The organism is Vibrio sp. bablab_jr001 (genome assembly GCF_016464285.1).
Taxonomy (GTDB): Bacteria; Pseudomonadota; Gammaproteobacteria; order Enterobacterales; family Vibrionaceae; genus Vibrio; species Vibrio fluvialis.
The window spans coordinates 57,672-115,342 of the sequence record NZ_JACDWZ010000041.1 but is presented as its reverse complement, the minus strand read 5'-3'; the positions used below and the strand labels follow the sequence as shown (position 1 = coordinate 115,342).

At 48.8% G+C, this 57,671-nt stretch carries 58 protein-coding genes (2 of these 58 cut by a window edge); 27 read left to right on the top strand and 31 right to left on the bottom strand.

The window, feature by feature from the left end; genetic code table 11:
* From JIG40_RS06505 to JIG40_RS06495, 3 genes are all read left to right on the top strand, one after another.
* Window positions 1–102 carry the 3' portion of a siderophore ferric iron reductase gene (locus JIG40_RS06505; RefSeq protein WP_199465001.1) on the top strand. The gene continues 666 nt to the left of window position 1, outside the view, so only the last 102 of its 768 coding nucleotides appear in the window; its start codon lies beyond the left edge, outside the window; the stop codon is at window positions 100–102.
* 103 nt (window positions 103–205) lie between these two features.
* The gene (locus tag JIG40_RS06500) at window positions 206–1,042 is read left to right on the top strand and encodes a patatin family protein (protein WP_020331026.1); all 837 of its coding nucleotides are present in this window, start codon (window positions 206–208) and stop codon (window positions 1,040–1,042) included.
* A gap of 243 nt (window positions 1,043–1,285) precedes the next feature.
* Window positions 1,286–2,134, top strand: a complete 849-nt coding sequence (locus tag JIG40_RS06495) for a DNA ligase (protein ID WP_020331027.1) — start codon at window positions 1,286–1,288, stop codon at window positions 2,132–2,134.
* Here the strand turns inward: JIG40_RS06495 and JIG40_RS06490 are convergent.
* Both JIG40_RS06490 and JIG40_RS06485 read right to left on the bottom strand, forming a co-directional pair.
* Entirely contained in the window at window positions 2,128–3,099 is a 972-nt protein-coding gene (locus JIG40_RS06490; protein WP_199465044.1) for a DUF3080 domain-containing protein, read from the bottom strand. The genes JIG40_RS06495 and JIG40_RS06490 overlap by 7 nt on opposite strands.
* Before the next feature lie 95 nt (window positions 3,100–3,194).
* The gene (locus tag JIG40_RS06485; RefSeq protein WP_020331029.1) at window positions 3,195–4,565 is read right to left on the bottom strand and encodes an MATE family efflux transporter; all 1,371 of its coding nucleotides are present in this window, start codon (window positions 4,563–4,565) and stop codon (window positions 3,195–3,197) included.
* Between the two features lie 114 nt (window positions 4,566–4,679).
* Here JIG40_RS06485 and JIG40_RS06480 point away from each other — a divergent pair, with 114 nt between their 5' ends.
* Complete coding sequence (locus tag JIG40_RS06480) at window positions 4,680–5,291, top strand: riboflavin synthase subunit alpha (RefSeq protein WP_199465000.1); 612 nt, start codon at window positions 4,680–4,682, stop codon at window positions 5,289–5,291.
* 28 nt (window positions 5,292–5,319) lie between these two features.
* On the opposite strand, the gene JIG40_RS06475 is transcribed toward JIG40_RS06480, so the two are convergent.
* Window positions 5,320–5,523 (bottom strand): CPXCG motif-containing cysteine-rich protein, encoded by a 204-nt coding sequence (locus tag JIG40_RS06475; RefSeq protein ID WP_020331031.1) that lies wholly within the window; start codon window positions 5,521–5,523, stop codon window positions 5,320–5,322.
* A 166-nt stretch (window positions 5,524–5,689) separates the two neighbouring features.
* Window positions 5,690–6,556: a fructosamine kinase family protein gene (locus JIG40_RS06470; protein WP_020331032.1), complete on the bottom strand. Its 867-nt coding sequence runs from the start codon at window positions 6,554–6,556 to the stop codon at window positions 5,690–5,692.
* Window positions 6,557–6,952: 396 nt separating this feature from the next.
* On the opposite strand from JIG40_RS06470, the gene JIG40_RS06465 reads away from it, so the two are divergent.
* Complete coding sequence (locus JIG40_RS06465; RefSeq protein WP_020331033.1) at window positions 6,953–7,294, top strand: DUF3802 family protein; 342 nt, start codon at window positions 6,953–6,955, stop codon at window positions 7,292–7,294.
* On the opposite strand, the gene JIG40_RS06460 is transcribed toward JIG40_RS06465, so the two are convergent.
* Complete coding sequence (locus tag JIG40_RS06460) at window positions 7,291–7,812, bottom strand: NlpC/P60 family protein (protein WP_172567045.1); 522 nt, start codon at window positions 7,810–7,812, stop codon at window positions 7,291–7,293. The genes JIG40_RS06465 and JIG40_RS06460 overlap by 4 nt on opposite strands.
* Window positions 7,813–7,910: 98 nt before the next feature.
* On the opposite strand from JIG40_RS06460, the gene JIG40_RS06455 reads away from it, so the two are divergent.
* The gene (locus tag JIG40_RS06455) at window positions 7,911–9,944 is read left to right on the top strand and encodes a methyl-accepting chemotaxis protein (RefSeq protein ID WP_199252287.1); all 2,034 of its coding nucleotides are present in this window, start codon (window positions 7,911–7,913) and stop codon (window positions 9,942–9,944) included.
* Here the strand turns inward: JIG40_RS06455 and JIG40_RS06450 are convergent.
* A complete protein-coding gene (locus JIG40_RS06450; protein WP_032081428.1) occupies window positions 9,941–10,732 on the bottom strand; it encodes a sterol desaturase family protein in 792 nt (263 codons plus the stop codon). The two genes, JIG40_RS06455 and JIG40_RS06450, sit on opposite strands and share 4 nt — an antisense overlap.
* Window positions 10,733–10,851: 119 nt before the next feature.
* Between JIG40_RS06450 and JIG40_RS06445 the strand changes: the two genes are divergently transcribed.
* A complete protein-coding gene (locus tag JIG40_RS06445) occupies window positions 10,852–11,589 on the top strand; it encodes a tRNA-uridine aminocarboxypropyltransferase (RefSeq protein WP_158130278.1) in 738 nt (245 codons plus the stop codon).
* 161 nt (window positions 11,590–11,750) lie between these two features.
* Window positions 11,751–12,662, top strand: a complete 912-nt coding sequence (nagK, locus tag JIG40_RS06440; RefSeq protein ID WP_020331038.1) for an N-acetylglucosamine kinase — start codon at window positions 11,751–11,753, stop codon at window positions 12,660–12,662.
* Between the two features lie 38 nt (window positions 12,663–12,700).
* Here the strand turns inward: nagK and JIG40_RS06435 are convergent, their stop codons facing one another.
* Genes JIG40_RS06435 through JIG40_RS06410 form a run of 6 tightly spaced genes read right to left on the bottom strand, consistent with a single transcriptional unit; the run spans window position 12,701 to window position 17,600 of the window.
* On the bottom strand, window positions 12,701–12,970 hold the full coding sequence (locus JIG40_RS06435; RefSeq protein ID WP_199464999.1) for a DUF2960 family protein: 270 nt from the start codon (window positions 12,968–12,970) through the stop codon (window positions 12,701–12,703).
* Window positions 12,971–12,998: 28 nt separating this feature from the next.
* Complete coding sequence (locus JIG40_RS06430; protein ID WP_199464998.1) at window positions 12,999–14,795, bottom strand: bifunctional molybdopterin-guanine dinucleotide biosynthesis adaptor protein MobB/molybdopterin molybdotransferase MoeA; 1,797 nt, start codon at window positions 14,793–14,795, stop codon at window positions 12,999–13,001.
* Entirely contained in the window at window positions 14,792–15,409 is a 618-nt protein-coding gene (gene mobA, locus JIG40_RS06425) for a molybdenum cofactor guanylyltransferase MobA (protein WP_199251212.1), read from the bottom strand. Before mobA ends, JIG40_RS06430 begins: the two co-directional genes overlap by 4 nt.
* On the bottom strand, window positions 15,357–16,067 hold the full coding sequence (locus tag JIG40_RS06420) for an energy-coupling factor ABC transporter ATP-binding protein (RefSeq protein WP_020331042.1): 711 nt from the start codon (window positions 16,065–16,067) through the stop codon (window positions 15,357–15,359). Before JIG40_RS06420 ends, mobA begins: the two co-directional genes overlap by 53 nt.
* A gap of 9 nt (window positions 16,068–16,076) precedes the next feature.
* Entirely contained in the window at window positions 16,077–16,775 is a 699-nt protein-coding gene (locus JIG40_RS06415; RefSeq protein WP_020331043.1) for an ABC transporter permease, read from the bottom strand.
* A gap of 9 nt (window positions 16,776–16,784) precedes the next feature.
* Window positions 16,785–17,600 (bottom strand): substrate-binding domain-containing protein, encoded by an 816-nt coding sequence (locus JIG40_RS06410; protein ID WP_199464997.1) that lies wholly within the window; start codon window positions 17,598–17,600, stop codon window positions 16,785–16,787.
* 259 nt (window positions 17,601–17,859) lie between these two features.
* Between JIG40_RS06410 and JIG40_RS06405 the strand changes: the two genes are divergently transcribed.
* Both JIG40_RS06405 and JIG40_RS06400 read left to right on the top strand, forming a co-directional pair.
* Window positions 17,860–19,311: a sigma-54 dependent transcriptional regulator gene (locus JIG40_RS06405; protein ID WP_199464996.1), complete on the top strand. Its 1,452-nt coding sequence runs from the start codon at window positions 17,860–17,862 to the stop codon at window positions 19,309–19,311.
* On the top strand, window positions 19,289–21,331 hold the full coding sequence (locus JIG40_RS06400; RefSeq protein WP_104408507.1) for a cache domain-containing protein: 2,043 nt from the start codon (window positions 19,289–19,291) through the stop codon (window positions 21,329–21,331). Before JIG40_RS06405 ends, JIG40_RS06400 begins: the two co-directional genes overlap by 23 nt.
* A gap of 40 nt (window positions 21,332–21,371) precedes the next feature.
* On the opposite strand, the gene JIG40_RS06395 is transcribed toward JIG40_RS06400, so the two are convergent.
* From JIG40_RS06395 to JIG40_RS06385, 3 genes are all read right to left on the bottom strand, one after another.
* On the bottom strand, window positions 21,372–22,271 hold the full coding sequence (locus JIG40_RS06395) for a mechanosensitive ion channel domain-containing protein (protein WP_020431048.1): 900 nt from the start codon (window positions 22,269–22,271) through the stop codon (window positions 21,372–21,374).
* Window positions 22,271–24,619, bottom strand: a complete 2,349-nt coding sequence (locus JIG40_RS06390; RefSeq protein WP_199465043.1) for an ATP-binding protein — start codon at window positions 24,617–24,619, stop codon at window positions 22,271–22,273. The genes JIG40_RS06395 and JIG40_RS06390 overlap by 1 nt, the downstream gene beginning before the upstream one ends.
* A 143-nt stretch (window positions 24,620–24,762) precedes the next feature.
* Window positions 24,763–25,602 carry a formate dehydrogenase accessory sulfurtransferase FdhD gene (locus tag JIG40_RS06385; RefSeq protein WP_154184407.1) on the bottom strand — a complete coding sequence of 280 codons (840 nt, stop codon included), beginning with the start codon at window positions 25,600–25,602 and terminating at the stop codon, window positions 24,763–24,765.
* Between the two features lie 272 nt (window positions 25,603–25,874).
* Between JIG40_RS06385 and JIG40_RS06380 the strand changes: the two genes are divergently transcribed.
* The 11 genes from JIG40_RS06380 (at window position 25,875) to cobB (ending at window position 37,049) form a co-directional block, all read left to right on the top strand.
* Complete coding sequence (locus tag JIG40_RS06380; RefSeq protein WP_199464995.1) at window positions 25,875–26,336, top strand: DUF3305 domain-containing protein; 462 nt, start codon at window positions 25,875–25,877, stop codon at window positions 26,334–26,336.
* The gene (locus JIG40_RS06375) at window positions 26,326–26,853 is read left to right on the top strand and encodes a DUF3306 domain-containing protein (protein ID WP_199464994.1); all 528 of its coding nucleotides are present in this window, start codon (window positions 26,326–26,328) and stop codon (window positions 26,851–26,853) included. Before JIG40_RS06380 ends, JIG40_RS06375 begins: the two co-directional genes overlap by 11 nt.
* Before the next feature lie 198 nt (window positions 26,854–27,051).
* Entirely contained in the window at window positions 27,052–28,713 is a 1,662-nt protein-coding gene (locus JIG40_RS06370; RefSeq protein WP_199464993.1) for a 4Fe-4S binding protein, read from the top strand.
* Window positions 28,714–28,723: 10 nt separating this feature from the next.
* The gene (locus JIG40_RS06365; protein ID WP_199464992.1) at window positions 28,724–29,368 is read left to right on the top strand and encodes a molecular chaperone; all 645 of its coding nucleotides are present in this window, start codon (window positions 28,724–28,726) and stop codon (window positions 29,366–29,368) included.
* 75 nt (window positions 29,369–29,443) lie between these two features.
* Window positions 29,444–29,641, top strand: a complete 198-nt coding sequence (locus JIG40_RS06360; RefSeq protein WP_024374478.1) for a twin-arginine translocation signal domain-containing protein — start codon at window positions 29,444–29,446, stop codon at window positions 29,639–29,641.
* A gap of 10 nt (window positions 29,642–29,651) precedes the next feature.
* The gene (locus JIG40_RS06355; protein ID WP_199464991.1) at window positions 29,652–32,507 is read left to right on the top strand and encodes a formate dehydrogenase subunit alpha; all 2,856 of its coding nucleotides are present in this window, start codon (window positions 29,652–29,654) and stop codon (window positions 32,505–32,507) included.
* A gap of 11 nt (window positions 32,508–32,518) precedes the next feature.
* Window positions 32,519–33,127 (top strand): formate dehydrogenase FDH3 subunit beta, encoded by a 609-nt coding sequence (gene fdh3B / locus JIG40_RS06350; RefSeq protein WP_004725926.1) that lies wholly within the window; start codon window positions 32,519–32,521, stop codon window positions 33,125–33,127.
* A 6-nt stretch (window positions 33,128–33,133) separates the two neighbouring features.
* Window positions 33,134–34,198 (top strand): formate dehydrogenase subunit gamma, encoded by a 1,065-nt coding sequence (locus JIG40_RS06345; protein ID WP_044363109.1) that lies wholly within the window; start codon window positions 33,134–33,136, stop codon window positions 34,196–34,198.
* Complete coding sequence (locus JIG40_RS06340) at window positions 34,185–34,607, top strand: hypothetical protein (protein ID WP_020331057.1); 423 nt, start codon at window positions 34,185–34,187, stop codon at window positions 34,605–34,607. The genes JIG40_RS06345 and JIG40_RS06340 overlap by 14 nt, the downstream gene beginning before the upstream one ends.
* A gap of 314 nt (window positions 34,608–34,921) precedes the next feature.
* Complete coding sequence (locus JIG40_RS06335; protein ID WP_020431034.1) at window positions 34,922–36,142, top strand: ammonium transporter; 1,221 nt, start codon at window positions 34,922–34,924, stop codon at window positions 36,140–36,142.
* A 169-nt stretch (window positions 36,143–36,311) separates the two neighbouring features.
* Window positions 36,312–37,049, top strand: a complete 738-nt coding sequence (gene cobB / locus JIG40_RS06330; protein WP_024374475.1) for a Sir2 family NAD+-dependent deacetylase — start codon at window positions 36,312–36,314, stop codon at window positions 37,047–37,049.
* 41 nt (window positions 37,050–37,090) lie between these two features.
* On the opposite strand, the gene JIG40_RS06325 is transcribed toward cobB, so the two are convergent.
* The 5 genes from JIG40_RS06325 to potA form a co-directional block, all read right to left on the bottom strand.
* A complete protein-coding gene (locus JIG40_RS06325) occupies window positions 37,091–38,131 on the bottom strand; it encodes an extracellular solute-binding protein (RefSeq protein WP_020432330.1) in 1,041 nt (346 codons plus the stop codon).
* Window positions 38,132–38,255: 124 nt separating this feature from the next.
* On the bottom strand, window positions 38,256–39,287 hold the full coding sequence (locus JIG40_RS06320) for an extracellular solute-binding protein (protein WP_024374474.1): 1,032 nt from the start codon (window positions 39,285–39,287) through the stop codon (window positions 38,256–38,258).
* Window positions 39,288–39,386: 99 nt separating this feature from the next.
* Complete coding sequence (gene potC / locus JIG40_RS06315; RefSeq protein ID WP_020331062.1) at window positions 39,387–40,157, bottom strand: spermidine/putrescine ABC transporter permease PotC; 771 nt, start codon at window positions 40,155–40,157, stop codon at window positions 39,387–39,389.
* Complete coding sequence (gene potB, locus JIG40_RS06310) at window positions 40,157–41,014, bottom strand: spermidine/putrescine ABC transporter permease PotB (RefSeq protein ID WP_024374473.1); 858 nt, start codon at window positions 41,012–41,014, stop codon at window positions 40,157–40,159. The genes potC and potB overlap by 1 nt, the downstream gene beginning before the upstream one ends.
* Window positions 40,998–42,134, bottom strand: coding sequence for a spermidine/putrescine ABC transporter ATP-binding protein PotA (gene potA, locus JIG40_RS06305; RefSeq protein WP_020331064.1), 1,137 nt, complete (start codon window positions 42,132–42,134; stop codon window positions 40,998–41,000). Before potA ends, potB begins: the two co-directional genes overlap by 17 nt.
* A 326-nt stretch (window positions 42,135–42,460) precedes the next feature.
* Between potA and JIG40_RS06300 the strand changes: the two genes are divergently transcribed.
* From JIG40_RS06300 to JIG40_RS06290, 3 genes are read left to right on the top strand one after another with little or no spacing between them, the layout of a single operon-like run.
* Entirely contained in the window at window positions 42,461–43,264 is an 804-nt protein-coding gene (locus JIG40_RS06300) for a hypothetical protein (RefSeq protein ID WP_158151014.1), read from the top strand.
* Window positions 43,257–44,045, top strand: coding sequence for a glucosaminidase domain-containing protein (locus JIG40_RS06295; RefSeq protein WP_199464990.1), 789 nt, complete (start codon window positions 43,257–43,259; stop codon window positions 44,043–44,045). The genes JIG40_RS06300 and JIG40_RS06295 overlap by 8 nt, the downstream gene beginning before the upstream one ends.
* 2 nt (window positions 44,046–44,047) lie before the next feature.
* Window positions 44,048–44,710, top strand: coding sequence for a DUF2987 domain-containing protein (locus JIG40_RS06290; protein ID WP_158142900.1), 663 nt, complete (start codon window positions 44,048–44,050; stop codon window positions 44,708–44,710).
* A gap of 51 nt (window positions 44,711–44,761) precedes the next feature.
* On the opposite strand, the gene ttcA is transcribed toward JIG40_RS06290, so the two are convergent.
* From ttcA to ccoN, 11 genes are all read right to left on the bottom strand, one after another.
* A complete protein-coding gene (gene ttcA / locus JIG40_RS06285) occupies window positions 44,762–45,694 on the bottom strand; it encodes a tRNA 2-thiocytidine(32) synthetase TtcA (RefSeq protein ID WP_020331068.1) in 933 nt (310 codons plus the stop codon).
* A 131-nt stretch (window positions 45,695–45,825) separates the two neighbouring features.
* Entirely contained in the window at window positions 45,826–46,773 is a 948-nt protein-coding gene (gene uspE, locus JIG40_RS06280; protein ID WP_020331069.1) for a universal stress protein UspE, read from the bottom strand.
* A gap of 130 nt (window positions 46,774–46,903) precedes the next feature.
* Complete coding sequence (locus JIG40_RS06275) at window positions 46,904–47,656, bottom strand: FNR family transcription factor (protein ID WP_020331070.1); 753 nt, start codon at window positions 47,654–47,656, stop codon at window positions 46,904–46,906.
* A 90-nt stretch (window positions 47,657–47,746) separates the two neighbouring features.
* Window positions 47,747–48,421, bottom strand: a complete 675-nt coding sequence (locus tag JIG40_RS06270; RefSeq protein WP_020331071.1) for a sulfite exporter TauE/SafE family protein — start codon at window positions 48,419–48,421, stop codon at window positions 47,747–47,749.
* Window positions 48,418–48,591 carry a cbb3-type cytochrome oxidase assembly protein CcoS gene (gene ccoS / locus JIG40_RS06265; RefSeq protein ID WP_020331072.1) on the bottom strand — a complete coding sequence of 58 codons (174 nt, stop codon included), beginning with the start codon at window positions 48,589–48,591 and terminating at the stop codon, window positions 48,418–48,420. Before ccoS ends, JIG40_RS06270 begins: the two co-directional genes overlap by 4 nt.
* Window positions 48,592–50,964, bottom strand: a complete 2,373-nt coding sequence (locus JIG40_RS06260) for a heavy metal translocating P-type ATPase (protein ID WP_158151021.1) — start codon at window positions 50,962–50,964, stop codon at window positions 48,592–48,594.
* Window positions 50,965–50,968: 4 nt separating this feature from the next.
* A complete protein-coding gene (locus tag JIG40_RS06255; protein ID WP_020432306.1) occupies window positions 50,969–51,451 on the bottom strand; it encodes a FixH family protein in 483 nt (160 codons plus the stop codon).
* A gap of 84 nt (window positions 51,452–51,535) precedes the next feature.
* Window positions 51,536–52,513, bottom strand: a complete 978-nt coding sequence (ccoP, locus tag JIG40_RS06250; RefSeq protein WP_020432304.1) for a cytochrome-c oxidase, cbb3-type subunit III — start codon at window positions 52,511–52,513, stop codon at window positions 51,536–51,538.
* A complete protein-coding gene (locus JIG40_RS06245) occupies window positions 52,513–52,686 on the bottom strand; it encodes a CcoQ/FixQ family Cbb3-type cytochrome c oxidase assembly chaperone (protein WP_020331076.1) in 174 nt (57 codons plus the stop codon). The genes ccoP and JIG40_RS06245 overlap by 1 nt, the downstream gene beginning before the upstream one ends.
* An 11-nt stretch (window positions 52,687–52,697) precedes the next feature.
* A complete protein-coding gene (gene ccoO, locus JIG40_RS06240; RefSeq protein WP_020331077.1) occupies window positions 52,698–53,318 on the bottom strand; it encodes a cytochrome-c oxidase, cbb3-type subunit II in 621 nt (206 codons plus the stop codon).
* A 13-nt stretch (window positions 53,319–53,331) separates the two neighbouring features.
* Window positions 53,332–54,759, bottom strand: coding sequence for a cytochrome-c oxidase, cbb3-type subunit I (gene ccoN / locus JIG40_RS06235; protein WP_020331078.1), 1,428 nt, complete (start codon window positions 54,757–54,759; stop codon window positions 53,332–53,334).
* A 259-nt stretch (window positions 54,760–55,018) separates the two neighbouring features.
* On the opposite strand from ccoN, the gene JIG40_RS06230 reads away from it, so the two are divergent.
* From JIG40_RS06230 to JIG40_RS06220, 3 genes are all read left to right on the top strand, one after another.
* On the top strand, window positions 55,019–55,375 hold the full coding sequence (locus tag JIG40_RS06230) for a hypothetical protein (RefSeq protein ID WP_158151023.1): 357 nt from the start codon (window positions 55,019–55,021) through the stop codon (window positions 55,373–55,375).
* A gap of 108 nt (window positions 55,376–55,483) precedes the next feature.
* Entirely contained in the window at window positions 55,484–56,671 is a 1,188-nt protein-coding gene (locus tag JIG40_RS06225) for an FIST N-terminal domain-containing protein (RefSeq protein WP_199251213.1), read from the top strand.
* A 7-nt stretch (window positions 56,672–56,678) separates the two neighbouring features.
* A protein-coding gene (locus JIG40_RS06220) for an ATP-binding protein (protein WP_199464989.1) crosses the window boundary here: on the top strand, window positions 56,679–57,671 show its 5' portion. 738 nt of this gene lie beyond the right edge of the window; only the first 993 of its 1,731 coding nucleotides appear in the window; it begins with the start codon at window positions 56,679–56,681; its stop codon lies off the right edge, out of view.

The following is a 57,671-nucleotide window of genomic DNA, read 5'->3' as shown; positions in this document are numbered from 1 at the left end:
TGTCTGGTTTATAAATGTCATGGCCGTTCAGTGTGTGTCGATTGCCCACGAGCCGCAGCAAATAAACAAGAACTGGCCATTGAGTTAACCCTTGTTCATTAAGTTACATATAAGATACCTATCTGATTAATAACCAAAACCCATTTGGCGTATGGCGTTCTTAGGCCTATTCTGATCTCATTCAAACGATAAGAGGAGAACGCAGATGGCAGAGAAAACAGCACTGGTCGTCGAAGGTGGAGCGATGCGCGGCATTTTTGCCAGCGGAGTGTTGGATTCCTTCATGGACTTTAACTACCGCCCTTATGATTTCGTCATGGGTGTGTCTGCCGGGGCGTCCAATCTTGTCGGTTATTTATCTCATCAACCTCTGCGCAGTTATCAGGTCATTACCAATCTGGCAACCAGTAAAGATTTTTACAATCCAGGACGCTTCTTGCGCGGGGGCAGTCTGGTGGATGTACGCTGGCTGCTTGATGAAGCCAACCGTATCTATCCAGTCGATGAAGAGCGCCTGTTTTCCTCAGTACCGTTTTACGCGGCAGCGACCAACGTGGAAACGGGCAAAGCCGATTACTACCGGGTGACTAAAGATAACTTTGTGACCGCAATAGAAGCGAGTTCTGCATTGCCGTTGGTTTATAAACAGATGCCGTGTTTTTCCGGCGGTTGTTACACCGATGGCGGTATTGCGGATTCGATTCCGGTCAAAGAAGCTTACCGACGCGGAGCGCGTGATATTACGGTGATTTTGTCACATCCACTGAGTTATCAAATGGCAAAGCCCAAAAGTGAATGGATGATGAAACGACTGTTTGCACGTCATCCTCACGTGGCAAACTCCATCATTCACCGCGCTGAAAAATACAATGGCTCACTGGAATTTATTCGTCATCCGCCAAAAGACGCAACCATTCGCGTCATAGCGCCACCGGAAAACTTTGCCGTTAAACGCTTAACGATGAAAAAACCACTGCTGGATTTGGGCTATCAAATGGGCATCAAAGCTGGTCGTGATCATGTGCAAACACTAGGAGAATAGCGATGAATTTTATAGAAAAAATGATCGTTTTTGTGTGTGAAATCGATACTTACCAAGATGTTTTGGCTGGTTTAGCTAACACTTACGATGAAGAAGTTTGATACCGATCGCGGGTTGTGACACTGCCCAATTTCATTCGAGAAGAGAAAACTTGAATGTTCTCGCAATGTCTTACTCACGCTTTTGGTATCTCGGAATAACCTTTTCACAATAGAGCACGTAACCGATCACTAGGACGTGCTCATGCAACTTAAACTGACTCTCATTGCTGCGGCTTTACTCACAACGCAGCATTCGGCCGCGTTGGCCAATCCCCTTGCTTTTGTACCTGTCGCTCAGGCGAACGAATACCACGACGGCATCAACATCTATGAATACTGGCAGAGTGAAAAACTCGATGGTATTCGAGCCATCTGGAATGGCAAACAACTCCTGACTCGTAATGGCAATCCCATCTACGCTCCGCGGTGGTTCACCGATCCGCTGCCGGATTATGCACTGGAAGGAGAACTTTGGGCGGGACGCGGACACTTTGCACTGGTTCAGCAGACGGTTCTCGATCATACGCCGTCGGATGAGGCGTGGCGCAAGATCGATTTCATGCTGTTTGATATGCCCGATGCCGCCGGTGATTACACCAAACGCTATTACAATTTGATCCATGTGGTTGATTCCGCTTCTTCCAAACACATCAAATACATTGAACACACGCCTGTGTTATCAGAGCAGGAATTGCTGCGCTATCTGGATACGCTGGTTAATGAGAATGGTGAAGGTATTATGCTGCGCAAAGTTACCGCGCGATACCAGGCAGGGCGCAGCAATGATCTGCTCAAACTCAAAAAACATCAGGATGCGGAAGCCAGAGTCGTGGGGTACAAAATCGGCAACGGTAAATACAAAGGCCTGATGGGGTCTGTGTTGGTTCGAACCGATGAAGGGACAGAGTTTTATGTCGGCACTGGTTTTTCCGACGAGCAGCGCCTGAACCCACCTGAAATTGGCAGCCTCATCACGTACCGCTATAACGGGCTCACCGCCGAAGGCAAACCACGATTTGCCCGCTTTGTACGAGTGAGAGAAATTTATTGATTGCCGACAGCCACAGAACAGCGTTGAAACAGCGCTTGCCAATATTGCATGTGCTGTTTAATTGCGTGACGAAATGCTTGGTGGCTTTGCACAATCGTAAATGAATATGCTCCCTGATCACGCTTTGAGAAAGGCACCAAGTTGGGTTCTAGTTGCAGGTAAATACTGTCAATTCTGGCAAGGTAAGGTTGCAGAGTTTCGACGTATATCGACTGAAAGACATTACGCAGGTAATTGAGTTTGGTCTGATTTCGGTTAGCCCCACAGATGATGGCCGCATCGTAAGTGGTGAGCTGAGCGGTAGCCGCCGAAAGCCACTGTGCCGAGTTATCGAGCGAAAATTTCAACTGACCCAGTAACGGCTGTTTTTCCAGTACCTCCTGATACGGCGTAATGGCTGGTAACGTGAGCGCCAGTTGCTGCTGACTGATGGCGTTGTCAATCGTGGCAAAGGCTGCGAGTGCTTCTTCGAATTGAGTCACATCCCAGCTACCTTGAAGCCATTCGTGGCCTGTCAATTGCTTGCGCATCGCATCGCTGGTGTAAAGCAGGTTATACCAATATGCGGGCAGTTCCTGCTGCTTAACCGCTTCAATCTCTGTGAGCTGCTGGCGCAGCTTGGGTGAAATATCCTGGTCAGCAATACAGCGGGTCAGCCCCTGCAGCAGCGTTACTTCATAATCAAAACGGCGAAACTCATCTTGCACCTTTCCCAGTACCGAGTTGCGTTCTGCGATGAGAGAAAATAACGCACATTTACGCAGTTCGTAACTATCAAGCAGGCCGATAGTCAACGATTCCAATGTGATGGCCAGTTCCCGCTTTTCAGGCAGGATTTGGTTTTGCGTAGTGGGTAGAGCAACAAGTTCAGCATCTTGAACATTGGCGATACGCTGAATGTAATCGGCAAAATCACGCTCAACAGGCGCCCGCGAGAGATCGCAGCCTGCGATAAACAGTGTCATCAAGCCGATTAGCCAATAGCGCACATCACCTCCGTCTTCTTTTATTCAGCATAGAAAAAAGGCCAGCTCAATGCGGGCCTTTGTAAACCATTCGCTTAGCGAGAGGCAAAGTGCATCTGCATTTCGTCATCTTGCTTGTGTACCCAGCGCAGGCGCAGCCCCAACATCAAGGCCGCCGAGCTCAAACCGATAATAAAGCCGATCCAGAATCCTTTGGCGCCCATCGGTTCAACAATTAAGTCGGTCATACCCAGGATGTACCCCGAAGGCAGACCCAGAATCCAGTACGCGATAAAGGTTCGGTTAAAAATTGCAGCCATATCTTTGTAACCGCGCAGAGCGCCTGCAGCGATGACCTGAACCGCATCCACCACCTGATAAATCGCAGCAAAAATCAGCAGGCTCATTGCCATGCTCACCACTGCCATATTTTCGGTGTACAACATTGATACGTGCTCTCGGAACAAAACGGTCAGGGCCGCCGTCACCACGGCGGTGCCGACACCCAACATCAGACCAACGTTCGAGGAAATAGCCGCGCCGCGGAAATCTTTCTCACCCAGAGTATGTCCGACACGAATCGACACGGCCGCACCGATACTCATGGGCAACATGAACACCAGAGACGAAAAGTTAAGTGCAACCTGATGCGCAGCGACAACCAGTGAACCGAGCGGCGCTACCATCAGCGCAACTACTGCAAACAAGGTAACTTCAAAGAAAAGGGCAGCAGCAACCGGGAAACCAAGACGGAACAAGCGCACCTGGGCTTTTAGTTGTGGTTTGTGGAACGTTTCAAACAATTTGATGTGCGCCAAACGGTTTGATGTCACCACATAGAACAGCAGCATCAAAAACATCATCCAGTAGACGATCATGGTCGCGACACCACACCCGACGCCGCCTAGTGCTGGCGCGCCAAATTTACCGTAAACAAAGATCCAGTTGAGCGGAATGTTGCACAGCAAGCCCAGGAAACCAATTACCATTGCAGGTTTAGTCAACGACATGCCGTCGGTAAAGCTGCGCAGTGTCTGGAACAGTAAAAATGCAGGTACCGCAAACACCATCGCGTGCATGTAGCCAATCGATTTTTCCTGCATCAGCGGCTCGACTTTCATCAATCCAAGGATAGATTCAGTCTGCAACAGCACCACGATAATGGGTACCGACACCAACAGCGCTAATGCACCACCTTGATGAATTTCAAACGGAATTTTATGCTGCCTGCCAGAGCCATTAAGCTGAGCAACCACAGGTACCAGCGCCATCAATAATCCGATACCGAACAGGATAGAAGGCAGCCAAATGCTGGCCGCGATAGACACAGCTGCCATGTCGATAGCGCTCACGCCACCAGCCATAATGGTGTCGACAAAACCCATACCCGTCTGAGCAACAGATGCAATCAGGACTGGCGTGGCTAACTTAATTAAATTAGACGCTTCTTTTTTATAACGGTGCACGAATTTCTCCGGAAGGAATAACTGCAAGAGAGCACCAAAAGCAAATTTTGATGCTGGAGTGAATGATAAAGAAATGTCACACTAAGCTCCACGAAAAACTGCCGGAATCACAAAATGTTTACAGGTATTGTGCAAGGCACAGCAAAAGTTGTGACCATCAAAAAGAAAGAAAAATTCCAGACTCACGTACTTGAACTGCCTGAAGCGTTGGGGCAGGGTTTGTCCATTGGCGCATCTGTCGCGCACAACGGCTGTTGTCTGACGGTAACGAAAATCGACGGCACTCAGGTTTCGTTCGATTTAATGCAGGAAACGTTGCGCCTGACCAATCTTGGTGAACTCGCAGCCGGAGATTTGGTCAACATCGAGCGTGCAGCAAAATTTGGTGATGAAATTGGCGGGCACAGTATGTCTGGCCATATCAGCCAGATGGCAACCATTGTGGATGTGATTGACACCCCGAACAACCGTACTATCTGGTTTGAACTGCCACCGCAACATATGAAATACGTGCTGGCCAAAGGCTTTATCGGTTTAGACGGCTGCTCGCTGACTATCGGCGAAGTCAAAGCCAACCGCTTTAACGTCCATCTCATTCCAGAAACAATGCAGCGTACGCTGTTTGGCAACAAACAGATGGGTGACCACGTGAACGTCGAGTTCGACCCGCAAACTCAGGCGATAGTCGACACCGTAGAACGTGTTCTCGCCGCGCGAGAGGCATAAAAAAGAGCGCTTAGGCGCTCTTTTTTTATCAGAAGATCTGTTCATCATCCGCATCGACATAAAGTTCGATGGTGTCCTGCTGCTCATCGACCATCATATTGAGATGAATCGCATGGCAACATGCAGGGCAATCGTCATAAAACTCCTGGCTACCGTTGGAAGAGTCCAGAGTAATACGGATGGAATGGCCACAATGCGGGCATAGAACCGTTTTTTCAGTGAATTCTTTCATCTCGCTTTCCTTACATCTGTGGGAGATGAATTAATAGTAAGCCGTGAAGTTAGTTAAAGAGATAAATTAAGTACAAAACTTGAGGCAAGGCATAAAACGAATAAAGGGTTCCTAATCCGGAACCCTTTAACGTCACAAAATGTGTCAAAAAACTCAGTCTAACCTGTTAAAACGAAAGAATTTTTTTAATTAAACTATCCGCCTCAGCCAAATAATGACCACCAAAGTGATTGTAGTGATTGAGGATGTGATACAGGTTGTAAATGTCCTTGCGTTCACCGTAGTTGAAATCCAGTGGCATGACGCTCTCATAACCCTGGTAAAAATCGGGTTGGAAGCCACCAAACAGCTCCGTCATGGCGATATCACACTCGCGATCACCCCAGTAGCAAGCCGGATCATAACAAATCGGACCGAACGCTGAGTTAGCCACATTGCCATGCCACAAATCGCCGTGCAGCAGGGATGGGCGAGGCGTGTGGTTGGCAAGGCGCTGTTTGACCAACTCGACAAATTCATCGATGTTGACCATCTCAATGCCTTTCTCTTTCAGCAACTGCAACTGCCAGCCGATACGCTGTTCAGCAAAAAAGTGGTTCCATTTTTTGGTCCACTGATTGGGCTGAACAATGTTACCGATGTAGTTATCGACATCGAACCCGTACTCTTTTTGATCCCCCCACTGATGAAGTTGCGCCAGTTGAACACCAAATTTAAAGCTGTTGGCCGCATCGTCCAATGGCTTAGTGGGGAGGTAATTGAGGATGATAAACGCGTGGCTTTTACTGGTACCCACCAGAATAAGCTCCGGAACAAACACCGTGGAGCTTTCACGCATCATGCGCAGATTTTCCGCCTCTAACTCATACTGAGGCAGAAACTCACGCTGGTTGAGCTTGATGAAATACCGTTCGCTACCATCGGAGATCATGTAACACTCATGAATGTCTCCACCATTGATCTTCGTCTTTTCTGTGATGTCGTATTGAAACATCAGAGTATCTGAGAGCTGTTGAGCGATCGCTTGCCACATAGTGTTGCTCCATCCCCGTACGTCGTTGTATGCAAGTTTAGGCGATCATTGCCAATATTTCAGACCACGAATGCACAGAATTTCATTCACTTACTGACTCATTCCTACAAATGCATATAAATGTGACTTTTATCAAAAATACGAGAACTCATTTCAGCAAGTTATCTCCGCACAATAACGATCCGGTGCAATAATGTCGCCTTGTAATGCAATATTGAGCCTTTCTAAGACTCAACGTCCTGTTATCGATTCGCCAAAATGTGTCCGTCTCTTGATATTAGGCAAGGTTCTGAGGTAATTATCCTCGGTAAGAAACTGTGAAAAAACGGACACATGGCTTAGTATTACACAAGGTAACGTCGTGTCTGGCACAAAGCGGTATAGCGGAGAAGAAAAGTGGTTGTAGAAACCGATGGTTATTTGGCTCTGATTGAACATCTGGCAATGAACATGGATATCTTTACGCGCGAAGGCGACACTGGCAAAGAGAGTGTCGAAGACGTCGTAACGGATATGGTCGCCAGCAACATCATGGCTATCTTTGAGCAAAACCCAGAGCTTCACTCCAGCGTACGTTTTCAGTTATTGAAAGAAGCCGATTCTGTTGTAGAAGATCTCGGTGAAGTGTTGGCAGGTGTATGGGGTAAACCAGCGACAAACGATCAAATCGTTTTTCTGGATGAGTATATTGCGCTGGTAAAAAACCTGTTTGATTCAGCAGTCAGCAAGTACGATTAATTGACAACGGGCGGATCTTCAATCCGCCTGAATTGCCAGAACTTAGATGCCCAGTACGGGTTATCCAATCTCGAAATTATCACGCCTTTAGATGTCGATGCATGCATAAAAAGTTTATTGCCCAGATAGACCCCGACATGTTGCGTCGTTCGTGATGTCTTGAAGAACACCAAGTCTCCATATTTTGCCTGTTTGTACTTAATCGCATTGCCAACCTGGCTCTGTGACGATGTTGTACGCGGCAAAGGCTGCTGCCAGGCTTCGCGGTAAGCAATTTGCACAAACGCCGAACAGTCCACGCCACGTTTTGTATTTCCGCCCAATTGGTAAGGCACACCTTGCCACTGGTTATAAATATCAAAAAACGCAATCTCTTTACGCTCTTCGGTTTGCTCAAATGGCGTCAAACTCTCTGGCACCGAAACGGCGGTATCGGGTTCTGCCTGCTCTTGCGGCACTGACGAACAACCGGCCAAAACCAGCAATATAATCAGATAGGGAATGCGATTTCTCATCATCTGTAACTTAACTGAAATTTGAATGAAATATTTCTGACACATTCGATTCCTACCATGTCGACGGATCTTTAAAAGTGGAATCGGACTCTCAACTTCCTATGACTCAGCTTACTCAGCAGGGCAAAGTGTTTTCTTTAATCCAAACACTCACTGCCATCTTTATGTCGATCACACTACTCGTTATCGTGTTGTCTGTCACCAGTATCAAAGGCATCGAACGGGTGGGGTATCAATTCAATCACTTATCGGAGCAGGCATTGCCGCTCGCGTTAAATAACGCAACACTGACCCAAAACATTCTCGAACAGGTCAAATACCTGGGTTACGGCACGCGTGCCAAAACCACTGACGAGCTCACAGCTATTCAGTCCAACATTTCTGAGCTCGATACGCAAGCCCAGCATTCTCTTGAGCAGATGAAGACCATCGCGGCTCAATTCAACAATTTGATCGATGCCAGCAAACAGCAGGCACTGGTTGACAGCATTGCGCAACTGAGCAACTTATCGAATGATATTCTCAACGCTCAACAGCAACAGCTTGCTCAACAACAAGAAATTGCCCAGCAGGCAACAGGCTTTCGTTATGGTTTGAGTTCGATAGGGCCAGAAATGAGCCGTATTGCCTCATTTCTTTCTGTCGACAACCCGGAATCGATGGATGCGGCTAACCGCTTTACCGCTTCGGCAAGCTCAATGGAAAGTACTTTCCTGATGCTGATGATGCAGGACGATTTAGACAAGGCACACACCCAATACAAAGAGTTGAAAAGCCGCATTGCGGGCCTTGAACTGGCTTATGACGATTTCAAAGAGTGGCACCCGGATGTTACTGACTTTGCCAGCCTGACCGCGCCGTATGACATGGTGAAAACCGGGTTCAAATCCGGCGGCATCCTGGATCAGATCCTCACGAAGTTGGAAACGTCACAACAACAAAACCAGCAATTTGAGCAAGCAGCCGTCGTCGCTAAACAGACGGTCAGCATTCTGAATGCGTTGTCGGATGATGCCAAATCATTGATCGCATCCAAAGAACAAGAAGTGCAAAGCACGATGCAAAGCGTCACTTGGATTCAATTGGTGAGTGGCGCGGCTCTGGTGGTGATGATTGTACTTGCCTGGTTTGGACTGCGTAAATGGGTCAACAGCGGTATGCGAAATATCAGCAAGCATCTGACGTTGATGACCGAACACGATCTGGCACATCAGGCTTCGATGACGGGGCCGCAAGAGTTTCATCACATCGCAAACCAACTCAATCAGGTGATCGACAGTACACACGATTCCATTTCGACCGTTACACGCAACTGCGAAACGCTGTATCAAACGGCTGAACTGAGTTACGACGCCGCCGATCAATCGAATAAGAGTCTGGCCCTGCAAAACCAGGCACTGATGAATATGGTGACCACCATCAACCAGCTCGAAGCATCAATTCGTGAAATTGCGGGCGTGACCAATGATTCTTACACGGATTCACTGTCTGCCGCGGAGCACTCGGCCAATGGCGTGAAGGTGGTCGAACTGAACCGTCAACGTCTGGAGTCTCTCGATTCAACACTCAATATCAACGAATCGGCGATGCTGGAGCTCGACACACGCGTGACCAAAATTCGTGAAATGGTCGATTTGATCAGCGGTATTGCCGACAGCACCAACTTGCTGGCATTGAACGCCGCGATTGAAGCGGCACGTGCTGGTGAACAGGGCAGAGGGTTTGCGGTGGTCGCGGATGAAGTGCGCAAGCTTGCCAGCGACACCACAACACAAACAGCCAATATTCGCGAAATGATGAACGAGCTGGTGCAAGCGGCTGGCCGTTCTCGTCAGGCAGTGGAAGATTCACGTACCGAAATGGCGCATGCTCTCGCATCCAGCGAAGAGGTTAAAACCACCTTCTCTGATATTGAGCAGGCAGTGACCCACATTCGCGCTCGTGTTGAGCAAATATCTGTGGCCACGGAAGAGCAAGAACGCGCTACAGCGGATGTCAGCCAGTCCATTACACAAATTTCAGAGCAAGGTGAGCAAACTAAGCTGCAGCTCGAAGCCATGGTCGAAAGCTCAGAGCAAGTGGCCGAAATCGCCGGCCATCAGCAAGCGATGCTGCACAAGTACACTCTGAGTTAACTTTCCCGAAATGGCTGGGTAAGCATTTTATCCAGCCATTGTTCTCGGGATTGCTGAAACTGCGGCAGACCGATTTTCATCCCTTCATGTCCCAACTCTGGCTGGGCAATATAAGTCGCAAACAGCCGATCCCACACCGATAAAAAGAAACCAAAATTGGAGTGTGTCTCACGTTCAATAACAGAATGGTGGACACGATGCATGTCGGGCGTCACCACCAGGATGCGCAGCCATTTATCGATCGCAAGCGGCAGACGAGCGTTGCTGTGGTTAAACATTGCGCTGGCATTGAGCACAATTTCAAACACAACCACGGCAAGTGGAGAAACACCAATCAATGTCACCGCACCCACTTTAATCCACATCGAGATAATGATTTCCACCGGATGGAAACGTGTACCTGTGGTTACGTCAATGTCCTGATCCGCGTGATGCATACGGTGCAAACGCCACAAAACGGGCAGGCGATGAAACATTACATGCTGCGCGTAAATCACGCCGTCTAATAAGATAATCGACAAGACAAAGGCAAGTGCTGGCGGGATTTCCAGCCAGTAAAGCAGGCCAAAGTGAGTCACTTCGGTCCAGTGCGCCGCGGATACTGCCACGATCGGCATCATCAACGTCAAAAGCAGGCTGTTGAGGCCAACTAAGCCGAGGTTATTTACCCAGCGCAGCCACTTTCTCTGTGTCAGTATTTTTCGCGGACGATTCGATTCCCACAGTGCGCATGCGATCAGCACCAGCATGAAAATCATCAGTCGAACGGTTTCTGTGTGTTGTAACATCATCGCCTCCAGCAAATTTCCTTTTCGCTAAAAACTTTACGTTTCCCTCAAGACAACACTGGCGCAGGGCACAAGCTGTCAGTAAAATCGCAGCCTATTTTTCCTCTGTCACTGCGTCTATGAGAATTCACGCCTTCCATCGTTTGTATCAGTATCGCCTTGAACGATCAACTAAACCTTTTTTGGCTCGCGGGTCACGTATCATTCGCTGCCCGTATTGCCATGTCAGTGAAGTGCACTGCTTGTGTGCCCACCAGCCTGATGTCGACACCGACGTTGCGGTGATGTTGATCGTCTCTGAAAACGAAGTGTTTAAACCCAGCAACACCGGGCGTTTAATTGCCGACATCATCAAAGAAACCTACGTGTTTCAGTGGAGCCGAACAGAACCCGCAGAAGAGATGCTGGCGATCCTGAACGATCCGGCCTATTTCCCGGTTCTCGTTTTCCCGGCGGAACTTGAAGAAGACAAACAACGCGTCATGACCGCGCTGCCTGAGAGAACAGACCGTCGCAAACCACTTTTAATTTTCCTCGATGGCAGTTGGCGCGAAGCGAAGCGCATTTTCCGTAAATCGGATTACCTCGCCAATCTGCCTTTAGTATCGATCGAGCCGGAGACTTTGTCGCGTTACGTCATGCGTAAGTCAGATAACGAACAACATCTGGCGACCGCTGAAGTGGCAAGTTTAGTTTTGGATAAGTTCGGGGAATATCAAGCCGCAGACACACTGCGACTGTGGTTCGACGCCTTTAAAGAGAGCTACCTGATGTGTAAGTCTCGCCTCAAAGTGGATGGTGAAAAAATTGCCCTGAAACGATTCATTGAGCATCGCGAAAGCGAGAAGTCACTCTAAACTCTGGCAATTTGCTGGTTGCTAACTGCGCAATCAGTTCAAGTGACAAAATAAACCCGTCCTTGGTCACGGACTGTGTCAGGTGGTCTATGGATAATACCGCTGTTTAACTTTTGTTATTTTGATCCCAAGGTTGGGGTGCTTTATTAGGAGAGAATCGCATGTACTACGGCTTTGATGTCGGCGGGACAAAAATTGAGTTTGGTGCATTCAACGAGAAGCTTGAACGCGTAGCGACTGAGCGCGTGCCGACACCAACAGAAGATTACCAGCTATTAGTGGACACGATCGCTGGTCTGGTTGCGAAATACGATGAAGAATTTGGCGTCCAAGGCACAATTGGTCTTGGCTTGCCAGGAATGGAAGATGCTGATGATGGTACCGTTCTGACCGTAAACGTACCGTCTGCAAAAGGCAAACCGTTACGCGCGGATCTGGAAGCCAAAATTGGCCGCAGCGTAAAAATTGAAAACGATGCGAACTGTTTCGCGCTGTCTGAAGCGTGGGATGATGAACTGAAAGACGCGCCATCCGTCATGGGTTTGATCCTGGGTACAGGTTTTGGCGGTGGTCTGGTTTACGAAGGCAAAGTATTTTCTGGCCGCAACCACGTTGCGGGTGAAATCGGTCACATGCGCCTACCCATTGATGCCTGGTTCCATTTAGGCTCTGATAAAGCGCCGCTGCTGAGCTGTGGTTGCGGCAATAAAGGCTGTATGGACAACTACCTGTCTGGCCGCGGTTTTGAGCTGATTTACGAACACTACTTTGGCGAGAAGAAGAAAGCGATCGAGATCATCAACGCGCACAAAGAAGGTGAGGCGAAAGCGGTTGAGCACGTTGAGCGCTTTATGGAACTGCTGGCGATCTGTTTCGGTAATATCTTTACCGCGAACGATCCGCACGTTGTCGTGTTGGGTGGTGGCCTGTCGAACTTCGAACTGATCTATGAAGAGATGCCAAAGCGCGTACCTAAGCATCTGCTGTCGGTCGCGAAATGTCCGAAGATCATCAAAGCCAAACATGGCGATTCAGGTGGTGTGCGCGGCGCGGCATTCCTGAACATCAAATAAAGAAAAAGGGCTTGCAGTCGCAAGCCCTTTTTTCATCATCACTGTTTCGGCTTTTTACCGACACCAAAGTTCTCTTTGGCTTGCAGGGTGATGGAGCCAAATCCCAACTTCTTGAAGTGATTATCACGGTAGTTACGTACCGCTTTGGTATCCGAAATCGCTTCAATTTGTTGTTCCATCTTCAGATAGTCTTTCAAATCGATGCCTTCTGCTTCGGCGACCGCTTCATGAATATTGCGATGTTTCTCGTATGAGAATGTCAGCGTTTTCTCTTCGTTTTTGTAGGTGTAAATAATGGTGCGAGCCATGTTTTCTCTCTCATACCTTATGAATAGGCTAGATTCTGCCTTGTAGTGGGATGATTGTCACGCTTTCACCGACTTTTACCGTATCAATCGCAGGATTAATTTCAATCAGGCAATTCGCTTCGCTCATAGAACGCAGAATGCCGGAACCCTGCTTACCCTTGGTTTTGACCGTGAGCTGACCGAGCTCATTAAGGGTGTAGACACCACGGCTAAATTCAGTGCGCCCTTGACGGGAGCGCAGCTCTTCCATCGCAATCGCATTGATTTTCAACGGAGTCCAATCGGTTTCGCCTTGCATCTTGCGCAGGGCAGGCTCAACAAAATTGATGAATGACACCATCACCGCGACAGGATTGCCTGGTAAACCAAAGAAAGGTTTGTTTTGGATATGGCCAAACGCAAGTGGACGTCCCGGGCGCATGTTGATGCGCCAGAAATCAATTTGTCCCAGTTTTTCCAGTGCGGATTTAATGAAATCGGCATCACCGACAGAAACACCGCCAGAGGTCATCACCACATCCGCATTCTCTGCGGCGTGTTGCAATGTTTCCATCATTCGCGCTTCGTCGTCTTCGATAATGCCAAGATCGATGATCTCACACCCCAAGTTCGTCAGTAGCCCCATCAGGGTGTAGCGATTCGAATCGAAAATGCAGTGATCATTCTGTTCACTGCCAGGCGCCTGCACTTCATCACCAGTGGAAAACAGGGCGACTTTGAGTTTGCGATAAACAGGCAAAGTGGCAAAACCCAGCGATGCTATCATGCCCGTCTCAGCAGAAAGCACTCGTTGGCCAACCTCGAAGACATGTTGACCAAGTGCCAGATCTTCGCCTGCCTGACGCACGTTCTGACCTGGCTTGATGTACGCATCGCCGAAAGACACGCGATTTCCATTGGTTTGTGCCTGTTCGCGCATCACCACCGTGTCTGCACCCTCAGGAACAGGCGCGCCAGTCATGATCTTCACCGTTTGCCCGGCTTGCAGCACTTTGTTGTAGCCGTGGCCCGCCATTACTTCCGCGACCAGTTCAAATTGCGCCAAACCAATGTCTTCGCTGCGAATAGCGTAACCATCCATGGCGGAATTACGGTATGCCGGTACGTTGATAGGGGACGTTACCGCCGCACTCAATACCCGCTGGTAGCCTTCATTGACCGCAACGGATTCAGATTCTGTCAGCACCTGTACTGCATCAAGGATGTTTTGGCGACCTTGTTCTACCGATAAGAAGGCAGGGGAAAGCGTATCGCAGCTTCCGGTTTCAGCTTTGCCGGTTTTTGATTCGAGAGGTTTGCCTGCTTTGCCAACGTAATCGAGCACAAACTTGGCAATCGCATCCAAATCATTAATGTTCATCTGTGGCAGGGACGACTCCACCGTTTCATCAGCGGCAATCGCAATGATGTTGTCATCGTTCGGGTGAAGCCACGGTTTGCCAACCTCGGCACGGTGCAGTTCGATTTTCGGAAACGCAATGTTCTTACAACCTTCCACTAAAATTACATCCAACTGCTGAGCATCAAAGCGTTGCAACAGATAGTCAAACTCGGCTTCTGCATCCAGCGTTTCCGTCATCAGCGCAAAGCGATTCCGTGAGGCGATCAGCATCTGGGAGGCACCGGCTTTGCGCAGACGGTAGCTGTCTTTGCCCGGCTTATCGACATCAAAATTGTGGTGAGCATGTTTTAGAATGCCTAAGCGAAGGCCAGCCGCTGTGAGTTTGGGAACCAAGGCTTCCAACAAGGTGGTTTTGCCGGTTCCGGAGTACGCCGCAAAACCGAGCAAAGGCAGGGATGGGCGTGAAGAATGCGATGAATTCATGGCTGTAATGCTCCGAATTGAGCCAGCTCTTGTGGCGTATTTAAATTGAAAAAGCAGTCTGGTGAATCGCTGAAATCAACTTCGGCGGTGTGACATTCGTTATACAGCAGAATAATTTTGCGGTCGCCACGCTCCAGAAACGCAGCCAGTTTTGGCAGCACGCGTTTGTGAAACAGTGTGAACACGGGTTGTTGATGTTCACCATCGTTCGCGACCAGAATATCGGTTTGCGGCGTCACTGCAGCGCAAAAACGCGCCACCAGGTCTTTCGCAATCATCGGGCTATCACAAGGTACAAAGCCGACCCAATCAGTCTGCGCTGCGTTGAGTCCGGCGTGAATACCACCAAGTGGGCCCGGGTAACCGGCAAACTGATCCGAAACCACAGGCGCGAACTGTTGGTACCACTCCTGATTACGGTTGGCATTGATGAGGATATGGTCTGTTTGAGGTTGCAGACGTTCCAGTACGTGCTGAACCAAAGGTTTATCGTTGAGTTTGATCAGTCCCTTGTCGTTTCCACCCATGCGGCTGGCTTGCCCACCCGCTAAAATCACCCAACTAGTTTGAGAGGGAAGTAACATAGGTATTCTCTTGTTCTTCTTTGACGACATGAAGCAGCGGTGATTCAACCAAGGTACGGTCTTTAATCCACCACTGTTTTTTACACAATGTAGTGAGCGCGTTGGTCTGGTGACTGGTGATCACCAAACTGGAGCCTCGGTCCAGTAAATCCTTGGCCATTATAACTAATCTGTCGATAGATTCCTGATCTAATGACGCACTCGGCTCATCCATCAGCAAAATAGACGGCTTTAAAATCCACGCTCGAGCCATCGCAACACGCTGCTTTTCACCGCCGGATAACACCGACACATGCTCATCGGCCAATGTTTCTAGTCCCACCATGCGCAGCGCAGTGATCACTTCAGCACGCTTGTCTTTGGCAGACAGAGAAGAGAAACGAATGCCATACACCACGTTTTGATACACGGTGTCGTCGAACAGATAGGGACTTTGATGCAGGTAGATAACGTTGCGGCGCGCTTTGCTACGCCAGATTCTGCGCCACCACGTCTGGCTGTTAGACACTCTGCCCGTAGTCGGAACCAGAAGCCCGGACAGAATTTTAAGCAGCGTGGTTTTACCCACACCGTTGTCACCCTTGAGATAAATCGCATCATTCGGGCCAATCGACAATTGTGGAATGTGAAACAGAACGCGATCTTTAAAACGCATAGATAACTGCTGTGCGGTCAGCTTAATCGACATTCGACATCCTTATGTACGTAGATAGCCTTTGCCACGCATACTGGTAAGCAAAAAGTTGAGAGCCAGTGCTAATGAGAGTAGCACCATTCCCAGTGCAACACCTTGCGCAAAAGCGCCTTTGTGACTTTCCATCGCAATCGCGGTTGGGATGTTGCGGGTCAGGCCCATAATGTTGCCGCCCACCATCATTGAACAGCCGACTTCAGTCACAATACGAGAAAAGCCTGCAATAGTCGCGGCACAGAGTGGAAAACGGGTTTCCCACACCATGGTTGCAGCAATCCGCGGAACCGACACCCCCAGCGTCATTGCCGTTTCGACCGAGCGGCGATCGCTCGATTGCAACGCGCCGTGCATCATTGACACCAAAATAGGAAAACAGATCAGCATCTGACCGAAGATCATCGCTTTTTGAGTGAACAGCATTTGCCAATCGCCAAGCGGACCCGCCCGAGACAGCAGCATATAGAGCAACAAGCCAATCACCACCGTTGGAACAGCTTGCAGAGTGTTGATCAGGGAAAGCAGGAACCATTTGCCCCGAAAATTGGTATACGCGAACACAAAAGCCAGCAATACAGACGGGACGATCACTAAACCGATCGCCGCCAGAGAAACACTAAAGGAGACCGCAACGATCTCCCATAGCTCGGAGTCAAAGCTCACCAGTAAGGTGAGTGCCTCCAATGTGGTTTGCCATAAACTCATGAACCGCGGTTACTCGTGCGCGTTGGCAACAAACAGCTGCTGTCCATTGAGTTTGAAATCGTTAATCAGCTTTTGGCCTTTCTCGGCGACCAACCAGTCACTGAAGACTTTCGCGCCTTGATAGTTGATGGTTGGGTAACGTTCAGGGTTCACCAGAATCACTTGGTATGGGTTAAACAACGCTTTGTCGCCCTGGAACAGAATCTTCAGATCCAGCTTGTTGGTGTACGCCAGCCAAGTGCCACGATCGGTCAGCGTATATGCTTGCATCTCAGACGCCATGTTCAGCGTTGGTCCCATGCCTTGACCGACAGAGCGGTAGCCACCGAAGTTCGGTTCAATTTTGTTTTGGGCCCAGATACCCAGCTCTTTTTTGTGCGTACCGGAATCATCGCCACGAGAGATGAAAGTTACGCCACTGGTTGCGATCTGTTTAAACACGCCCGCGACGTCTTTCTGGTCCGCGACGTGCGCAGGATCGCTCTCCGGCCCAACAACCACGAAGTCGTTGTACATCAGTTTACGCGGCATGACACCAAAGCCCTGGTCAACAAAAGTCGCTTCCGCTTTCGGCGCGTGTGTCATCACTAAATCCACATCGCCGTTTTCGCCCATCTTCAGCGCTTTGCCCGTACCAGCAGCAATGACGTCGACTTTGTAACCGGAATCTTGTTCAAACTTAGGCAGTAGGTAATCAAGAAGGCCAGAGTGATAAGTGCTGGTTGTGGTGGCCAGACGAATGCGATGAACATCATCGGCACTGGTAGCGGAATAACTGACGAGAAGCAAAGAAGTAGCAGCGAGGCTGAAAGTCACTTTATTCATTCTAATTTCCATTTTTTGATGAGATTGATTACGAATGCATTGATTCGTGACCAAAAAGTCACGAACAAAGCGAGGCTTATTGCAATCTGAATGCCAAAACTAATAGCGCAATTTCCCGCCGAAAAACAAAGGATATTCCACAGATCCTGACTAAAATAAGTGTCAGTGCACATAAGCTAGGACAAAATGTCCCAATTTACTCTTATCGAGAGTAAGGTTAATTGCGTCGTTATGTCCCAACAGGAAATTTGAATCCATTATGTCTCAATCATTTGACTCGCAATCATCTCTCCAATACCAGGCTTTTTCTGTGCTCGTGGTCGATGACGAACCCGGCATGCAAGCCATTCTAAAAAAAGCGCTGGGTAAATGGTTTTCCAAAGTCGACTGCAGCGGCAGCATTGAAGAAGCTGAAGCGCTGCGTATTGAACATCATTACGACCTGATCATTCTTGATATCAACCTACCGGGGCGCTCCGGCATCGAATGGGAAGAGGCCTTCAGTGACGAAGACCGCCGCGCAGACGTTATTTTCATGACCGGTTATGCCGATTTGGAAACCGCCATCAGCGCGCTGAAACTCGGCGCTTCGGATTTCATTCTCAAGCCGTTTAATCTTGATCAGATGCTGCAAGCGGTAAAACGCTGTATGGACAAGCGTCTTAACGAGCGTATGCAGTACGCATTGCAACGAGACTATCAACGCCACTGCGCGACCCAGATCATGGGCCATTCACACAAAACTGAGCAGCTCAAGCAGTTGATCCTGCAGTTCGCGCCGTCAAGAGCCTCCGTTTTAGTTGAAGGGGAATCGGGGACGGGTAAGGAACTGGTGGCTCGCGCGATTCACGAAGCCAGCGACCGTCAGGGGCCTTTTGTGCCCGTTAACTGTGGTGCCATTGCCCCGGAACTCCTCGAAAGTGAGCTGTTTGGCCACACGTCAGGCGCATTTACCGGTGCCAAGAAAAGTCGAGAAGGTCTGTTTCGCGTCGCCAATGGCGGCACGTTGTTTCTTGATGAAATCGGTGAAATGCCGCTGGCCATGCAGTCCGCATTGCTGCGTGTATTGGAACAGCGCGCCATTCGTCCGGTCGGGTCCGAAAAAGAGATCAATATTGATGTCCGAGTCGTAGCGGCGACCAACCGTAACCTGCAGCAAGAAGTCGAGCAGGGGCGTTTTCGCGGCGATCTGTTCTACCGTCTTAATGTCCTCAAAATCGATGTCAGTCCACTACGCGAACGTAAAGCCGATCTCAAAGATTTGGTGCCGTTTTTTACCAAGAAGCTGTGCGCCGAGCTGAGTATGCCAGTACCAAAATGGGCACATGAAGATGTGTCCGCCATGCACGATTATGACTGGCCGGGAAATATTCGTGAGCTGAAGAACCTCATAGAACGCTGCATTCTGCTCGGCAAACCACCAGCCCACTACTGGCGTGAGTTACACGGCTATCCTGTCGCGATTGAGGTGACAACGTCACCAAAATTAAATGATAAGATGACCCACAGCGATATTGTGGTGGAAACTTCAGGTACGGGTTATCCCAACCACTGGACACTCAAAGAGGTAGAGAAAGCACATATCATGCAGATTGTGGATTTCTACGAAGGCAACAAATCGGCGGCTGCACGTGACTTAGGTGTTGCACGCAAAACCTTAGAGCGCAAATTCAAAGAGTGGGATGGCGATGAGCAAGACAATCTTGGCTAAGATTCCACTGTGGCAGAAGTGGCGACATCGGGTCAAAACCATGGTGCGCTATCGTCTGCTGATCCTCACTTCAGTGCCAATTGGCTTTACGCTGATTGCGTTGATCGCCATTTCTATCTACTGGTCGATTCACTACACATGGCAAAGTGCACTGGTCGATGTGTCTGAACGCTTAGGTGTGGCGCACAACAGCATGACGTTACTGCAACAAAAGCAAGCCAGTTACGTCAAAGCGTTCGGCGACTCTTACGAGTTTCGTACCCGCATAATGCACGCGGGTGAGGAGCCGGATCTCAACCAATGGGTGAATCAGCAGAAGCAGCGCTACGATCTCGATTTTCTCACCTTTGAGCGAGTGGATACGCTGGAGCAGAAGTTTCGTTATCTGGATTTAACCAAACGTGAATCGTTTTTTGATGTTCTATCGCAAAGCGAGCTGGCACAACTCGATCCTCAACTGGCTAAGCGCGCGGAAATCGAACGGGTTAACGCCGATCGCACCGAGACGCGCGGCTTGGTCAGCCGCACAGTCATTCCGGTACTGAACCAATATAACGACATCATCGGTTTTCTTGATGGCGGCTTGTTGCTTAACAACAGCAGCACACTGGTGGATCAGATCCGCGATCTGATTTATCCCACCAAACAAGATAATTTGCGTCCTATCGGCACTCTGACGATCTTTCTCGATAATCTGCGCGTCAGTACCAATGTGCCGTTAAACAGTGATGAGCGCGCAGGCCGGGCGATTGGTACGCGCGTATCGAACGAAGTGCGCGACGCCGTGCTGAATCAGGGCAAAGAGTGGGTCGATAAAGCGTATGTATATGATGCCTGGTATATCACCGCGTACCAGCCGATTCGTGACCAGTACGATAACGTTGTCGGCATGCTGTATACCGGCTACCTGCTGTGGCCGTTTGTGAAAACCTATTTGACCAATATTGTCGAAATCGGCGTAGCGACGCTGCTATTGCTGCTCGCTTCGGGCGTGTTTGTCTATCGTGGCTCACGCGATCTGTTCCGGCCCATAGAGCGTATCCATCGCGTGGTAAAGCTGGTTCAACTGGGTAAAAATCAGCGCATCGGCGCCATTGGCTTGGATGAGCGTCATGAGCTGGCACAGCTTGCCAAACAGTTCGACAACATGCTCGATCTTCTGCAGCAGCGGAATGAAGAAATTCAGCGTGCCGCCCACGATCTGGAGGAAAAAATTCTCGATCGCACGGCAAGCCTGCAAGAGAAAACCGAACAGTTGGAACACCACATTCAGTTACTGAACCAAACTCGCGACAAACTGATTGTGCATGAAAAGCTCGCCGCATTGGGCGAACTGACCGCAGGTATCGCACACGAGATCAACAACCCGACCGCGGTGATTCTGGGCAATACGGAATTGATCCGCTTTGAGCTGGGTGATGATGCCAAACGGGTCGAAGAGGAAATCGACGCCATCATGTTGCAGATAGACCGGATTCGCAATATTACCCGCAGTCTGCTGCAATACAGCCGCCACGGTGGCGTACAGGATGAAATTACCTGGCAGCACGTCAATCCGATCATCGATGAAAGCATCACGCTGGTCAAAACCGGTTCGAAAAAGCGCGATGTGGAATTTGTCACCGACCTGCATGCGCAAAGCTCAGTGGAAGTAAACCGTCATCAGTTATTGCAGATTCTGGTCAATTTACAGATGAACGCTATCCACGCCATGAATGGCAAAGGCAAACTGACCATTCGCAGTGAAGATTGGTGCGAACATGGCGAAGTGCTGGGTGCCATCGTCCACATCGAAGATGAAGGGTGTGGCATTAAGCCGGAACACCTCAAGCGAGTGTTTGACCCGTTTTATACCACCAAGCGCGAAGGCACCGGGCTCGGTTTGTCCGTCTCACAAAGTTTACTCAGTCAGACGGGCGGAGAGATTCGTGTTCAGTCGGAAGTGGGTAAAGGCAGTACCTTCAGCGTGTATCTGCCAAGCAAGGCCGATGCCCATTTATTGATTACCAAAGCCTCTTAACCTGCAAGAAAAACGCCTCCGACTGGAGGCGTTTTTTCACTTAGTGTGTTTGTACGGCAATCTTTGGCGGCTTAATGCCGTGCTTTTTAAACTCTTTCATGACGCGCAGGGTAATGTCCGTTTCAAACAGTTTCTCGTAGGCGGTATCCACCACATACGCCTTACACGTGAGCTGTACCGCAAGATAGTTATCGGTAATGGTTTGTTTCACCAATACCGTCACTGGTTTGGGCAGGTGGATATAACGGCTTGAAGAGGCGGCTTCCTGAATCAGGTCGCGCGCTAGCACAATATCTTCATCCATACCGACGTAAAACGGGATCACCACCTGCATATCGAGCGCACCGTAGTTGCCACTGATGGTCACTTCATTGAGAAATTTGTTGTTCGGAATGGTAATGATGTCGTCGGTGAGAGTGCGCATACGCACGGAGCGCAGACCAATCGCGATAATATCGCCATAATTTCCTTCAAACGTGACGCGGTCACCGACCTGAAACGGGCGGTCAATCATCACCGTCATCCCAGCGATGAAGGAGGCCGCCAGGTCTTTCAGTGCAAAACCTACAGAGACGGCCAGCGTACCGCCAATCAACGCGAGAATGTGGTCATTCATGCGAAAGCTCAACATGAACACCACAATCCCGGCACTCATGTAGATGAAGAACTGCAGGAACGAATGAAACTTCTGCAACACCATTCGGTACTGCACAAACTGGCCGCCGATGGTGTTCACCAGTGAACTCATGAATTTCAACAGCAACCAGGTCGCCGCGATGATCAGAACCGAGAAAAACACGCCGCTCCAGCGGATAAGGCTGGCGAACTGTTGAAAGTCTTCAAGATTCGCCAGATCCTCCGCCGCGAAAACAGGAAAAGCCGTAAACGCCAGAAGCGCTAACAACCCGTGGATAGGTACGATGTGATTGAGTCTTTTCATTACTTCACCAGCAGATGTTGACGATCAAGAACGTTGGTTATGGTGCGATACCAGTGGTCAGAGACACGAGTTTTGTCTTCCGCCCATTCAATGTAACCGCGGCTTTCAAAATAGCGCATGATGCCAATCACTTCGGGGACCGTCAGCTGAGTACACTCCGACAACTCTTCCGGAGAAGCAATCTCAAGCTGAACAATCGAGCGCAGCACGGCCAGCATCGGTTTGGGCATTTTTTCCAGCTCCTGCGATTCCGGCGTATGGAACAGGCGCACGACCACTTGCTGAGTTTCTTTGTTGCGATTGAGTGAACGACGGAAAAAACGCAGCGCCACCGTCGGGTTGCCATCCGAGTAGTGCCACAATATGCGATAGAAACCTTGTTTCGCGCGTTCTTCGTCACTACTTTCTTCCTGACCCCATTGTTTGGGCACCACCAGTCCGTCAAATGAGACGGGATGCTCGACATCAGGGTTAATGCGACTATCAAGCAATTCGGCAAGCTGTTTTTCGCTCCAGCGCGGAAGAACGGTCACCCAGTCAAACAGCAGCCGCTCGCCACGCGCGCGATCCACAAAACGCCAGCTCGATTTTTCAAGCGCCATGACCACGCGGTGATTCTTTTTCGAACGCCGTAACAGGTTGGTCAGACGCATCAGGCTACTCAGCCCGCCAACCATAGGTTTGACTAAACGCTGGGCGTTATCGACAGCAATCAGATAGGTCTGTTCACTTTTGCGCAAGTAAGCGAGGATCTGCACTTCAGTGGCATCTTCATCCATCCCCAGGCTGAGTGCCAACAGCGAAAGCAGTTCGTTATAACCAGAATAAGGACAGCTGAGATAAAGCGGCTCTGCGTTCTTCACTTTGTTGAGAATCTTATACAGCAGTGTCGTCGTACCAACCCCGCGTTCGCCTGTCACCACGCAAATCGCCGGACTGTCCGTCAGCAGATAACGGGAGAGCTGCTTCATCTCTTCACTCGCGTAGTCGACCAACACACTGTCGAACGACCCAGGCAGAATATACTCAAATGTCTCATCACCCCGCACACGCACATAGTTCTGATCGGCGGCAATGTTGGTGGTTTGTTTGGCGGCTTCTATACGAAACAGGTAAGCAAGCGCCTGACTGAAGAACGTGTAATTGGACAGCGCTGCGATCAAGCGGCGTTCAATACCGTTGATAGTCAGCCACACCATGGCAACCAGCGTCGCAGGAATACGCAGCAGAAGGGTATTCTTTTTACCCATGGCCCACATGACCCACAAAGGCTTATCCGGCGTCTTCTCTACCACGGCAAAAATCCGTTCACGCCACAAACTGAGCACCGAAATGATCATCAGCAGGAACCACAAGTACATGGTCGTCAGAATCCATGTATAGATGGTGCCTTTGCCCAAGGTACGCATGGAAAGCTGCAACACCACGCCTGTGATGATCACCGTCCAGACAATACGCCGAATCGTGCTCAAACGCAGCGCTATCAATGCCTTGTTGGAGGTGTGACTGGAGCGGTAGGTAAATTCAAGGATCAGGCTTACCGCAATGGCGCCACCCCAAATCCACCAAATAAAGATCTCCAGATACACCAAATGCTGCAAACTCTTGATGGCACTAAGTACCTGCAGGGACAGCGTAATCGCAATCAACCACGCAATCGCTTTGTTCGCACTGCTGATATACCAAATTACACGCGCCAACAGCGACGGCGACTGTTTGTCCTTCAGATAACTCTGCCAAAACAGATCGATGAGATGTTTGCTGTTCCTGAGCCAGCCAATCAACAAGAAGTAAATCAGCAGCACCTTGCAGATCGACCAAATAAACGGCACGGGTGAAATCAGTAAATCGCCGAGCATCGATTCGAAACTGCGAATCTGAAACAGCATCAGGTATTCCAGATTGAGCTGCATCTGCTTCCACTCAACCTGAAACTGCTTTACGCCGTCCGGGCCAAAGCCAGTGTATTGGTCGCGCGTAAAACCATCGGTCAGACTGAGCAGGTGTTGCTTGGAGCGGGAGAGGCTGGCCAGAGATAGGTAAGTTTGCTGAAGATTGAACCAGTTCAGCTCATCGCTCTGGTGACGATAATTGGCCAGATAGGTTTGAAATTGGTCCACAGTATCTTGCTGCGCGCTAATAGCTTGATGTAGCAGGGTATTCACTTTCTGCTGATCCGAACGAGACATAAACAGAGGTTCAGGTAGGGCGCTGACTTCGTTTTCCAGCTGCAATACGCGTTCAGACGCTTTAGGAATCAAATCAACCTGATCATATTCCCATTCGGCCAGCGCTGGAAAAGCCACGCACCAACACAACAAAAGTAAGAATTTCGACACTGCCCGCATAGACGTTTTCACTTAGTTAACTTATTGATTATCAGAATTTAGTGTAGCTGAAAGACAAAAAAAGTCGCGACTCAAGATTGGGATCGCGACTCCATAGGCAGGCGGTATTTACACTAGGCGGGGCTAAGCACTAGGTGACAATGTCACGCATCAGGTTCAGCAAGATGGCCTTTGACATCAAATTCGACCTTGTCTGCGCCGCTGTACACCTGAAAACGCAATCCCTTAGCTCTGGCAATCGTAATAATGCCAAAGCGGTGCGCCAGTTCGAGCCCCATTTGTGTCACCCCCGAACGAGACAGCAATACGGGAATGCCCATCTGAGCGACTTTAATCACCATTTCAGACGTTAAGCGTCCGGTGGTGTAGAAAATCTTATCTTCGCCGCTCATGCCGTTCAGCCACATTTCACCTGCTAAGGTATCCACCGCGTTGTGGCGGCCAACGTCCTCAACAAAAGAAAGCACCTGATCGCCCTGACACACTGCACACCCATGTACAGCGCCTGCTTTTTTATAGGTATCGTTGTAATGAGTCAGCGCTTCCAGCGCCGTATAAATCTGTGATTGTTTAATCGGTCGCTGAGGAACCTGGTAGTTTTCCAGCTGTTTCATCACGTTGCCGTACATGGTTCCCTGACCGCAGCCAGACGTCACTGTCTTTTTCTTCAATGCAGGTTCGAGATGATCAATGTTTTCTTTGGTCACCACAGCCGCTGAATTCGTTTCCCAGTCGATGATCACCGAGTCAAGTGCTTGCGGGTCGGAGATAAAGCTCTGGTTCTTCAGATACCCGAGCACCAGCGCTTCAGGCCTGGAGCCCAGCGTCATGAGCGTGACAATCTCTTTCCAATTCAATAACACCGTAAGAGGGCGTTCACAGGCGATAGACTTCACCAGTTTTTCGCCGTATTCGTCATACACCTCTACGTCCATTGTCTGCAGTGGGTTTTCGCTGGTTTTAATAATCGAAAGTTTGATCACAGCCATTTCCTGTCGTTTTTCACATGATGTCATTGCTTATTGCTAGGGAAACGCAAGCAGCAAGGATTGTTCCAAATCTGTCTTCAACACTAGCGAAAAAAGCAAAAACGATCTAATCGTTAATACACAAAATTTATTGCCTGCATCACGATAACTGTCTGATGGCTCAATAATTGCTAAATCGAAGAGACAAACCGCACTAACATGTCTGATGATGATCGTGAACGGCTTTTCGTCAGTCAGCATAAGAAAAGAACGAATTAGGTATCCCCATGTCAGAAACACAAACTTCCTTATTAGACACGGAAAAAACCGAAACTATCTGGCCCATGGGCTGCGATCTGGTGGCACATGAAATCACGACGGGAATGTGGGTCACCACACAATGGCAGCTGAAAGGATTTCAATTGCAAGCGAAGGATGCGCCATTTCCCGCCGTGTTGGAATTGTTTCGCGATGAGCGCACCGACTACCGCTTTAACTTGAGCTCTCAGCAACCCAAACTGTTTCTGGTGTTAGAAAACCCGGAAGAGGACACCCAGCCAAAGATCATCCGCCTGACAGCGTCTCAGAGTGTGGCCGGTCAGTATATGGATGGTGACTATTTGGTGCTGTCTAATGAGATGCCTCTGCCAGTGCAAGCCTGGATGGAAGCCTTTATCGGCCGCAATGGGGAATTACTCGAAGTAAAACGTAAAAAGCGCAAAGGCGCGGGGAGAGCCAGTGGCCAGTGATTCGTTTTTATCTCGTTGGTCCAAGCGTAAGCTGGAACCTCAAGAGGAATCAGCGTTAGTTGAAGAGCCCACTGCGAGCGTCGAAACCGAATCGGAGCATACCGAAGACGTTGAACTCACAGAAGCTCATACAGGTAGCTCTGAAGAGACTACCCAAAACACCAAAGAGCCTTCGATTGCTGCCTTGCTCGCTTCTGAAGCGACTCAGCAGGTAAAAAAAGCGGCGCTGCGTAAACTGTTTTTGAGTGGCGAGTTCAGTGAAGTCGATCGCCTCAACGATTACGACCATGACTACACCGCAGTGAAATCGCTCAGCGCTGAAGTGGCTCAGGGATTACGAGATTGGATGAACAAAGCCGATGATCATATGCAAACTGCCGACGCGGACGAGAAACACGAAGGTGAAAGTATCCACATCGACTCAACGCCAAGTGAATCTGGACAAACCGCTGAGGCAGAACTTACCCAGACCCCAGATTCCGATACGGGTATCCCTGAGACAAAAATTACCACATGAAAAATAGGTACATTTTGACCTAACGACACACCGACAAGGTGAGACAAATTGTCTCACCTTTCTTTTTTGTCCCAACTTGGTGGCGACTATTTACGCTAACCAACTGTATTTCATGGTTAATTCAGGTTGGAACACTAATTGCTATTTTCATCAAAAAGAGCGAACACTCGAGATTCGCTCAGATAATGGAAACGAGCAATGTTAAAACAATTTCTGCAACAAGCGACTTCACCGAATGGAAGTGCGCGGTGGTTTGCTATTGAGAACACCGTCGAACTGACTAATTTGATTCCGCCAACCGTCAGCTATGAAAGCGGCGGGCATACTTTGATTCTCGGTCCTACCAGTCTTATCGAGCGCACGGCGCTGCAATTATCCCAAATGGCCTCCGTCACTCTGCTGTCGATTGATGGCGAGCAGGGCACTCATGACAAACTTTACTTCGCGGATACCGTTGAAATCAGCGGCTTTTTAGGTGCGTTTAAAGTCACCGTTGAGAATCATGGCCTGAATATTAATCTCGCCAATGCGGCTATTGATCACGACTGCTTTGATATCGTGCTGGATATGTCGCTCAATGGTGTGATGAACGAAGAAGTGCCTGTTCCGGGCTATTTCCCAGTCGGTCGCGGCTTTCCAAAACTCTCCGATGCGCTGGAAGAAATACCGGAACTGATGGGGACATTTGATAAACCGAAATATTTCCGTCTTGATAACGATTTGTGCGCGCACTCATCGCGCGGCGTAAAAGGTTGTGAACGTTGTGTCGATGCGTGTCCGGCAGGCGCTTTGTCCAGTGAAGGGTCAGAAAAGATCGGTCATCGCATTCAAATCAACCCCTATCTGTGTCAGGGCATCGGTACCTGCGCGACCTCCTGCCCGACAGAAGCAATTCACTACGCGCTGCCAAACCCGACCGATACGCAGAAATTCATTGAGCGTTTGCTGAATAACTATCATCAGGCTGGCGGCGAAAAGCCGATAGTGCTGATCTGTAGCTCGCGTCACGAACAATACAACCTGATGGCGCTGCGAGTACTGCCTGAAAACGTCATTCCAGTGACGGTCGAAGAGCTGCCTTCGGTCGGTATCGATACCTGGTTTGCTGCGCTGGGAAATGGCGCAACTCAGGTACTGTTTGCCGCCAGTCGACACATGCCGCCAACCATTCTGCGCATTCTCAATCAGGAAGTGAGTATGGCGCAGAGTTTTCTGGCCCATCTCGGCATTCGTAAAGAAACCATCGACATTCTCTATCTCGAATCACTACGCGAAGCGGCGCCGACACTGTGCGATGAGCCACTTGGCCTGAATTTGGGAGAGCTGGAAGGCAAAAAACGCGACCGTTTATATGTCGCGCTTGATGCGCTGGCGACGGCGCGTGGCACAGAACCTGGCGCGCAACCACTGGCGGCCACTGCACCTTATGGTGCGATTGAGTGTTCGACTGCCGATTGCACCTTGTGCATGAGCTGTGTCGCGGTGTGTCCAACCCGAGCACTGCATCACGAAGGCGATTCTCCCTCACTCAAATTCATTGAACAAGACTGCGTGCAATGCGGTTTGTGCGTGAAAGCATGCCCAGAGAAAGCGTTAACGGCGGTTCAACAACTCAATTGGAACGCCGCTCAGCGCCAATCGGTGGTGACTTTGCATCAGGAAGAACCAGCAAAATGCCTGCGTTGCCATAAACCTTTTGCGCCGCAATCAATGATCACCATGCTACAAAATAAGTTACGCGGTCACTCACATTTCTCTGATCAGGCGTCACTCGATCGCATTGCGATGTGCGAGGACTGCCGTGTTGTCGATGTGTTTGAGTCGATGGCGAGCGATCCAGAAAAACAACTGCGCTACTGAGGAGCACGAGATGGAACACGATTCGTTGAATGAAACTACCGCATCGATGCGATCCGATATCTATCTGTTGCTGGCTACGCTGCTGCGCGATGCTCCGTCGCCTTCGCTGGTGGACTTCCTCAGCCAGTTAGAGAACGAGAACAATGGCACACCGATGGCAGATGCATGGCGCGCACTGAGTGCTGCGGCTCAAACCGTTGAGCGTGATGAACTGGAACAGGAGTACCAAGAGCTGTTTATCGGCATCGGCCGTGGCGAGGTTGTACCTTTTGCATCGTGGCACCTGACCGGTTCGCTGATGGAAAAGCCACTGGCAGAAATCCGCTTCCATTTAAATGAACTCGGGCTCGAGCGCGATGAGTCGGTGAAAGAACCCGAAGATCACATGGCGGCATTGTGTGAAACCATGGCGTATCTGTGCGAGAGCGACGGCAGCGCTCAACAGGCGTTCTTTAATCGCCACATTTCACCGTGGTTTGAAAAGCTGGTGGATCAGATTCAACACGCTCAGCACGCCCGGTTTTATCTGTCTGTGGCTCAGCTGCTTCAGGCCTTTCTCTCACTGGAGAATATCGCCCTGACGCAAGCACCGCCGAACCGCCGAAATACACACCGGATTGAGGTGAAAAACCTCACCGACAAAGCTCAACAATGAATATAACAAAGCAGACGAACCAATCCATGTTGACCACTCCGTATTGGAAAGCGGGAACGGGAAAAGGAAGCAATGATGAAAAATGAAAAACCGATTAACGAAAGCAGACGTGAACTGCTCAAAGGTCTGGGAACCGCTGCTGTTGCAGGTGCCGTTGTCGCTGGTGTTTCTCAGCAAGCTGTCGCGAGCGAGAGTCCTGTCGAAACTAAAAACACTCTGAAAAAAGGGTATCACGAAACTCAGCACATTCGTGATTACTACGAAACGCTATAGGAGCGCAGCGATGAGATTAACCAAACGTTCAGACAGCACGAGCAAGGAACAGAATCAGCTGGGCATCAGCCGCCGTGCATTCATGAAAAATACCTCTTTGGCCGCTGGCGGTGCTGCGGTTGGCGCTGCACTATTTGCGCCAGGCATGATCAAGAAAGCGCAAGCGAATGAAGTCGATCGCAGCGCAAAAACCGAAGTCAAACGTACCATTTGTTCACACTGTTCTGTGGGCTGTGGGATTTACGCCGAGGTTCAAAATGGCGTATGGACCGGCCAGGAGCCTGCATTCGATCATCCGTTTAATGCCGGCGGCCACTGTGCAAAAGGCGCTGCGCTGCGCGAACACGGCCACGGTGAACGCCGCCTCAAATATCCGATGAAATTGGAAGGTGGCAAATGGAAAAAGATCTCCTGGGATCAAGCCATCAATGAAATCGGTGACGAGGTGATGCGGATTCGTGAAGAGTCCGGCCCGGATTCGGTCTACTGGCTGGGCAGTGCCAAACACAGCAACGAGCAAGCGTATCTGTTCCGCAAAATGGCGTCGATTTGGGGCACCAACAACGTCGACCACCAGGCGCGTATCTGTCACTCCACCACGGTCGCAGGTGTTGCCAACACCTGGGGGTATGGCGCAATGACCAACTCGTTTAACGACATGCACAACTGTAAGTCGATTCTGTTTATCGGTTCCAACCCCGCCGAAGCGCACCCGGTAGCGATGCAGCACATCCTGATCGCGAAAGAGAAGAACAGTTGTAAGATCGTGGTTGCGGATCCTCGTCGCACTCGCACCGCAGCAAAAGCGGACTATTTTGTCGCTCTGCGTCCGGGTACGGATGTGGCCTTTATCTGGGGCATTCTGTGGCACGTTTTCAACAATAAATGGGAAGACAAAGAGTTCATCCGCCAGCGCGTATTTGGCATGGATGAGATTCGTGCTGAAGTCGAGAAATGGAACCCAAAAGAAGTTGAGCGCGTCACGGGCATTTCAGAAGAAGAGGTCTACCAGACCGCGAAAATTCTGTCTGAGAACCGTCCGGGTTGCGTAGTGTGGTGTATGGGCGGAACCCAGCACACCACGGGTAACAACAACACCCGTGCGTACTGTGTGCTGGAATTGGCACTGGGTAACCTGGGTAAGTCGGGTGGCGGCGCAAACATTTTCCGTGGCCACGATAACGTGCAGGGCGCAACAGACCTTGGCGTGCTGTCGCATACGCTGCCTGGCTACTACGGACTGGCAGATGGTGCGTGGAAACACTGGTGCCGCGTTTGGGATATTGACTTTGCCTGGCTGAAAGATCGTTTTGATCAAAACGAATATCGCGGTCAGAAACCAATGAACAATATGGGCATTCCGGTTTCTCGCTGGATTGATGGCGTGCTGGAAAACAAAGAGAACATCGAACAACGCGACAACATTCGCGCCATGTTTTATTGGGGCCATGCGGTGAACTCGCAGACCCGCGGTGTTGAAATGAAAAAGGCGATGGAAAAGCTGGATATGATGGTCATCGTGGACCCGTATCCCACCGTCGCTGCGGTCATGAACGATCGTACCGACGGCGTGTATCTGCTGCCGGCTACCACACAATTCGAAACCTACGGCAGTGTGACGGCGTCCAACCGCTCGATTCAGTGGCGTGATCAGGTCATTCAACCGCTGTTCGACTCTAAGCCAGACCACGAAATCATGTACCTGATGTCGAAAAAACTCGGTATCGCCGATCAAGTATTCAAACACATTCAGGTTGAGAACAATCAACCGGTAATTGAAGACGTCACTCGCGAATTCAACCGCGGCATGTGGACTGTCGGTTATACCGGTCAGAGCCCTGAGCGTCTCAAAGCGCACCAACAAAACTGGCACACATTCCATAAAACCACGTTGGCAGCAGAAGGCGGACCAGTGCACGGTGAAACTTACGGCTTACCTTGGCCATGTTGGGGCACGCCAGAAATGAAACACCCGGGCACACACATTCTGTACGACACGTCCAAAACCGTTGCCGATGGCGGTGGTACTTTCCGTGCGCGCTACGGGGTGGAATTCGAAGGTAAGAGCCTGCTGGCGGAAGACAGTTTCTCGAAAGGCAGTGAGATTGAAGACGGCTATCCGGAATTCAGCGATAAGATGCTGAAGCATCTGGGATGGTGGGACGATCTGACACCAGAAGAGAAAGCGGAAGCCGAAGGTAAGAACTGGAAAACCGACCTTTCCGGCGGTATTCAACGTGTGGCGATCAAACACGGCTGTATTCCGTTTGGTAACGCCAAAGCCCGTGCGATTGTCTGGACTTTCCCTGACCGCGTGCCTCTGCACCGCGAACCGCTCTATACGCCGCGTCGCGACCTGATTGCCGATTACCCAACGTGGGACGATGCCGAGTCGATTTATCGTTTACCAACCCTGTACAAATCGATTCAGGATAAAGACGTCTCGAAAGAGTACCCCATCATTCTGACGTCCGGCCGTTTAGTGGAATACGAAGGTGGCGGTGAAGAAACTCGTTCAAACCCTTGGCTGGCCGAGCTTCAACAAGAGATGTTTGTCGAAGTGAACCCGAAAGATGCCAACGATCTCGGCTTTAAAGATGGCGAGTACGTGTGGGTGGAAGGCGCAGAAAAAGGCCGCATCCATGTGAAAGCCATGGTCACACGCCGCGTGAAACCGGGCATGGCGTTCATTCCATTCCACTTCGGCGGTATTTATCAGGGCGAAGATTTAAGCAGCAAATACCCAGAGGGCACTCAACCTTACGTTGTCGGTGACTCAGCGAACATTGCGACCACCTACGGTTACGATCCAACCACTCAAATGCAGGAAACCAAAGTCACCCTGTGTAACATTCGTAAGGCGTAAGGAGCGCAATTATGGCCAGAATGAAATTCCTATGTGACACCAAACGCTGTATCGAGTGTAACGGTTGTGTCACCGCATGTAAGAACGAAAACGACGATGCATTAGAGTGGGGCATTCAGCGCCGCCGCGTTGTCACCCTGAACGATGGCGAGCCGGGCGAAAACTCGATTTCCGTAGCGTGCATGCACTGTACGGATGCGCCATGTATGGCGGTGTGTCCGGCGGACTGCTTTGTGCATACCGAAGACGGGATCGTGCTGCACAACAAAGATCTGTGTATCGGTTGTGGTTACTGCCTGTTTGCGTGTCCGTTTGGCGCGCCACAGTTTCCGAAACAATCGGCATTCGGTGAACGCGGCAAGATGGACAAATGTACCTTCTGCGCCGGCGGTCCCGAAACTGAGCCCGGTTCTGAGGAAGAGCGTAAGAAATATGGCGCCAACCGTATTGCTGAAGGCAAGTTGCCCATGTGTGCCTCTCTGTGCTCAACCAAAGCACTGATGGCAGGTGATGCCGAAAAAGTGTCTGACATCTTCCGTCAACGCGTCGTGGAGCGCGGTGCGAAAGGTGCAGGTTGGACAGACGGTGAAGATCTCTCTTACGACGCAACAAGGAGCTAAGTGGTGATGCGACATAGATTGATGCGCGCCACTCGTTATGTGCTGCCGCTATTGGCAGCACTGATGTGCTTTGCTGTTCAACCTTCGTTTGCCGAAGAGAAAAGCAAACCGGACGTGGTGCAAAGAGAAATAACCCAACTGGCCGGGGCTGATTACTGGCGTCAGGTTCGCCAAGGAGAAGAGGGGTATACGACTTCTCAATCTCCTGAACACGGTGTTTTGATCAGTAAACCCGGTGAAACCTGGTTCATCCTGAAAGAGAAATGGATGTCTCCAGCCGGTGCAGTCGCCATTTTTGGCAGCATTGCCATGGTGATTCTGGCGTACGTGCTGCTTGGCCCCTTAATGCTGAGCAAGCCGCGAACCGGCCGCAAGCTCAAACGCTGGTCGCGCCTTGATCGTGCGCTGCACTGGAGCATGGCGTTTACCTTTTTGACCCTGGCGTTTAGTGGTTTGATGCTGGTTTATGGCAAACATTTCCTTAAGCCGTATGTACCGACAGAACTGTGGGGCTTTATCGTGTATGCCGCCAAGCAGTATCACAACTATATGGGCCCGATTTTCTTCGTTCTGCTGCTGTTTATTCTGCTCAAGTGGTGGCGTAAATCGCTGTTCAATAAAGTGGATCTCCAGTGGTTTATGAAGCTGGGCGGCATGGCGGGCAAACATAAAGGCAGTCATCCTTCGGCCGGATTCTCCAATGGCGGTGAAAAGGCCATCTACTGGCTTCTGATCTTCTTTGGAACCTTTGCCGCTTTCAGCGGTTTGGTGCTCGATTTCCCAATTTTTGGCCAGACTCGCCGAGATATGGAGCTGTCGAATCTGACGCACATGGTGTCAGCGTTGATCCTGATCTGTGGCTTTATCTTCCACATCTACATCGGTTTGTTCGGTATGGAAGGCGCGCTGGAAGGCATGGTGACGGGTAAAGTTGATGAAACCTGGGCCAAAGAGCATCACGATCTTTGGTACGAAGAGATGAAACAGCAAGGCCAGATTGAAGCGGCTGAAACCGCAGAAACCAAGGCACCGAAAGTCGCTACAGGAGAGCCAAAGCATGAAACCCGCTAGTCAAAATAGTGCGTTGTGGTTTGTGTATATTGCGAGCCTGCTGACCCCGTTCACCTGTTTGCTGTCCGGAGTTATCGGGATTATTTACGCAGGCTATCGTCTGGACAAGAACGAAGATGGGGAGGTGGCGAATTCTCACTATTACGGACTGATTCGCAGCTTCTTTCTGTTTCTGACGTTTTTCGTGGTGTTGCTCGTCACGGTCGCGACCTCAAATGGGTTGATCATCGGGGTGAACCGGTACTGGTATGCTCATTCATGGTTAAGTACCGTGGGTTATGCTATTCCGTATATCGGTGCGTTCATCGCACTGTTTGCCATCGCAATCTGGATAGGACGAATGGTGCAGGGGATGAGTCAGTTAAAAAACGACATTCCTCACAAACCATCCAAAGGTCCCAACCTCTGATTACGCACCCGGTTTAATACCGGGTGTTTTTTTGCCACATCTCTGTGCGCATCAATATTGTGCTTTTGATCCATACTAGTGCAACAAAGCGCCATCACTTGACTCAATAACGAATCATTCTCGATTACCAATCTCAGATAAAACCATATTTATCATTAAGTTAAATAAAAATAGTTTCTTGTTCATACTCTTATTAATAATTGGAACACATCTTGCTCCATGAGAGAAAAATTATAACTTCCTCACCAATTTGGTGAATTTTTAAACAAGTGGCACAGGATTAGTGCACCACTTTGCAATGGAGTATAACGAGAATGAGTGAAACCGTAAGTCAGGTACAAGGTGCCGTTCAAACCCTGACCCAAAGTTCAGATACCTTATTTTTGCTGCTTGGCGCCATTATGGTGTTTTTGATGCACGCGGGATTTGCATTTCTGGAAGTGGGAACCGTACGAAAGAAGAACCAAGTCAACGCGTTGGTTAAAATTCTCGCCGACTTCGGCGTCTCTACCATCGCGTACTTCTTTATTGGTTACTGGATAGCTTATGGCGCCAACTTCTTTTCTGATGCCGCGACGTTGTCGCAAGGCAACGGCTACGAGCTGGTTAAATTCTTCTTTTTGCTGACGTTTGCCGCAGCCATTCCCGCCATCGTATCGGGCGGCATTGCTGAGCGCGCCCGTTTTTACCCAATCCTGATGGCCACATTTTTTACCGTTGGTTTGGTCTACCCATTCTTCGAAGGCATCATCTGGAACGGTAACTTTGGTATTCAAGCCTGGTTTGAAACCACATTTGGTATGGGTTTCCATGATTTTGCCGGCTCTGTGGTGGTTCATGGCGTTGGCGGCTGGATTGCGCTGATCGCGGTTATCTTTCTCGGCATGCGTAAAGGCCGTATTCGTGCGGGCAAACACACCAACTTTGCGCCGTCCAACATTCCGTTTCTGGCGTTAGGCGCTTGGATCCTGTGTGTGGGTTGGTTCGGCTTTAACGTCATGTCTGCGCAAACACTGAATGGTATCAGTGGCTTGGTGGCAATGAACTCATTGATGGCGATGGTTGGTGGTATTCTGGCCGCACTGGTCGTGGGTAAAAACGACCCGGGCTTTATCCACAACGGTCCGCTTGCTGGTTTAGTCGCTGTGTGTGCTGGCTCCGATCTGATGCATCCACTGGGCGCATTGGTCACTGGCGTTGTCGCTGGCGCATTGTTTGTCTGGCTGTTTACTCAGCTACAAAATAAAACCAAAATTGATGACGTATTGGGTGTATGGCCACTACACGGCGTGTGCGGAGCCTGGGGCGGCATCGCCGCTGGCATCTTCGGCCAATCGGCTTTGGGTGGTCTGGGAGGCGTCAGCTTCACCGTTCAGGTAATAGGCACGCTAATGGGGATTGCAGTTGCAGTCGTCGGTGCATTTATCGTTTACGGCACACTGGATAAAGTGTCTGGTTTACGCCTGTCCGAAGAAGACGAATTCAACGGCGCAGATTTGGCCATTCATAAAATTTCATCGGTTAACGAAGAGTAATCGGCCACATTCTGCAATGAAAGAGCGGGCCATGTGCCTGCTCTTTTGTTTTTGAGGTCACAGAAGTTAGTTTCACTGTTTAAATTTATACTATGGTCTAACCCCCAAAACTAGGGATGTCCGGGCATCGGTGCTAAGCTAGCCGAAAAGCAAAACAAAAGGATGTTGTATGAATTTTCCGTATCGCAATGTTGTCATCCTGACTGGCGCGGGCATCTCAGCAGAATCCGGTATTCAGACTTTCCGTGCCCAGGACGGACTTTGGGAAAATCACCGAATCGAAGATGTCGCCACTCCGGAAGGGTTTGAAAGAGACCCGGATCTGGTGCAAGACTTCTACAATCAGCGTCGTCGTAAACTGCAATCCGAGAGCATTCGACCAAATGCTGCGCACATCGCACTCGGTAAGCTGGAACAAGAACTCGACGGCAACGTCACCATCATTACTCAGAACATCGATAACCTGCATGAGCGGGGCGGAAGCCACAACGTTATCCATATGCATGGAGAACTGCTTAAAGCGCGTTGTAGCGTCTCTAATCAGGTTATTGAGCACAAAGAGGATCTGCTGACAGGGGAACTGTGTCATTGCTGTCAGATTCCCTCTCAGCTGCGCCCGCACATTGTCTGGTTTGGTGAGATGCCGCTGCGTATGGGCGATATCTATGCTGCGCTGGAAGAAGCCGACCTGTTTATTTCAATCGGCACCTCCGGGGTCGTCTATCCGGCGGCAGGTTTTGTGCACGATGCCAAAATGCATGGCGCGCATACGATTGAAATCAACCTCGAACCCAGTGCGGTTGAGAGCGAGTTTGCCGAGAAGCGCTACGGTAAAGCGAGTGTCGAGGTTCCGCAGTTAGTGGAAGAGATACTGGCGTTGCAAAAGCCGTCGTTCAAGCACGCGTAAGCTTGAGCTGAATAAGAAAAAAGCGGCCAATGGCCGCTTTTTTAGTTGTTGTTCACTTTGAGTTTCTGGAAGTATTCCTCGTAAAGCGCCGCCGCTTCACCCACTTCGTCTTGCCAAACGCCACTGTCCATCACCGACTGGGGAGGGAAGACGTTAGGATCGTTGGCAAACTCAGCTGGCAGCAGCTTATAAGCGGTTTTAACCGGAGTCGGATAACCAATCTCCAGTGCAATTTTCGCCGCATTCTCAGGACGCAGCAGGAAGTCGATCATCTTATGCGCAGCTTCAACGTTCTTAGCACCAGCAGGAATCGCCAGGCTGTCCATCCAGAAGATGGTGCCTTTTTCAGGCCAGATGATTTCAATTGGCGCGCCTTCTTCACGAGCCATGTAAGCCGAACCATTCCACAGCATACCCAGAGACACTTCACCGGCCAGATATGGGTTTGCAGGGAAATCTGAGTTGAACACCAGCACGTTTGGCATCAGCTTCTTCAGCTCATGATAAGCAGCTTCAATCTCTTTCGGATCTGTGGTGTTAGGGGAGTAACCCAGCTTAGTCAGTGCGATGTGGAACACTTCACGAGCGTCATCCATCATCATCAATTGACCTTCCCATTTGGCATCCCACAGGTCGCCCCAGTTTTTCACTGATGATTTGTCGAGCATGTCAGTATTGATACCGATACCCGTAGCACCCCAGATATAAGGGATTGAGTATTTGTTATCCGGATCGAAAGGCTTATTTAAATAGTTAGGATCCAGATCCGCAAAGTGACTCAGCTTTGACTTGTCGATTTCGCGCAACATACCTTCTTTGCGCATTTTTGAAACGAAGTAGGTTGACGGTACAACCAGATCGTACCCCGAGCCTTGAGTCTTCAACTTCGCGTACATGCTCTCGTTGGATTCGTAGGTGGAGTAGATGACTTTGATTCCGGTTTCCTTAGTGAAGTCTTCCAAAACTTCATTAGGAATATATTCAGACCAGTTGTAGAAATAGAGTTCTTGGTCCTCAGCCATTGCATTGGTAGTGAATAGAGTCGCAGCACATAATGCGCCAGCATACAGTTTACTTTTCATTACTTTTCCATGATTTAGTGCAAGAGCCTAATCAGGCAAGAGCGAGTTTATAGAAGGGGACGAGTATAACAGCTCAAAAAAAAATAGGCAGCTAATGCCGCCTATTTCATTCATTTTAAGGGAGTTATTGACCCGCTTTCAGCTTCATGAAGTAGTCTTCATATTTCACTGTTTTGTCGCCAACAGCTGCTTGCCATTCTACGCGATCAAGATCTTCCTGAGATGGGAACAGTGGTGCCACATCTTTGAACTTGTCGTTCGATGCTTTAACACCCGTCAGGTAGCCTGTGTCACGTGAGATTTGCTCTGCGATTTCAGGACGTAGCAGGAAGTCGATCATCTTATGTGCCGCTTCAATGTTTTTCGCGCCTGATGCGATAGCAAAGTTATCAACCCAACCGATACCGCCTTCTTTAGGGAAAACAAGTTTCAGTGGCAGACCTTCTTTCTGGGCCGCTGCCGCAGAACCGTTCCACAGCATACCCAGACCAACTTCACCTGACAGGTAAGGTGCTGCTGGGTTATCTGAGTTGAATACCAATACGTTTGGCATCAGTTTTTGTAGCTCGGCGTATGCTTCGTCGATCTGTTTGTCGTCAGTGGTGTTACCTGAGTAGCCCAGCTTGCGCAGCGCAATGTGGAACACTTCGCGAGTGTCATCCATCAGCATCAGTTGACCAGCCAGTTCCGGTTTCCACAGGTCGCCCCAGCTTTGGAAATCGTTTGGATCATACATGTCTGTGTTTACCGCCAGACCAGTAATCGCCACAACGTGAGGAATAGAGTAGTCGTTGTTTGGATCATAAGGTTTGTTCAGATAGTTTGGATCCAAGTTTTTGAAGTTTGATAGTTTAGACTTATCAATTTTCTGAAGCATACCTTCATCACGCATCTTAGAGACGAAGTAGGTTGAAGGAACAACCAGATCGTAACCTTCGTTATGCGTTTTTAGCTTGGCATACAGTGTCTCATTCGACTCGTAAGTCGAGTAGATGACTTTGATGCCTGTTTCTTTCGTAAACTGTTCCAGAATGCCGCTGTTGATGTACGGTCCCCAGTTCATGAATACCAGCTCTTTATCTTCCGCTGCTGCTGTACCAGAGAACAGGGAAAGCGCACATGCACTACCAGCTAATAGAGTAGCCCATTTTTTCATTGACGTTAGCTCCAAACCAAACGTTGCCCAACGGGGCGTTAGATAGAAAAACAGAATGACGTAAGTCATTCTGTTTCGTGCCTTTTTAGAAAGTGGATTCTACTTCACTTTTTCCCTTGCTAACAACTGTGAAGTGATAACAAGTATTAACGAAACCACTAACATTACTGTAGCAAGTGCGTTGACTTCAGGTGAAATACCCACTTTAACCATGGAATAAATCTTCAACGGCAGGATTTCATACGTCGGGCCGGTGACAAAAGAGCTGATAATCACGTCATCCAGAGACAAGGTGAAACTCAATAGCCAACCCGCAGCGACGGCCGGTTTCGCCAATGGCAGAATGATTTTCTTCAAGATCACCCACTCACTGGCGCCTAAGTCTTTTGCAGCTTCTAACATTTTCACGTCAAAACCATTCAGGCGGCTGTATACCGACACAACGACGAATGGCAAACAGAATGTAATGTGCGCAATCAGCAGGGTAAAGAAGCCCAGTTTTGCGCCCAACACTAAGAATAGCGCAAGCAGAGAAATTGCCATCACAATATCTGGGGACATCATCACAACAAACAGCATGCCGTTGACCATGTTCTTACCTTTGAATTGGTAACGGAACAGGGCAACTGCTGTCAGGCTGCCGATAATTGTCGCTGCTGTCGCCGAAAAGACCGCAACGTTCAGTGAGTGCCAAGCCGCTTGCATCAGGCTGTCGTTTGCCACCAGAGCGTGATACCACTTGGTCGTGAAACCACCCCATTTAATGCCGAATTTGTTGTCGTTGAACGAGTTGGCAATCAGCACGATGATTGGTAGGTACAAAAACAAGTACACCAAGCTCATAAAGCTAAATCTAACTGCTTTTCCCATTAGTCCAGCTCCACTTTCTTGTTCAATAATTTACCTGCTCGGTAGTACGCATACAGCATGATTGCCATCGCAATCGTCAGTGCAATACTGGTTGCTGCGCCAAACGGCCAATCACGAGCGTTGAGGACCTGGCTCTTAATCACGTTACCAATCAGCAGGTTCTTCGCACCGCCCAGAAGGTCAGCGATATAGAACATCCCCAGAGCAGGAAGCAGAACCAACAGGCAACCGCCGATGATGCCAGGCATCGTCAGAGGCAGAATCACTTTCGTCAGCGTTTGCAGCTTATTTGCGCCCAGGTCACGAGCGGCTTCGATGTAAGTGCCATCGAGCTTCTCGATTGCCGAGTAGAGGGGCAGAATCATAAACGGCAGCAGAATGTACACCAGACCGATCATAACCGCCGTTTCGGTGTACATCAGTCGCAGCGGTGAATCGATCAGACCCATGCCCATCAGAGCTTGGTTAAGAATGCCTTGCGTACCCAGAACAATCTTCAAACCGTAAGTACGGATCAGAGAGTTAGTCCAGAACGGCACAATCACCAGAAACAGCATGATAGGGCGCCATTTCACCGGCATTTTCGCCACGATATACGCAAACGGGTAACCGATGATCAGACACAGAATCGTCGCGACAATGGCCATGTAGAACGAGTGCATCATCACTTTGGCGTACAGCGGATCCAGCAAGCGAGCGTAGTTTTCAAACGTGAACGTCAAATCAATCAGATTCGCTTCGTCACGAGTCAGAAAACTGGTACCGATAATCATCAGGTTAGGAAGCAGTACGAACAGCACCAACCAACCGACGATAAGGGTAATAATCGCGTTCTGAAGACTAAGCTTTTTGCTCATCATTGAGGACTACCTCCCAGCTTTCAACCCAAGTGATAGCGACTTTCTGGCCGATAGAGTGATCCACATCCGGATCATCTTCGTTAAAGAATTCGCTGACCAATACGCGCATACCAGAATCTTCCAGCTCGATAATCGATTCCAGAGTCATACCTTTGTAAGTACGGTCGGTCACGTGACCCACGATACCGTTGGTTTCAGACTCTTTGATTTCTTCAATGCGTAAGTCTTCAGGACGAAGGAGGACTTGCAGCTTTTCACCGGCGTTAACAGCGTTGTCGTAGTAAACAATCGCGTCTACACCATCAATATCGACACGTACGCGCTTCTCATCCAGACGCTCTTGAGCGACGGCGTTGAACACGTTGATTTCGCCGATAAAGCGAGCCACAAACAGGTTTTTAGGATCTTCGTAAATTTCACGCGGAGAGCCATCTTGCTCGATCACACCGTCGCGCATAACAATGATGCGATCAGACATCGACAGGGCTTCTTCCTGATCGTGTGTTACGAAGATAAAGGTAATGCCTAGTTGGCGTTGCAGCTGTTTCAGCTCGATTTGCATCTGCTTACGCAGTTTGTAATCCAGAGCAGACAGAGACTCATCCAGTAGCAGTACTTTAGGTTTGTTGACCACAGCACGCGCAATCGCGATACGTTGTTGCTGACCACCAGAAAGCTGGTGAGGTTTACGCTGGGCCATCTGTTCCAGGCGCACCATCTTCAGAGCTTCCAGAACACGAGGTTCAATTTCTTCGGTAGGTACTTTCTGCATACGCAGACCAAACGCAACGTTTTCGAACACCGTCATATGTGGGAATAGCGCATAGCTTTGGAAGACAGTGTTGACGTGTCTTTGTTCAGCAGGAACTGAAGTTACATCTTGACTATCCAGCAGAATCTGACCTTCATCTGCCGTCTCAAAACCAGCAATCATTCTCAGTACGGTTGTTTTACCACAACCAGAGGGACCTAATATGGTTAAGAATTCACCGTGGTTTACATCAAGATCTAAGCGACTGATGATTTCCTTACCATCAAAACTTTTGCTAATGCCAGAAAGACGAATAACTGGCTTTCCTACTGAATTTTGTTCGTTCAACGTCTGTTTTTCTCCCACCTTGGTCCGTAGAGTAACTCTACTGATTAGACCTGTTGCAATACACCAAGTAAGGCGCGAATCATAATCATCAAAAGTACGAATTCAAAGTTTTTTCTTATTCTGAAACAGAAAAAATTTTGCACCTAAAAGGAAAGATTACTTACCATAGGCGCTTCGCCTAACTCTCAATGGTTTCAAGTGGTTAATTATCAACCATACTTTTCAGAAAGCAAGATGAGTTTGGCACGCAGATTTTAGACTCGGTAGCATTTCAGTATAATGACCGAATATTTTTATCTGTCATATTTAGATCGCGTTTTTGACAAGCCAAATTAGGGCACATTATGAACAACGATATGGAAAGAGATTTCAATTTAGGTGGGACGGTTGAGCAAGCGCTGTCGGGCCAGTATCAACTGAAAATAGGCGAGGTTTTTAAAGAAGCCTGGGACTCGACCATCAAGCATTTTCTTTCTTTTTCTCCGGCTATTGTCATGCTGATTATTGTACAGCTGGCGATTTTCTTCATCGCATTGAAACTGCAACTGGGTGATCCTTCCGTCATCATCACTGCAATTAATCAGGATGGCGCTTTCCCGGAAGGGCTGGTTCAGGCTATTTTTATTGCCAACTTCAGCTATGAAGTCGTCAGTGCACCGATTTATGCGGGTGTCAGCCTGATGGCGATGAGCCACGCTGCTGGCCTGACGACGAAAACCCGTCATATCAGCAAGGGGCTGCAATTTACCGTTCCGGTTATCATCGCAACGTTGTGCGGTTTAGTGCTGCAGGGGATTGGTGGCATGCTGTTTCCTCTGTTGTCCATGTACTTCTCGTTGGCGTTCAGCAACTCCGTTTTATTGATCTGTGAAAAGCACGTTTCTCCGCTGCAATCACTGTTGCTGTCACTGCGAGCAGTGAACAAGAAACTTCTGCAACTTGCCATCATCTATATGGTGATGATGATGCTGTTTGTCGCCGCAGCATTGTTTTATGGCATTGGCCTGATTTTTGTCCTTCCGTTTTTCTTCCACGTGAAAGGCATTATCTACCGTAACATGTTCGGTATCCGTTTGAAGATCGTCGCTGCGCCACCGTCTGATGATGACAATAACCACAACCAAGATCCGCAGGTGTTTGATGCGTAAATATCTCGCTCTGTCTGCCGTTGCTGTCATAGCCAGCTGCAGCGTTTACTATGTAAAACAACACAATACAGAAACGGTTTCTGTCGAGCTTAAAGGTAAGGCCATATCCGAAGCCCCTGATTTTTCGGCGATTGCCGATGTCTCTGAGAAAAAGCACGCCTTTTTCTCTTACCTTAAGCCCGGAATTGCACTCGAGAACGAACGAGTGATGAAAGAGCGCAAAACGCTAAAACGCATTCAGGAACACTTTGATCAGGGGAGAACCTCTGAAAAGGATCTCGAAGACGCGAAACGTCTGGCTAAGCTCTACAAAGTCGAATTAACAGAAAGTAAAGTCACGTCCAAGTGGCTGAGCGTGATGCAACATCGTGTTGATGTGTTACCTGAAGCATTGGTATTAACTCAGGCGGCGAACGAATCCGCTTGGGGTACGTCACGCTTTGCTCGTGAAGCCAACAATTACTTTGGCCAGTGGTGTTACACTCAGGGCTGCGGTTTGGTGCCTTTGGCCCGCGCAGAAGGTATGACACACGAAGTGGCGAAGTTTAAATCCGTGCAGGAATCTATCCATCGTTACTTTATGAATGTAAACCGCAACGCCGCATACTACGATTTGCGCAAAATTCGTTACGATTTGCGTAAAGAACAAAGCGATCTACTCAGCGTTGAAACGGCGGTCGCTCTGACCAACGGCCTGATGAAATATTCAGAACGTGGCGAAGATTACGTGTCGGATTTACAGACCATGATTCGTCATAACGAAAAATACTGGCTCAACTAAGCATGAAAAAACCATTTTCAACCTTAATGCTCGCCGCATGTTGCGCGGGCATCTCTGCGCCAACGTGGGCGCAAGAGTACATGTTTACCTATTCAAAACTGTACTCACAAATGAAAAACAACGTGAAGGAAAACCACGAGGACGTCAAAGTCGGCTTCTTCTTTGTTGACGCAGACAGCAAACAGTTATGCCGCATTGAAAAGGCCTGGATGGAAAAAGAGGAGCATTATGAGGAGCTCACACCGTCCTCTGGCAACGAGTTAGTGGTGCCGCTCGACAACAATCTTCGTCAGGCCAATCCTTTGGTGTTTGTAGACACACCAAACGACAGACGTTGTGACTTTTCGATGGTTGTTTTGACCAAACAACCACTGGAAGGCAAGGTGAGTTACGCTCAAGTTGAGAAACTTCTACCGCAGATGCAAAGCATGCTGGAGGATCTGGGCGGTATGTTTGCCAGTTGGTTTACACCAGCCGTCACTGGCGTAACACTGGAATTTGCTCACGATGTGAATTCACCCATCGAGCTTAGCAACGGTTCAACCATTCCAGTGATCAACGGAAAGGCTCAGGTTGAGCTTTCGCAAATCGGGCCAGACGGTTGGATGTCATTGCCACAGGCAACCACACGCGTGCTGCCATATCTACCGAAAGCCAAGAAGTAAGCAACAAAACAAGCACAAAAAAGGCTGCGAATGCAGCCTTTTGTTTTTCTATCAGATATTCGTGACATCAAGCTTCAGGCTTGGATCAAATTCCATCACCATATCTTCGTCTTCAAGCTGTTGCACCGGCATCTCTTCTTTATCGAAGCCAATATCGCCGCCGTTAATTACACCGGAATCACGGTTGATGGATTTAAAATCAAACAGTTCGAAGTCCGCTAGGTGGCTGGGTACCACGTTCTGCATCGCACGGAACATTGTCTCGATACGTCCTGGGAATTGCTTATCCCAAGCATTCAACATTTGCTTAATGTTCTGACGCTGCATGTTTGGCTGAGAGCCACACAGGTTACACGGAATGATAGGGTAACCGCGCAGATCCGAGTACTTAATGATGTCTTTCTCACGGCAGTAGGCCAGGGGACGAATCACTACGTGCTCTCCGTTATCAGAAACCAGTTTAGGTGGCATACCTTTCATCTTGCCGCCGTAGAACATGTTCAGGAACAGCGTTTCGATGATGTCATCACGATGGTGTCCTAAAGCAATCTTGGTCGCACCCAGCTCTTTTGCGGTGCGGTACAGAATGCCACGACGCAGACGAGAGCAAAGTGAACATGTTGTTTTGCCTTCTGGAATCTTATCCTGAACGATAGAGTATGTATCTTCTTCCACGATCTTGTATTCAACACCGAGGCTCTTTAAGTACTCAGGCAGAATGTGTTCAGGGAAACCAGGCTGCTTCTGGTCAAGGTTTACCGCAATTAGAGAAAATGAGATAGGCGCGCTTTTCTGCAAGCTCATCAGAATGTCCAGCATGGTAAAACTGTCTTTACCGCCGGACAGACACACCATGATGCGATCGCCGTCTTCAATCATGTTGAAGTCAGCAATAGCCTGACCAGTATTGCGACGAATGCGCTTTTGCAATTTATTGAAATTGTAGTGTTGAGCTTTGGTCAACTCTTGAGTTTGCTCTGTCATCAGCCTGCAGTCTTTATTCTTCAAAACAAAATGAAGTGCGTATGATACGGATAAATTGAACAGATGCTAGTGCTAGAAAAGAAAAAATCCCCAGCTGAACAGCCGAGGATTGATGATGGTAACCGATGGCGCTATACCGCCGTTTTTGGATCAAGAGGGCTAATGTAGCCAGGCGGTTTCAGCGCAAGTACATCACAATTAATCTTATCAATCACATGCTCAGCGGTATTGCCGATAAACACCGCTGACAAACCAGTACGGCCTGTCGTACCGAGAATCACCATGGCTGCACTCAATTTTTCGGCGGCTTCTGGGATAACATCCTCAGGCAAACCTTGTTGAACGATCGTCTGCGCTTCATCAATACCATGTTTTTGGCGCAGCGCTTTCATCGATGTTAGATGATGACCACGTACCGCATCGGTGTAAGTCGTTGGGTCGAATTCGGGCAATTCTATGGTGATATTCGCTGGCGTCACAGGGTAGGCATTCACCAAATAGGGTGTCGCTCCCAGACGAGACGTCAGACTCAACAGTTGATCCACCATGATGTCATTGAGCTGCAGGTGTGTTTCTACTTCCGAGCCAACGTGTACCGAAGCGATGATGTTGGCGTCCTCGGGCCAGGTGGCATTCTTAACCAATAACACAGGTGTCGGACATTTACGCAGAAGATGCCAGTCAGTCGGAGTAAAAATCACTGACTCCAGGACATCGTGCTTGCGAGTACCTTTAATTAGGATGTCATGCTCACCCGCAAATACTTCGCCGATGATCGCTTCGTAGGGGCGGTTATGCCATACAACTTTGACATCAAACATCACCGATTCATCAACGTATGGTTCAGCAACCTTTTTCATCCACTGCTCACGTTGATGAATCACACCTCTGCGCATCGCGTCGCGTTCATCAACTGAAAGCATCGACGTCATATCGTAAGAAAAATCATAGATAGACAAAAAGAAGGTAATGCGACTGGTTGATTTGCTCTTTGCCGCCAGCTGCATCGCACGGGCTAGGGCAGGTTGTTCATCATGGTTGATGTCAGCAACAACTAAGATTTTGCTATAAATGCTCATAACAAACTCCTTGTTAGTGGAGGAGGTTTCTTAGATTTACTTTAGCGCAGTTAATGGAAGAGTTTTAGCTATTTAGAGAGGAAAATCAGAGAAGTATGAAGTAGCTCATTAATGAGCTACTTCATTGAAGTTACTTGCTTTCTTGTGAAACGCCAGCCAGTTCCATCAGTGAGTCATGATCAAGGATAGTAATGTATTTACCCTTAACACTCAGAATTTCAGACTTCTGGAAACGACCCAGTAGGCGACTGATCGTTTCTACGGTGAGCCCCAGATAGTTACCGATGTCACCGCGTGTCATTGTCAGACGGAACTCTCGCGGGCTGAAACCACGTTGAGAGAAACGTGTAGAAAGGTTGTACAGGAACGCCGCCAGACGTTCTTCCGCATTCTTCTTCGACAGCAACAGAATCATTTCTTGATCGCCTTTGATTTCGTTACTCATCAAACGCATGATTTGCTGACGCAGTTTAGGCATTTTACCTGACAGGTCGTCCAGAATTTCGTAAGGAATTTCACACACCATCGACGTTTCCAGCGCCTGAGCGAAACTCGGGTGAGAATCACCAGTAATCGCATCAAAGCCAACTAAGTCGCCAGCCAGATGGAAAGCAGTGATCTGCTCATCACCTTGTTCAGTAATGGTGTAGCTTTTGATTGTGCCAGAACGGATTGCGTACAGAGAACGCAGATCATCACCAGCTTTAAACAGTTCCTGACCTTTTTGAATCGGTTTTTTACGCTCGATAATCTGATCAAGCTGATCCAACTCCGATTCATTCAGAGTAAACGGGATGCAAAGCTGACTAATACTGCAGTCTTGACAATGAATTGCACAACCACCGGATTGAATGCGTTTTGCAGCAGGCTTTTCAGAAATCATAACAACCTTTCACTATTTGATATACATCAATATTTTAGCATCCCTTAACCCCAAAGGATAGCGAAAATAATTGTGCAAAAAATCAACTACCTAAACTAAGGTAATCAGCATATTTATGGCTCCGACACCGGTATATACGCCATAAACGATAATAAACATTGCCGCTATATGACGAAATATTTTCGATTGTTGCAACTCTTTTATTTTTGTTGCGCCAAAACCAACCAAAAGCATCGCAGGCAATGTTCCTAAACCAAACGCGCCCATAACAAGAGCGCCTTGCAAAAAACCACCCGAAACCGCGGCCCAAGTCAAAATTGAATACACCAATCCACATGGCAACCAGCCCCAGATAAAACCAAACGGTAGGGCATACCAGCTTTTCTTTAGCGGCAGAAGCGCTTTCCCTGCGGGCGAAATGTGTTTCCATAGTCGTTGGCCCAAAGCCTCGAGTTTAAGCACACCAAACCACCACCGGCCAACGTAAAGTCCAAGACCAATCATCAACACAGCAGCCAACAGTCGTAACCAGACCAAGAAATGATTGATATCAGCCACAGCTGAAAGAGAAGCAGTTAAACCGCCAACAATCGCGCCAAACAGCATGTAGCTGCCAATCCGGCCAAAATTGTAAAAGAACAGCGGCGCAGAAGGGTTAGATTGATGGTTTAGAGTGAGGAGAGCGCCAAGACCGCCGCACATACCCATGCAGTGTCCAGCGCCCAGCAAACCAATCACAAACGCTCCGATAAAATCGGGGGTCATTGTTTGTCCTTGGTCGATTTTTCAACTTGCTCGTCATCTTCAAACAGAATGTTGTGCCCCTGACGTTCAAGATCCTCAAACTGTTCGCTTTTCACTGCCCACAGAAAAATAGCGACGGCAACGCAGACAAGCACAATAGCGATAGGGATCAGAATATAGAGGCTTTCCATTTACTTACCTTGCTCTTTCAACAAACGAAGAGAGTTGGATACTACTATAATTGAGCTGGCAGACATACCCACCACTGCCACATATGGCGCAACTAAGCCAGCCACTGCAAGTGGCAAAATCAGCACGTTGTATCCCAACGACCAGGCCAGATTTTCACGAATAATACGGCGGGTTTTGAGTGCTAATGCGCGAGCCTCCAGCAGTTTATCCAGTTTATCGCCGAGCAAAACCATGTCTGCTGACGCTTTCGCAACATCGGTCCCACCACCCATCGCAACTGAAATATGCGCCCCAGCAAGTGTAGGGGCATCGTTAATCCCATCACCAACCATCATCGTGATATCTTGTGCATTGATCTTATTCAGATACGCCAGTTTATCTTCCGGTTTGGCCTGAGCGATAACATGATCAATCCCCATCTGACGCGCGACGGTTTGCGCGTTTGCTTCGGAATCACCGGTCAACAAAGTGATTCGGATACCGGCATCATGAAACTTGTCGATGAATGTCTTCGCTTCTTTGCGCACTGGATCTTGGTAAAAAAACGTCGCAACGTGTTCACCACCAATCGCGAGATAAATGGCATTCACTTCACCTTGGCTGGCGTTACTTAAAACAAATTCCGCGCTACCGATTTTCACATCATGCGTGCCATATTGACCCACAACGCCAGAGCCGATCACGTTCTGTACTTGTTCAACAACAAACGCAGCGTCAGCGTACATTCTGAATGCCTTGGCAATGGGATGGTTCGCGTGTTGTTCCAGTGATGCGGCCAGCGCCAGACATTGCTCTTCTGTCCAAGAAGAGTGAAGCGCAACCCGACAGATTTCGATATTGCCGTGCGTCAGGGTGCCCGTCTTATCGATCACCAAATGATTCACTCTGCATAGAGTTTCGAAAACGTGGCTCTTGCGGAGCAAAATACCAAAACCGCCCATGCGAGAGGTAGCACAAGTAAGCGCGGTAGGCGTTGCCAGAGACAAGGCACAAGGGCAAGTGGCCACCAATACAGACAACATTATCCAGAACGCGTCATCCGGCTTTGCTTGATGCCAATAGAACCATGTCCCAGCGGCAATGATCAAAATCACGGCGACGAAGTAACGCGCCACAACATCCGCAATTTCAGCAATACGCGGTTTGGAAGACTGTGCATCATCCTGCAGACGCACAATATTGGAGATGACCGAATCCGCCTTAGAGGCTGTGACTTCAAGCTCGAATGCTTCCTCGCCATTCAGCGTTCCGGCAAAGACCGCATCGCCTTTATTTTTCACGACCGGCAGTGACTCACCGGTGAGCATAGATTCATCCACATGGACTCGGCCCCGTATGATTTTGCCGTCAGCGGGAATGTGTTCACCCGGCAAAACTCGAATTTGATCGCCCAGTTGCAGCGTTTTCACCGGCACCTGTTGCCCATCCAACGTGGTGGCAATCGCAGGAATCAATTTGAGCAGGTTACCACTCGCCGCCGCCGCTTTGCGGCGTGCGCGCATCTCAAGAAAGCGTCCGACTAACAGAAAGAATGTGAACATGGAGATTGACTCAAAAAAGACTTCGCCTTTTTGCGTCACGGTTGCGACAAGACTGGCCACATAAGCAAAAATCAACGCAATCGACACGGGGACATCCATGCCAAGTGTTCGACCTTTGATACTGCGCCACGCGTTAAAATAAAATGGTAGCGCAGAGTAGAGCAGTACAGGAGTCGCGAAAATCAGGCTAACCCAGCGAAAGTAGTTTTTAAACTCAGCATCCAAATCACCAAACGCTTCAAGGTACAGTGCCACCGCCAGCATCATAACTTGCATGGTGGCAAGCCCCGCGATCCCCAGGCGATAGAGGTACTGCTTCATCGTCTGGTGATAAAACGCTTCATGCTGATCCGCTTCAAACGGAGCGGCCTTGTAGCCCAGTTTATGGATTTGACTGAGAATCTCACTCAATTTTGCTTTGGATTTGTCCCAACTCAGCAACGCCCGGTTAGTTGTGGTATTAACACGAATCGACAACACACCCGGTTCATTCGCCAGTTGCTTTTCAATGAGCCAAGCACAAGCCGCGCAAGAGACCCCATCAAGTGACAATGTCACTTCACCACAATCACCGTTATTTCGGACAAACTCGGCCTGCACATCGGAATTATCATAATGAATCAGTGACTTAAGCTGTTCTGGTACCAATTCCACTTTTTCGGCTGGTGCTGTGCGGAACTGATAATAGGACACTAGACCGTTATCGACGATGGTTTGCGCCACCGTCTCACATCCCGGGCAACACATCTCCCGCTCTTCACCGAGAATCTCTACCTTGAAATCCGTGTTGGCTGGGACATCTTCACCGCAGTGATAACACGCTTTACTCATGATATTAATAATTCATCAGTTGAGTCGGAGACTCAGTAGGGAAAGTGACTCTGCCTTGAACCAGCCATTCGCTATTGTGGGGAGTGAGTTCAATAAACCAAGGGCCCTGAAGCTCGCTATCTCGATTAATTCGATAGCGACCTTTAGCGTCAGCCGTCAGCAGCATTGAGAAATCACGATCTGGTAGGGTTCGGTGGGCAAACATCGCCTGAATCGCTGGGAAATGATCTAGTTTCCCTTTGTTCAGTTCAATCACAATATCGTTGCCTTCAGAGTAGACAGCGGCATTCAAACCGAGCTCCTTAGCAACATGAATCTTAGACAAATCGATATTGATGCCTTTGCCTTTTTTATAGTAATCCTCAGTCACTAGGGATACCGAATTATTGGAAAACACGATAACAGTAGCAATTGTCCAGACAACGACCGTAAGCGGAAGAATAATCAGAAACCACGGCCAGAATTGTTTATACCAAGGCTTTACCATAAAAAAGTTCTCTACAACAAAAAAGAAGGCTCTAACTTAAAAGAAAGACAGCCCCTTTGAAAGGGGCTGTTATTGGACTGTTACTTATTTGTCTGAATTGCTCAGGCTCCAGACATAAGCAGCAACCAGTTGCACTTTGTCTTCACCTAAAATATCAATCCAAGCAGGCATCACACCTGAGCGGCCGTTAGATACGGTTTCAGTTACCGCTGCGCGCGAATCGCCAAACAGCCAGTCTTGGTCTGTCAGGTCTGGGGCACCCACTGCTGGGTTACCTTTACCATCTGTACCGTGACATGCTGCACACACGACAAAGCGTGCTTTACCAGCTTCTGCCTCACGAGCGTTAACCGAACGACCAGATAAGCTTAGAGCGTAGCTCACGACTTCCTGAACGCCTTGTTCACCCAGTGCATCCTTCCATGCCGGCATTTGGCCGATACGGCCGTGACGAATTGTTGTCACGATAGCATCAGGTTCACCGCCATACAGCCACGCATTGTCAGTCAGGTTAGGGAAACCTTTCTGGCCACGCGCATCTGAGCCGTGACACTGAGAACAGTTTTGCAGGAACAAACGCTGTCCTACTTTCAGTGCATCGGAATCTGCCGCGATTTCAGGAATAGGGCGTAGATCTGAGCCACCATCTTTGTATGCCAGACGTTTGAATGCTTCACCAAAGTAGGTGTCTGCGTCGTCCAGTTCTTTCGCATACTGCACCAGAGTTTTATTTTCCTGAGCAGACGCAATTGAGGCTTTTGATTCTTCCAGTGAGCGAACTCGCTGGTCTGAACTTTGCCAACCTAACACACCTTTAAAGTTACCCAAACCTGGGTAAAGAGTCAGGTAGACAGCAGCAAAAACGAAGGTACTTACAAACAGGTAAGTCCACCATTTTGGCAGCGGGTTGTTAATTTCGCGAATACCATCGTACTCGTGCCCCATGTCTACGCCTTCTTCCACACCCATTTTGTCTTTAAGACACCAAACGAGCAGGAAAGCACAGCCCAACAGGGTTCCCAGTGTGATGACGGTAATCCATAGACTCCAGAATGTTGTCATTACTTAGTCACTCCTTGTTTTTTTGAGGGCGTTTGCGGTTCGTCTGCAAAAATCAGATTGGCAGCCTCATCAAAGCGAGCTTTACGTTTTTTACCGTAGGCCCACCAAACGACGCCAATAAAGCAGACGAAAAGCACTATGGTCCAAATACTGTGAATAGTACCGATATCCATAATTACCCCTGTTATTTCATTGCGTGACCAATAGACTGAAGATAAGCGATGATGGCATCCATCTCGGTTTTACCTTCTACATCTTTTGCCGCATTCGCGATTTGTTCATCTGTGTATGGCACGCCAAATTTGTCACGGAACAACTCAAGTTTCTGTTGAGTGTATTTACCGTCAAGGACATTTTCAGCTAACCATGGGAAACCAGGCATGTTTGATTCAGGTACCAGTTCGCGAGGGTTAGTCAGGTGAACACGGTGCCATTCATCAGAATAACGACCGCCAACACGTGCTAAGTCAGGACCAGTACGCTTAGAACCCCACAGGAATGGATGTTCCCACACGCTTTCACCCGCAACTGAGTAATGGCCGTAACGTTCCGTTTCAGAACGGAATGGACGAACCATCTGGCTGTGACAGACGTTACAACCTTCACGGATGTAGATATCACGGCCTTCCAATTGCAGAGCAGTGTAAGGTTTCAGATTCTCTACAGGCTCAGTCGTTTGCTTTTGGAAAATCAACGGTGTGATTTCAACCAGAGCACCCCAGCTGATTGCGAAAACGATAAAAATAGCCAACAGACCGACATTGCGCTCAATGATTTCGTGGCGATTATTAGAATTAGAACTCATTCTTTCAATCTCCTTAAGCCGGTTGCTGGATAGCTTTTAAGCTATGCTTTGGTGCAGAAATCGTCTTATACGCGTTAAACGCCATCAGGAACATACCCGATAGGAAGATGAAACCACCGATGAAACGTACGGTATAGAACGGGTAAGATGCCTGAACCGACTCAACAAAGCTGTAAGTCAACGTACCGTCGGAGTTAACCGCACGCCACATCAGACCTTGCATAACACCAGAGATCCACATCGCAACGATGTACAGGACAGTACCGATGGTTGCCAACCAGAAATGGGCATTCACCAGACTCATTGAGTACATACGCTCTTGACCAAAGAGGCGAGGGATTAGGTGGTAAACCGAACCGATAGACACCATAGCAACCCAACCCAGAGCACCAGAGTGAACGTGACCAATCGTCCAGTCGGTGTAGTGAGAGAGTGCGTTGACTGTCTTGATCGACATCATCGGGCCTTCAAAGGTAGACATACCGTAAAAAGACAGAGAAACGATCAGGAATCGAAGAATTGGGTCGTAGCGCAGTTTATGCCACGCACCTGATAGCGTCATGATACCGTTGATCATGCCACCCCAAGATGGAGCGAACAGAACCAGAGACATCACCATACCCAGAGACTGAGTCCAGTCAGGTAGCGCCGTATAGTGAAGGTGGTGAGGACCCGCCCAAATATACAGAGAGATAAGTGCCCAGAAGTGAACGATTGACAGACGGTAAGAGTAAACAGGACGTTCAGCTTGCTTAGGAACGAAGTAGTACATCATACCCAGGAAGCCGGCTGTCAGTAGGAAACCTACTGCGTTGTGGCCGTACCACCACTGAACCATCGCATCCACTGCACCAGAATAAATCGAGTACGATTTACCCATAGATACTGGGATTGCCATGCTGTTCACGATATGAAGAACTGCTACGGTGATAATAAACGCACCGAAGAACCAGTTTGCTACGTAGATATGTGATGTCTTACGCTTCACTAGCGTTCCGAAGAACACCACGGCGTATGAAACCCAAACCAGAGCAATCGCGATATCAATCGGCCATTCAAGTTCTGCGTATTCTTTACCTGAGGTATAACCCAGAGGCAGAGAAATAGCGGCAGAAACGATGATCGCTTGCCATCCCCAAAATGTGAATGGGACAAGCGGGCCACCAAAGAGACGAGTTTGACAAGTACGCTGCACAACATAATAGGATGTTGCAAACAGTGCACTGGTACCAAACGCGAAAATTACCGCATTAGTATGCAGGGGACGTAAGCGACTATACGTCAGCCACGGCGTATCAAAGTTTAGCTGTGGCCATACTAATTGAGCGGCAATCAAAACACCAACACCCATACCGACAATACCCCAGAGAATAGTTACTAAGGTAAATTGACGGACGACTGTATAGTTATAGTTTTGTTCAAGCTGCTTTTCTTGGCTCATTTGCATGCTTCCAATGTCTAATTAACTACACTTTACTTCCAACACGACACATGTCGTAATGCCACCCAAGTTCACAATAAAAATTAATGTCTTTTCAGAACCTTAATACCTATTGCTGACTTTATAAAAAAGTGGCATTTTCAGCCGACAACTATACTGCAATTAACAATTCAATGACAGTGTAGTAACCTTACTATCCATCCGGATTTGGCCTTTTATTTCAAAACTTTGAAGTTTGTTACACGAGGAACTCACAGACATGGCGGCTGAAAAGCTTACTAAACACCGACTTGCTCAAATTATCATCACGCTGGCAATACTCGTTGGCGCATTTTTTTGGCGCACGATCACATATCGTGATGTACCAACTCAAGAGTGCATTCCAGAGCCAAAATGTTCTTTATTTGTGAACGGACAAAAAATAACTGTAACAAAAAGTGAAGAGTTCCCAGGCGTGTATATTATTCGTCCAATCCCCGAGGACTGGAGCCTGGAATCAAATGATGAATTGGTTCGAGATGGTGAAGAAGTGCAGTTAAAGGTGATTCGCAACAACTCAAAAACAAATAGCGCGATTAATATTAATGACTCGGTAAACATTAATATTATTAATTAATAATGACGCATAATTTGCGAGATAGGCTTCATTAAGTTAAGAGAAAGAATTTAATATCGCTTAAAGTTAATGTATAAAGATTGAAGAATCTTTTAACTTTATTCGCATATGCGATTGATAACGACTTTTACTCAAATCTCTGATCCTATAAATGCCGTTAGTCATCTGAAAGAGTCCCTTATATTTGAGGGGCTTTCCAGTTTGGTATTCTATTATACCGATGAGTATCCTGCCGATATATTATTCCGCTCGCTTAAGCAAGCATTTCCTAATATTCCTTTTGTTGGGTGTTCGTCCTGCAAAGGCGTGATGACGGAAAAAGGTTACCATTCCGGACCTGTGATCGCGGCGTTGGCAATCTATGATGCAGCGAGCAGTGCCTATGGTACAGGGCTGATCGGATTGGAAGACGATAAAGACCTCAGGAAATCAACGCGTAAGGCGATTCAGCAAGCGTTGAGGTCAGCTGGGCGGATTGGAGAAGTACCCAGCCTAATTATCCTTCATGCCACGCCAGGCCATGAAGAGCTTTTTATCGACGAGATTGACGATATTTTTGGTACTCAAATTCCCATTATCGGTGGCAGCGCTGCAGACAATTACATTCAGCAGCAATGGTCAAGCATGACCGAGCAGGGGTGGGTTAAAAACGGCCTGGCCGTCCAGCTGTTTTTTCCATCCAAACCTCTCACAACCGGATTTAGCGCAGGCTATTCACCCACAGAGTTTGTTGGCACCGTAACCAAAGCCTCCGGACGATTTATCCATGAAATCGATGGTGAGCCTGCTAAACAAATCTACAAAGAGTGGATCAGTGACCACTCCAGCGTTCAGATTTCAGAACACTACCTTTTTCACCATGTCACTCGTTTTCCGCTCGGCCGTGTCGCTGGCCATATTCACCAACAGCCTTATTACAAGTTGTCACATCCCGTTCGTATGACGCGTAGCGGCGCTATGGAGATGTTCACCGCCGTCGTCGAAGGGGAAACGGTAACATTGATGACTGGTTCCAGAGAACAACTGATCAACCGTGCGTCCCGGGTAGTCAAAGAGGCCAATACGCCAAACTATCATGAGTCTCAATTACTAGGGTCTATCATTATTTATTGTGCAGGCTCCATGCTGCGGCTGGGAGACGATATTCTCGGAGTTCAGCGTCAATTGAAGTCTCAAATGAACGGCCGGCCTTTTATTTGCCCGTTTACCTTTGGCGAACAAGGGCGTTTCATCGGTGGCGAGAATGCACACGGTAACCTGATGATCTCGTCAGTCCTTTTCTATGAGTCTGAGTAACCACCTGATGGAACAAGAAAAGATAGAACAGCTTAATGAGGCGTTAGTGGAGCTTGAGCGCAGCAAAGAACGCGAGCAGCGATTAGCAGAGGAAAATCGCGTTATTCTGGCTGCCTTATCGGCACTCAACCATGCGGACAACAAGTATCAGATCTTTGAAGAGTTGAAAAAAGTTCTCAGTCGTTATATTCGATTTGATGACTTCATCGTGATTTCAAAAGAAAAAGAGAGCCGAACTTTCTCGACTTATCTGGCGTCTAACCTCGCATTTCAAGGCAAAGACTGGTTCAACGGTGACAAGTTTCAGCGTGTATTGGATGGTGAATGCATCATTCTTTTTGAGCCAAGTAAACTCGAAGAATTTCGCAATCTGAACCACTTTCTTAAAGACCAAATCAATTCCGCATTGGTCACTGGTATACGAGCGCAGACCAGTGATTCGGTACTGCTGCTGCTTGGTACGAGAAAAGGGCAGTTTAGTCTTGAAACCAAATCGACTCTTTCACGTTTTCGACCTCTGTTGGAGCGTGCGATTAACGACATCGAACATAAAGAGGCACTGCAAAAATTGGTCGATTTGAAAACCCGTGAACTGAAAATCGCCCAGCAACAAGCGGAGCAAGCAAATCAGTCCAAATCCCAGTTCCTTGCGATGATGAGTCATGAGCTACGAACACCACTCAATGCGGTATTAGGTTTGATTGATTTATTACGTGATGACTCTGATGCCTATCAGCAAGAAATGCTGGAGCAAATGGAAAATTCTGCTGAGCTTCTATTAGTCATCATTAATGACATTCTGGATCTCAGTCGCATTGAATCCGGGCATTTTGAGTTACAACGTCACTGGATAAGTTTAAGTAAAAAGTTGCAACACGCGCTCGAGTACCATAGTCAAGTGGCGCAGGCCAAAGATATTAAGTTCAATGTCAAAGCTTCAATTTGCGAGCAGTTTGAGTATTGGGTTGATTCTGTTCGCCTCACACAGATCTTGTTCAAT

Coding starts and splice junctions, on each gene's coding strand:
- JIG40_RS06325 (WP_020432330.1), bottom strand. CDS start 38,131: ATGAAAAGTAAACTGTATGCTGGCGCATTATGTGCTGCGACTCTATTC.
- uspE (WP_020331069.1), bottom strand. CDS start 46,773: ATGAGCATTTATAGCAAAATCTTAGTTGTTGCTGACATCAACCATGAT.
- potC (WP_020331062.1), bottom strand. CDS start 40,157: ATGGGAAAAGCAGTTAGATTTAGCTTTATGAGCTTGGTGTACTTGTTT.
- JIG40_RS06345 (WP_044363109.1), top strand. CDS start 33,134: ATGCGACATAGATTGATGCGCGCCACTCGTTATGTGCTGCCGCTATTG.
- ccoN (WP_020331078.1), bottom strand. CDS start 54,759: ATGAGCCAAGAAAAGCAGCTTGAACAAAACTATAACTATACAGTCGTC.
- JIG40_RS06480 (WP_199465000.1), top strand. CDS start 4,680: ATGTTTACAGGTATTGTGCAAGGCACAGCAAAAGTTGTGACCATCAAA.
- JIG40_RS06245 (WP_020331076.1), bottom strand. CDS start 52,686: ATGGATATCGGTACTATTCACAGTATTTGGACCATAGTGCTTTTCGTC.
- JIG40_RS06400 (WP_104408507.1), top strand. CDS start 19,289: ATGAGCAAGACAATCTTGGCTAAGATTCCACTGTGGCAGAAGTGGCGA.
- JIG40_RS06355 (WP_199464991.1), top strand. CDS start 29,652: ATGAGATTAACCAAACGTTCAGACAGCACGAGCAAGGAACAGAATCAG.
- JIG40_RS06320 (WP_024374474.1), bottom strand. CDS start 39,287: ATGAAAAAATGGGCTACTCTATTAGCTGGTAGTGCATGTGCGCTTTCC.
- JIG40_RS06270 (WP_020331071.1), bottom strand. CDS start 48,421: ATGACCCCCGATTTTATCGGAGCGTTTGTGATTGGTTTGCTGGGCGCT.
- JIG40_RS06370 (WP_199464993.1), top strand. CDS start 27,052: ATGTTAAAACAATTTCTGCAACAAGCGACTTCACCGAATGGAAGTGCG.
- JIG40_RS06435 (WP_199464999.1), bottom strand. CDS start 12,970: ATGGCTCGCACCATTATTTACACCTACAAAAACGAAGAGAAAACGCTG.
- potB (WP_024374473.1), bottom strand. CDS start 41,014: ATGAGCAAAAAGCTTAGTCTTCAGAACGCGATTATTACCCTTATCGTC.
- JIG40_RS06460 (WP_172567045.1), bottom strand. CDS start 7,812: ATGATGAGAAATCGCATTCCCTATCTGATTATATTGCTGGTTTTGGCC.
- JIG40_RS06260 (WP_158151021.1), bottom strand. CDS start 50,964: ATGAGTAAAGCGTGTTATCACTGCGGTGAAGATGTCCCAGCCAACACG.
- JIG40_RS06380 (WP_199464995.1), top strand. CDS start 25,875: ATGTCAGAAACACAAACTTCCTTATTAGACACGGAAAAAACCGAAACT.
- JIG40_RS06255 (WP_020432306.1), bottom strand. CDS start 51,451: ATGGTAAAGCCTTGGTATAAACAATTCTGGCCGTGGTTTCTGATTATT.
- JIG40_RS06335 (WP_020431034.1), top strand. CDS start 34,922: ATGAGTGAAACCGTAAGTCAGGTACAAGGTGCCGTTCAAACCCTGACC.
- JIG40_RS06360 (WP_024374478.1), top strand. CDS start 29,444: ATGAAAAATGAAAAACCGATTAACGAAAGCAGACGTGAACTGCTCAAA.
- ccoP (WP_020432304.1), bottom strand. CDS start 52,513: ATGACAACATTCTGGAGTCTATGGATTACCGTCATCACACTGGGAACC.
- JIG40_RS06290 (WP_158142900.1), top strand. CDS start 44,048: ATGAAAAAACCATTTTCAACCTTAATGCTCGCCGCATGTTGCGCGGGC.
- JIG40_RS06410 (WP_199464997.1), bottom strand. CDS start 17,600: ATGAATAAAGTGACTTTCAGCCTCGCTGCTACTTCTTTGCTTCTCGTC.
- JIG40_RS06340 (WP_020331057.1), top strand. CDS start 34,185: ATGAAACCCGCTAGTCAAAATAGTGCGTTGTGGTTTGTGTATATTGCG.
- JIG40_RS06445 (WP_158130278.1), top strand. CDS start 10,852: ATGAGAATTCACGCCTTCCATCGTTTGTATCAGTATCGCCTTGAACGA.
- fdh3B (WP_004725926.1), top strand. CDS start 32,519: ATGGCCAGAATGAAATTCCTATGTGACACCAAACGCTGTATCGAGTGT.
- JIG40_RS06275 (WP_020331070.1), bottom strand. CDS start 47,656: ATGATTTCTGAAAAGCCTGCTGCAAAACGCATTCAATCCGGTGGTTGT.
- JIG40_RS06295 (WP_199464990.1), top strand. CDS start 43,257: ATGCGTAAATATCTCGCTCTGTCTGCCGTTGCTGTCATAGCCAGCTGC.
- JIG40_RS06365 (WP_199464992.1), top strand. CDS start 28,724: ATGGAACACGATTCGTTGAATGAAACTACCGCATCGATGCGATCCGAT.
- JIG40_RS06225 (WP_199251213.1), top strand. CDS start 55,484: ATGCGATTGATAACGACTTTTACTCAAATCTCTGATCCTATAAATGCC.
- ccoS (WP_020331072.1), bottom strand. CDS start 48,591: ATGGAAAGCCTCTATATTCTGATCCCTATCGCTATTGTGCTTGTCTGC.
- JIG40_RS06430 (WP_199464998.1), bottom strand. CDS start 14,795: ATGAATTCATCGCATTCTTCACGCCCATCCCTGCCTTTGCTCGGTTTT.
- JIG40_RS06490 (WP_199465044.1), bottom strand. CDS start 3,099: ATGACACTGTTTATCGCAGGCTGCGATCTCTCGCGGGCGCCTGTTGAG.
- JIG40_RS06300 (WP_158151014.1), top strand. CDS start 42,461: ATGAACAACGATATGGAAAGAGATTTCAATTTAGGTGGGACGGTTGAG.
- JIG40_RS06470 (WP_020331032.1), bottom strand. CDS start 6,556: ATGTGGCAAGCGATCGCTCAACAGCTCTCAGATACTCTGATGTTTCAA.
- JIG40_RS06495 (WP_020331027.1), top strand. CDS start 1,286: ATGCAACTTAAACTGACTCTCATTGCTGCGGCTTTACTCACAACGCAG.
- mobA (WP_199251212.1), bottom strand. CDS start 15,409: ATGTCGTCAAAGAAGAACAAGAGAATACCTATGTTACTTCCCTCTCAA.
- JIG40_RS06390 (WP_199465043.1), bottom strand. CDS start 24,619: ATGCGGGCAGTGTCGAAATTCTTACTTTTGTTGTGTTGGTGCGTGGCT.
- JIG40_RS06455 (WP_199252287.1), top strand. CDS start 7,911: ATGACTCAGCTTACTCAGCAGGGCAAAGTGTTTTCTTTAATCCAAACA.
- JIG40_RS06395 (WP_020431048.1), bottom strand. CDS start 22,271: ATGAAAAGACTCAATCACATCGTACCTATCCACGGGTTGTTAGCGCTT.
- JIG40_RS06405 (WP_199464996.1), top strand. CDS start 17,860: ATGTCTCAATCATTTGACTCGCAATCATCTCTCCAATACCAGGCTTTT.
- JIG40_RS06450 (WP_032081428.1), bottom strand. CDS start 10,732: ATGTTACAACACACAGAAACCGTTCGACTGATGATTTTCATGCTGGTG.
- JIG40_RS06500 (WP_020331026.1), top strand. CDS start 206: ATGGCAGAGAAAACAGCACTGGTCGTCGAAGGTGGAGCGATGCGCGGC.
- JIG40_RS06420 (WP_020331042.1), bottom strand. CDS start 16,067: ATGTCGATTAAGCTGACCGCACAGCAGTTATCTATGCGTTTTAAAGAT.
- JIG40_RS06230 (WP_158151023.1), top strand. CDS start 55,019: ATGGCGGCTGAAAAGCTTACTAAACACCGACTTGCTCAAATTATCATC.
- nagK (WP_020331038.1), top strand. CDS start 11,751: ATGTACTACGGCTTTGATGTCGGCGGGACAAAAATTGAGTTTGGTGCA.
- ttcA (WP_020331068.1), bottom strand. CDS start 45,694: ATGACAGAGCAAACTCAAGAGTTGACCAAAGCTCAACACTACAATTTC.
- ccoO (WP_020331077.1), bottom strand. CDS start 53,318: ATGAGTTCTAATTCTAATAATCGCCACGAAATCATTGAGCGCAATGTC.
- cobB (WP_024374475.1), top strand. CDS start 36,312: ATGAATTTTCCGTATCGCAATGTTGTCATCCTGACTGGCGCGGGCATC.
- JIG40_RS06415 (WP_020331043.1), bottom strand. CDS start 16,775: ATGAGTTTATGGCAAACCACATTGGAGGCACTCACCTTACTGGTGAGC.
- JIG40_RS06475 (WP_020331031.1), bottom strand. CDS start 5,523: ATGAAAGAATTCACTGAAAAAACGGTTCTATGCCCGCATTGTGGCCAT.